The following is a 44242-nucleotide window of genomic DNA, read 5'->3' on the forward strand; positions in this document are numbered from 1 at the left end:
GTGGTGCAGGTCGGCCATCAGGAGCATGTTCTCCTCGCCGGTGATCAGACCGTCGACGGCCGAGAACTGCCCCGTCACCCCGATCGCGGCCCGGACCTTCTGCGGATCGGTGGCCAGGTCGTGTCCGCCGACGCGGAGGTCGCCGGCGCCGGGCGAGATCAGGGTGGACAGGATCTTCACGACGGTGGTCTTGCCGGCCCCGTTCGGGCCGAGCAGGGAGAAGATGGTTCCTTCGGGTACGGCCAGGTCGACGCCGTCCAGCACGACTTTGTCGCCATAGGACTTGCGCAGGGCGTTCGCGGCGATGGCGAGTGTGGGCATGGGAACTTCTCCTCGGTTTCGGGGTGATGAGGGCGCCCGCGGCCAGCAGGCAGGGATTCCTCGTCTTCATGGCAGCTCGTAGAGGTGGGTGCGCCGCAGGGGCCGGAACCCGAGCTGCCGGCGGGCGGCCAGCAGACCGGCGTCGTCGCCGATGCCGGTGGCCTCGATCTCGGTGACGGACGGATGGACCTCCCGCAGGCGCTGGATCAGGGCGGCGTTGACCCAGAGGCCGACCTGCCGCCCGCGATGCCCGGGAAGCACCGCCGGCCCGTACTGCCGGGCCCGTGACTGTCCCCCGGCGATCGCCACCGCATACGCCGCCACGTCGCCACCCGCCGCGGCCGCGGTCAGCACGGCATCACCGAGCCGGCCCGGCAGCGCATCACGGCCGTGGCCGGGCAGCGCGTCGCGACCGCGGCCCAGCATCCCGTCGCGGACATGGACCGGCAGCCCGTCGCGGACATGGACCGGCAGCCCGTCGCGGACATGGACCGGCATCCCCTCGCGGACATGGCCCGGCGAGACATCGCTGGTGCGGCCCGGCAAGGGGAGCAGGTCCTCGACGCGGAAGGCGGACGGAAGGTCGCCCGTCCACGACGTCAGGCGGTAGCCGGGGTGGTCGGCGTCGACCAGCTCGGACAGCCAGGCCTGGTGGACGTCGCAGTAGGTGAGCAGGTCGTGGCGCCGGGAGCCGGTGCGGCGGAATCCGTGCCGCCGGCAGAACCCCTCCCCCGGTGATCCCGCGTCCACGCCGGCCAGCAGGCGGCGGCCGCCCGCGTCGTCGCGGACGGCGGCCAGCAGCCGCGATCCGATGCCGCGGCGCCGCCAGCCCGGCTCGACGGACAGGCTCAGCTCGGCTGTTCCCGGCGGCGCCGGCGGGGGCAGGGACCACAGGCCGGCCCGCCCCGCCACGAAGCCGCAGGGCGCCACGGCCAGCCATCGCGCGGTGCCGGGCAGGCGTGCCGGCGCGATGTCGACCACGATTTCGTTCATGGGACCAACGATCGCGGTGTCATCGGCGTCGAACAATGCAAGAGATCGCACCGCCGGATAAGCCATCGGTTATCGTTCCGGCGGACCGAGCGAAGGCGGACCGAGCGAAGGCGGGAGGGGGCCGGCCGATGGAGATGCGCGACATCGAGATCTTCCTGGCGCTGGCCGAGGAGCTTCATTTCGGGCGTACGGCCGAACGGCTCCGGGTCTCCCAGGCCCGGGTCAGTCAGTCGATCAAGCAGCAGGAGCGCCGGATCGGCGGCGCCCTGTTCGAGCGGACCAGCCGCAGCGTGCGCCTCACCCCGCTCGGCGAGCGGCTGCGCGACCGGCTCGACGCCGGCTACCGCGAGATCCTGGCCGGGATCGAGGAGGCCACCGCCGCCGCCCGCGGGCAGTCCGGCACGCTGACGGTCGGCACCTTCGACACCCAGTCGCAGCAGATCGCGGCCGCCCTCGACCTGTTCCGGCAGCGGCATCCGCAGTGTGAGCTGCGGATGCGGGAGATCCTGCCGACCGATCCGTTCGGCGCCCTGCGCGCCGGCCGCATCGATGTCGGGCTGCTCTGGCTGCCCGTCCGCGAGCCCGATCTCACCGTGGGGCCCGAGCTGTTCACCGAGTCCCGGGTGCTGGCCGTCGCGCCCGGCCATCCGCTGGCCCGGCGGGACCAGGCCGCGCTGGAGGACCTGGGCGACTACCCGGTCGTCCAGCCGGACGGGCCCATCCCGGACTACGTGTGGGCGGCGCACACCCCGCCGGTGACGCCGTCGGGCCGGCCGATCCGCCCCGGAACGACCGTGACCACCCTGGCCGAGGCCTTCTCGGCGATCAGCACCGGCGCCGTCATCAGCCCCATCGGCTCGTTCGCGGCCGTCTCCCGGCGGCGCGACGACGTCGTCTTCCTGCCGCTCGCCGACGCGCCGCTTCTGCGGTACGCGCCCGTGTGGCGCGCCGCCGGTGAGACTCCCCTGGTCCGCGCCTTCGTGCGCGCGGCCGCGGACGCCCTTCAGACGCCGAGCAGCGAACGGTAGCGGCGGATGTCGTCCGGCGAGTGCGAGACGCAGCCGATGTAGTTGTCGGGGCGGACCAGGAACAGGGTCGGCTCGTGGACGTCGTAGATGTCCAGGACCTCGGGGTCGTCGACGCGGTGGGCGCCGTCCGGCAGGTCGCCGCTCCAGGCGAAGGCCAGCAGCGTGAACTCCGGCCCGCGCAGGAGGTCGAAGATCGGGCCGGGGGCCCGGTCGCCGGCCTGGACCCGGCCGGGGGTGGGGCGGTGGTCGCGCGACAGCGGGCTGTCCCGGTAGTTCAGGGTGAGCTGGCGCAAGGTCGGGTCGTCGCGGCGCATGGTGGCCTGGCGGTGCAGGCGCGTGGTGATGCCGAGGACCTCCGCTGCGACCGGGAGGCGCTCCGACTCGTACGACTCAAGAAGCGCAGGTGTTCCCAGCGCGAGTTTCCAGCCGAGGTTGTAGGCATCCTGGATGCCGGTGTTGAGGCCCTGGCCGCCGGCCGGTGAGTGGACGTGCGCGGCGTCGCCGGCGAGGAAGACGTTGCCGGCGCGGTATCGCGACACCATGCGCATGTTGGCCCGGTAGAGCGACCGCCAGCCGACGTACGTGAGTTTCAGCCCCACCTCTTCCACGAGCTCCTCGAGGGACTTGTCCGAGGGGGACGCGGTGAGCTGGAAATCGTCGGTGCCGGGCAGCGGGCACAGGCCCAGCCTCAGCGACTTGCCGTCCTCGCCCGGCCAGACGTGCCAGTTGCCGCGGTCCAGGCCCTCCACGCGGACGTCCGCGATGATCATCTGCTCGGTCTCGAAGGTCTCACCTTCAAAGGGCACACCCAGGGTTTTCCGTACGGTGCTACGACCGCCGTCCGCTCCGACGACATACCGGGCCGTGATCGTCTCGCCGGTGTCGAGCGTGACGTGGACCCGCTCGCCGTCCTGCGAGAGGCCGGTGACGCCGGCGCCGAGCTCGACCGGGACGCCGTCGGCCAGCAGCTCGGAGGTGCGCCACTGCGGCTGCATGAGCCCGTTCGGATAGGGCACGGCCGCGGTCGGCTCCTGCGGTTCGGCCATGCGCCGGGTCATCGTGCCGCCGCCGGGCAGGTGGACCAGCAGCTCCGGGTAGGCGCCGCCGGTGGCGAGGAAGCGGTCGACCAGGCCGAGGTCGTCGAGGATCTCCAGGGTGCGGGGCTGCAGGCCCTTGGCGCGGGAGCCGTCGAAGAGCTTGGTGTCGCGCTCGACGATACGGAACGGGACGCCGTGGCGCTGAAGGACGCGGGCGAGGGTGAGACCGGTCGGGCCGGCGCCCACGATTACAGTGAATTTAGATTCAATGAACATGGATTCACCGTAGAGCGGACTGATAACCTGCGTCAAGTGACGGGAGTTCGGCAGCAGCAGGCGGCGCAGACGGGCGCCGAGCTCAAGGCGGCCGCCATCAGGGTCTTCGAGCGCACGGGCTACCTGAACGCCAAGATCACCGACATCACCGCCGAGGCGGGGCGGGCGACCGGGTCGTTCTACAAGCACTTCGCGAGCAAGGAGCAGCTGCTGCAGGCCCTGCTGGCCGACCTGCTGGCCGAGAGCGACGTGAGCGCCATGCGTCCCGAGCACAAGAGCGACTTCGCCGACCGCGAGGCGGTCCGCTTCCACGTCGCGGAGTACTGGGAGTTCTACCGCCGGCACCGCACGGTGCTGAACGCGTTGCAGCAGGCGGCGATCGTCGACGAGGCGTTCGCCCGCATCGTCGACGAGATGATGGAGCCCGACCAGCACCACCTGGCCGAACACCTGGTGGGGCTCGACCTGCCCGGCCGGCCGCTCGTGGTGGCGTCGATGTTCGGGGTGCTGGCCCAGGGCTTCGCGGCCGCCTGGTTCGGCAAGATCCCGGACGAGGAGGCCATCGAGACGCTGACCGGCTTCATCCACCGGGGCATCGGGGCCTCGTGAGAACGCTTCTTGACATGCCGAAGGCCGGGCACTCCGTTGTGCCCGGCCTTCGAGAACGCTGCGCTCAGTTGCTGTTGCGCAGGGCCTTGCGGTAGTCGCTGTTCAGGCGGCCGATGAGGTGCAGCGGGATGCCCTTGGGGCAGACCTGGGAGCACTCGCCCATGTTGGTGCAGCCGCCGAAGCCGGCGTCGTCCTGCGCCTGCAGCATGTCGATGACGCGGGTGTCGCGCTCGGGCTGGCCCTGCGGCATGAGGCCCAGGTGGGCCACCTTGGCCGCGGTGAACAGCATCGACGAGCCGTTCGGGCAGGCCGCCACGCAGGCGCCGCAGCCGATGCAGGTGGCCGCCTCGAACGCCAGGTCGGCGTCCTTCTTAGGCACGGGGGTGGCGTGCGCGTCGGGCGCGGTGCCGGTCGGCGCGGTGATGTAGCCACCGGCCTGAATGATCTTGTCGAAGGCCGTGCGGTCGACGACCAGGTCCTTGATGACGGGGAACGCGGCGGCCCGCCACGGCTCCACGTCGATCACGTCGCCGTCGGAGAAGTGCCGCATGTGCAGCTGGCACGTCGTGGTGGCCTTCTCCGGGCCGTGCGCCACGCCGTCGATGACCATGCTGCACGCGCCGCAGATGCCCTCGCGGCAGTCGTGGTCGAAGGCGATCGGGTCGTCGCCCTCAAGGATCAGCGACTCGTTGAGGACGTCCAGCATCTCGAGGAAGCTGGCGTCGGGCGAGATGTCCTTGACGCCGTACGTGACCATCTTGCCGGCCTCATCGGCGGACGGCTGACGCCACACCCTGACCTTGATGTCCATTACTTGTAGCTCCGCGTGCTCGGGTGGACGTACTCGAATTCGAGTTGTTCCTTGTGGAGAGTCGGCTTGCCGGCGTCACCGGCCGCGTACTCCCAGGCCGCGACGTAGCTGAACTGATCGTCGTGGCGCAGCGCCTCGCCGTCGGGGGTCTGGCTCTCGGCGCGGAAGTGGCCGCCGCACGACTCGCGGCGGTGCAGCGCGTCGATGCACATCAGCTCGGCCAGCTCGAAGAAGTCGGCGACACGGCCGGCCTTCTCCAGGTTCTGGTTGAGCTGCTCGCCGGTGCCGGGCACCTTCACCCGGGTCCAGAACTCCTCGCGCAGGCTGCGGATGAGGCCGATGGCCTTGGTCAGGCCCTCCTCGGTGCGCTCCATGCCGCAGTACTCCCACATGATGTGGCCGAGCTCGCGGTGGAACGAGTCCACGGTGCGGTCACCGTCGATCGACAGGAACTTGGCGATGCGGTCCTCGACCTGCTTGCGGGCCGCTTTCACCTCTTCGTGATCCTGGGAGACCTTCTCGAAGGGGCCGGCCGCCAGGTAGTTGCCGAGGGTGGTCGGCAGCACGAAGTAGCCGTCGCCCAGGCCCTGCATCAGAGCGGACGCGCCGAGCCGGTTGGCGCCGTGGTCGGAGAAGTTGGCCTCGCCGACGACGAACAGGCCGGGGATGGTCGACTGGAGGTCGTAGTCGACCCACAGGCCGCCCATCGTGTAGTGCACGGCGGGGTAGATGCGCATCGGCGTCTCGTACGGGTCCTCGCCGGTGATCCGGGCGTACATCTCGAAGAGGTTGCCGTACTTGGCCTCGACCGCCTTGCGGCCCAGCCGCTTGATGGCGTCCGCGAAGTCCAGGTAGACACCGAGGCCGCCGGGGCCGACGCCGCGGCCCTCGTCGCAGACGTTCTTGGCGGCGCGGGATGCGATGTCACGCGGGACCAGGTTGCCGAACGACGGGTAGATCCGCTCCAGGTAGTAGTCGCGGTCCTCCTCGGCGATGTCACCGGCCGGCTTCTGGCAGTCCTCGGCCCGCTTCGGCACCCACACCCGGCCGTCGTTGCGCAGCGACTCGCTCATCAGGGTGAGCTTGCTCTGGTGCGTGCCCGACTCGGGGATGCACGTCGGGTGGATCTGCGTGTAGCAGGGGTTCGCGAACAGCGCGCCCTTGCGGTGCGCGCGCCACGACGCGGTGACGTTGCAGCCCTTGGCGTTGGTGGAGAGGAAGAAGACGTTGCCGTAGCCGCCGGAGGCGAGCACGACGGCGTCGGCCATCTCGGTGGTGATCTCGCCGGTGACCATGTCGCGGACCACGATGCCCCGTGCCTTGCCCTCGACGATGATCAGCTCGAGCATCTCGTGCCGGGCGTTCATCTCGATGTTGCCGAGGCCGATCTGCCGCTCCATCGCCTGGTAGGCGCCGAGCAGCAGCTGCTGGCCCGTTTGGCCCCGGGCGTAGAACGTCCGGGACACCTGGGTGCCGCCGAACGAGCGGTTGTCGAGCAGGCCGCCGTACTCGCGGGCGAACGGAACACCCTGGGCGACGCACTGGTCGATGATGTTCAGCGACACGCTGGCCAGGCGGTAGACGTTCGACTCGCGGGCGCGGAAGTCGCCGCCCTTGACCGTGTCGTAGAACAGCCGGTAGATCGAGTCGCCGTCGTTGCGGTAGTTCTTGGCGGCGTTGATGCCACCCTGGGCGGCGATCGAGTGGGCCCGGCGCGGGCTGTCCTGGTAGCAGTACGACTTGACGTGATATCCGGCCTCGGCCAGGGTCGCGGCGGCGGAGCCACCGGCCAGGCCGGTGCCGACCACGATCACGGTCAGCTTGCGGCGGTTGGCCGGGTTGACCAGCTTGGCCGAGAACTGGCGGCGCTCCCAGCGGGTCTCGATGGGCCCGTCCGGCGCGGCGGTGTCGGCGATCGGGTCGCCCTCGGTCCAGAAGTCACTCATGATCAATCCACCAATCCGATCGTCACCGCGAACGGCACCGAGAGGTAGCCGACGACCAGCACCAAAGACAGCGCGAGGGCGCTGAGGCGGGCGATGCGCTCGCCCCGCTGGGTCTGCTGGCCCAGGGTGCGCACGGCGCTCCAGATGCCGTGGCGCAGGTGGAAGCCGACGGCCACGATCGACACCACGTAGAAGAGGGTCACGTACCAGCGGCCCGGGGCGAAGTCCTCGGCCACGTTCCGGTACGCCTCGCCGTGCACACCGTTCGGGTTCAGCGTGAGCGTCGTGAGGTCGAGAATGTGGTAGATCACGAAGAGCAGGACGATCACGCCGCCCCAGCGCATCGTGCGGGCGGCGTAGCTGCCCTGCACCTTGGGCCGGTGCGCGTACTTCACCGGGCGGGCCTTGCGGGCACGGATCGCGAGCACGGTGGCCGCGTAGATGTGCCCGACGACCGCGAGGGTGAGCCCGCCGCGCTGGATCCACAGGTACCACTCGTCCGGCAGCAGAGGCGTGCCGATGGTCCGCAGCCAGTGCGCGTAGTGATCGAAGGTCTCCTCGCCAAAGAAGATCTTCAAGTTGCCGATCATGTGCGCGAACAGGAACAGGACCAGCAGGATGCCGGTGCCCGCCATGAGGAACTTGAGGGCGACCGACGAGCGTCGCCGCGCCTTGTCAGCCGGGGCCGGGGCCTTCGAGGCCGCCGCCTTCCGGGTCGTAGTCGTATCTACCGCCACACTCTGGAAGGTAGGAACCTCAGCGCGATTCGTCTAATGCATGATCCACGCAGTCATCATAGAGATAGGCTATGAAGGTGCAGCTCCAGCAGCTTCGCTACTTTCTCGCAGTCGAACAAACCCGGCATTTCACCCAAGCGGCGGACAATCTGGGCGTCTCCCAGCCGACTCTCAGTAAGCAAATTCACACGCTCGAACAGACCCTCGGCGCCCCGCTGTTCGAACGCATCCGGGGCGCGGTGACCCTCACGGCGGCCGGCCATACATTGCTGCCGATCGCCCAGCGCATGGTCGCCGACGCCGACGCCGCCCAGGAGGCCGTCTCCGACATCGTCGGCCTGCGCCGGGGCGAGGTCCGCCTGGGAGCCACCCCCAGCCTCTGCTCGTCCCTGGTTCCCGAGGTGCTGCGCACCTTCAGGACCGCACACCCCGAGATTCAGCTGTACGTCAACGAGGGCGGCTCCCAGGACCTCATCGAGAACCTGCACGCCCACACGCTGGACCTGGCCCTGATCGTGCAGCCCGAGGAGGGCGTGGACGAGGCCCTGACGGCCACCCCGGTGCTGCGCGAGAGCCTGGTGGTGGCCTCGGTGGCCGACGGCCCCCCGCCCACGATCCACGCCCAGATCGCCCTGTCCGAGCTGGAACACACCCCCTTGGTGATGTTCCGGGCCGGCTACGACATCAGAGGCGTCACCCTCGACGCCTGCCGCAAGGCCGGCTTCACCCCCAAGTTCGCCGTGGAGGGCGGCGAGATGGACGCCGTCCTGGCCTTCGTGGAGGCCGGCCTGGGCGTGGCCCTGGTCCCCAGCATGGTGCTGGCCAACCGCCCCCTGCTGCGGGCCACTCCCCTGGCCCCGCCCGGCATGCGCCGGACGATCGCCCTGGCCCACCGCAAGAGGTCGGTGCTCCCCCACGCGGCCGAGGCCCTGCGGACCACCCTCCTCGAACACGTCGCCACCCAGCAGCTGCCGGTAGGCGTACGGCCTCTTTAGAAGCGCGACCCTTCCCGCCACGCCTCCCACACCGCCTGATCGCCCTCCACCGGCGGCGAGGGCAGGCGGCGGTTGAGGATCAGGACCAGCTCCCGGGCCGGGGCCGTCAGGGCGACATCGGCCGGCGCCCTGGCCTCGCGCCACTCGATGCCCTCCTTCGCCCGGGTCACGTGCCAGGCCCGATCCGCGTCAGGCGCGATGAACTGCAGGGTCTCCCCGTCCCCGGCCAGGCGGTCGAACATCTCGAACGAGCCCAGCAGGTCGGCCACGCCGTCGGCGGCCAGGTCCGGGGCGAGCTCACCGTCCCCGGCGGCGTCGAAGCGGTGCACGACCAGGTCGTGGACCATGCGCCGCAGCCAGAAGCCGGCGATCAGGTGTTTCGGCTGCCACGTCCAGACCTGGGTGTGGAAGCCGCGCTCCTCGACCGTCGCGTTCAGCTCGCGCGCCCCCTCGGCCAGCCACGACGGCCAGGACACCTGGTCCTGCGGTGCGGCGATCAACTCGTACGGCTGCATCTGATCCGTTTTGATGATCAGCGAGGCGTAGCGATGACCGGTGCCGACATGGGTGACCAGATCTCGGACCGTCCACTCGGGGCAGGTCGGCACGACACGGTCGGCCGGCGACGCGCTGGCCGCCTCGGCGAAGCGGGCGGTCTCGGTCGCGAGCTCCGCGGCATAACGCGCGGGCGATAGCCACTCCATGGCCGGACCTTACCGTCACGCGGGCCTTCGAAGATTTAGCATCGTCGCTGTGTGGCACGGTGAGTTCCGGGATCCTCGGCTCGTGGCGGTGTACGACGCCGAGAACGTGTGGGGGTGGGACGACGACTTCTTCATGGCCGTGCTGGCCGAGAGGACGTCGCCCCGCGTACTGGACTTCGGTTGCGGGACGGGGCGGCTCGCCATCGCGATGGCCGCGGCCGGCCATGAGGTGACGGGGGTCGACCCGGCCCGGGCCTCGCTGGACGCGGCGCGCCGGAAGCCGGGGGCCGAGCGGGTGCGGTGGATCGAGGGGTCGGTCGAGGCGCTGCCGGAGCGGTCGTTCGACGCGGCCCTGCTCACCAGTCACGTGGCGCAGTTCTTCGTCGGTGACGAGGAGTGGTCGAGTGCCCTGCGCGCGCTGCGGCGGTCGTTACTTCCGGGCGGTCGATTGATCTTTGACAGCCGCGACCCCGTATATCGGGAGTGGGAGAGGTGGAACCCCACCGACTCGCGGCGGGTCATCGTCCTGCCGGACGGCGGCCTCGTTGTGGCATGGACGGAGGTAAATGACCGAAACGAGGGAACGATCTCCTTCACTCATCACTTCGCATTTACGGAGAGTGATGAGTTGATCAGCGAAGCCACGCTCCGCTTTCGGTCCGAAGAGGAACTTCGCGCAGATGTCGAAGCGGCCGGTTTCGACGTCGACCGCGTCTACGGAGGATGGGCCCGCGAGCCCGCCGGCCTGGGCGAAGACGGCGAATTGATCATGGTGGCGGTGGCCCGGCCGCAGGGTACGGGCTAGACGCCCGGCGCACTGTCGGGAACCTGCCAATCCGGGGCTGGGCGTTGTCAACGATGAATATGTGACTACTATTCGCTCTCGTCCGAGGAATCGGTAACAGTTGTGGACCTTGCGATGGAGAGGTGGGTGCGATGTCGGATATAGCGCGGCGTAACCAGCCGCCCATGGACGAACCGAGCTCGCACCGGTCGCCGGAGGGCGGCGGCGTCGGCCGTTTCCTGCTCGCCGCGGCGATCGTCCTCATGCTCGTCGCCGTCGCCGGCGCCACCACCTGGTGGATGTACAGCCGTGAGCCCGCCGACCCCACGAGCCGGCCCGCCCCGGCCGCGTCCGCCTCCCAGTGCCCCGACGCCGACCTGACCGTCGCCGCGGCGCCCGAGATCGCCCCGGTGGTCCAGGCCGCCGCCCGCACTTTCAACCAGGACCCGTCCGACAAGTGCGGGCCGATCGAGGTCATCGCCGAGGAGCCTGCGGCCACGGCAGCCGCCTCCGTCAAGTACGACGTGTGGATCCCCTCCAGCAGCGCCTGGGTGACACTGGCGGGCGTACGAGGCGCCGCGTACAAGATCGACGGCGAGCCGATCGCCCGCACCCCCGTGATCCTCGCCGCACCGGCCGTCCTCGCCGCTCAGCTCGCGCCGGGCGGTCAGACGTCCTGGGCCAAGCTCACCGCGGGCGCCGCCAGCGGGCAGATCCCGGCCGTCACCATGCCGGACCCGCAGAACAACACCATCGGCATGCTTTCGGTGTACGCGGTCAACAAGGCCATGGCGCGCACGACGCCGGACGCCGGCATCGCGCAACTGCGCGCGCTCACCCTGCGCAGCCGACTCACCGACGCGACATCCAACCCGGCCCAGCTCATGACCCGGCTCGCCGGTGAGTGGAACGCGAACAGCGTCACCTCCTCGGTCGGCGTCTTCGCAACCACCGAGCAGCAGCTCAAGGCGTACCAGGCGAGCAAGCACACGGTGGAGCTCAAGGGCGCCGTCCCGGTCGACGGGCTGGTCGAGGCCGACTACCCGTTCGCGATCGCGCACAACAACCGCGACGCCGACCTGACCGAGCGGTTGCGGGCGGCGATCACCAAGGCGGCCCTGACCCGTGCCGGCTTCCGCACCACCGCCAACCCGAAGGCGATGCCGCTGGCCGGCGACCCGCAGCAGTTGGCCGCCGCGGCCGCGATGTGGTCCGGATACAAGTCGCTGACCACGCAGGTGCTGCTGTTGATAGACGCCTCCGGCTCGATGAACCAGAAGATCACGGCGCCCGGCGGCCGCAGCACCACCCGGGCCGCGCTGCTGCGACAGTCCGGCGGCATCGCGGCGGAGCTGTTCGCCGAGGACACCAGCGTCGGCATGTGGTTCTTCGGCCAGCCGACGCCGTCCAGCCCGGCCCACGTCGAATCGGTCCCGTTCGGCCCGATCACCAGCGAGGTCGCGGGCAAGACGAGGCGTGAGGCGCTGGGCGCGGCGATGGCCCGGTACAGGGCGGCCGACAACTCGGGCACGCCGCTCTACCAGTCGGTCCTCGACGGCGTGGCGGAGATGCAGCCCAAGGTGCGGCAGGGCGCGGTCACGCTGGTGGTGGTGCTGACCGACGGCGTGGACGGCGAGTCGACGTTCAAGATGTCGCAGGCCCAGTTCATGCAGAAACTCACCGCCCAGCAGGACCCGAACCGCCCGGTACCGGTCCTGTCGGTCGGCTACGGCCCGGACGTCGACATGAAGGCCTTGAACGAGATGTCCGCCGCCACGGGCGGCGCGGCCTTCGCCGCCACAAACCCGGCCGACCTGTCCTCAGCCATAGCAAAGGCCTTCCTGGCGGCCCACGCACCCCGCTGACCCGTCCCCCGCGCCGCACTTCCGCCCACGCCCCCCTGCCTCGCGGCCCGGGCCCTGCATCGCGGTCGACGCGACTCGCCGGGTCATCGGGCGCTGCCGACCGGGAGTGCGGCGGCTGGGTGGCGGCGCCGGGCGAGGGCCGCGGTGGTGACGGTGACGGCGGCGGCGATCCACAACGGGAGCACGGTGCCGAGGTGGATCAGGGCCGAGCCGAGCGGGATGCCGAGGGCGACCGGGCCGAACATGACCGTGGTGGCGGTCGCGGCGACCCGGCCCAGCAGGTGGTCAGGGGTGCGGGTCTGCACCGCGGTGATGCCGGCGATCAGCGCCCAGGGCAGACCGAGCCCGATCAGAACACTCCCGGTGATCATCGCCGCCCACCACGGCAGCGAGGACGAGAGGCACCCGGCGGCGAACACAACGGACCCGAGCGCCGCGACGGCCACCGGGCTGCTGCGGGCAAGCAAACGGCCGACGATCAGGCCACCGACGATGGAACCGGCCCCCTGAGCCGTGGCAAGAAAACCGAGATGCGTCGAGGGCAGACCAAGGTCATGTACGAGGTGAGACAGCACGGCGGCATTGCAAAGCCCCGACATGCCGATGGCAACCCCCGCAACCACCACCGGCGTACGAACGTCCGCAATCCCGAAAAGCGCCCGCAGCCCCTCCCCCAGCCCACCTCGGCGCCGCTCCCCACCCTCCGCGCCGGCCTGAGCCCGCGCGACCACCACGGAAGCGCCAGCAGCCTCCGCGCCAGCCCCACTCCACGCCGCAGGCTCCGCCCGAGCCCCACCTCGGGCGGCAGACTCCGTACCAGCCCCACCTCGGGCGGCAGACTCCGCGCTGGCCCCACCCCGCACCGCAGACTCCGCGTCGGCCCCACACCTGGCGGCAGGCTCCGCAGCGGCCTCACCCATGGCGGCAGACGCTGCGCCAGCGGCATCCTGCGCGGTGGGCGCGGCCGCGGTTCCTATGCGGAGGAAGGCGTAGCAGGCGGCTGAGAGCAGGGGCATCGCGGCGCTCAAAAGGATCACCGGGGTCGCGCCGTGCCAGGCGTAGAGAGCGGCGCCGGCCAGTGGGGCGACCAGCTTCATGCCCTCCTGGGCGCTGGAGCGCCAGCCGTTGACGTCGCCCAGCAGTTCCCGTGGGAGGGCGGAGGGCAGGATCGCGGTCTCGCCGGCGTCGCTCACCACGTAGCTGACGCCGCGGAACAGCAGGACGGCGAAGATCAGCCAGACGCCGGCGGCCGAGTGGACGGCCAGCAGGGTCAGCAGGACCACGCCGAGGGCCAGGTCGGTGCCGATCAGAAGCGGACGGCGCGGAAGGCGGTCGGCCAGGCCGCCGAGCCACGGGCCGGCGAAGGTCGGCAGGTAGAGGCAGACGGCGGTCAGCGCGGCGAAGCTCACCGAGCCGGTCAGGTCGAGCACCCACAGGCCAGCCGCGATGCTCATCGCCGTGCTGCCGAAGCCGGACAGGATCGAGATCAGGATGAGCAGAACCGCGTTACGGCGCATGGAAACCCCCGAGGTTGAGCCGTCCGGACCCACATCCTCGGGACTTGAGTGTCAATGTGTCAAGCCTGTGGCTTGGCGGCCTCCAGTGCTTCACGGAGCCGGGTGATGGCCGCGCGCGTGGGCCCGGGCATCGACCCGGCCGCCCCGGAGAGGTCATCGACCGAGGCCTCAGCCAGGGAGAACAGAGCGCCGGCGGGGGCTTCGGCCGCCGTCGCCAAGGTGTCGCGAACGAGGGCGGCCCGGGTGAAGCGGCGATCCCACCGGCGATCGGCTCCGATGCGGCGGTACACCTCGACAGCGGCCGCACGCAGCGCCGCAACCCGATCGCCGAACTCCTCCGGCCCGGCCGGACGGGCCGCCGCCGCGGCCAGCCGAAGCCGCCGCTGCTCAGCGGCCTGCCGACTGCTCAGCCCCAGCGCACCAGCTATGTCCGACCAGGTGGCCCCAGCCCGCCGGGCCTGATTGATCAGCTCCAGCTCCTCAGCGTCGAGCCGCGCCCGCGCCGCTGGAATCTTGCTCAACCCCTCAAGCCCTTCCACGCCGAAATGGTACCGCATTTGTCAATGAAAGATTGACAAGCGAGGCGGAGCGGAAAGGGGTGCCGAAGGCAGGAACGTGAGTAGAGGCGGCATGGCATTGGCATGCGAGGCGGCCGGGCTTGGGAGACGAGGTGGGCAGGCGAGGCGACGTAGGCCGGGAGGCGGGCGGAGCACACGAGGCGGAGTGGGCCGGGAGGCGGAGTGGGTCAGGAGGCGGAGTGGGTCAGGAGGCGGAGTGGGCCAGGAGGCGGAGTGGGTCAGGAGGCGGAGTGGGCCAGGAGGCGGAGTGGGCCGAGGCGGAGACGCGGGGTGGGCACGGGAGGCGGAGACGCGGGGTGGGCACGGCAGGCGGGGACGCGGGGTGGGCACGGCAGGCGGGGACGCCGGGTGGGCACGGCAGGCGGGGACGCCGGGTGGGCACGGCAGGCGGGGACGCGGCAGGGGCGGTGCGGAAAGAGGGAGCGCGGGAGATGAGGGTGGGCGGTGGAGCTTGGACCGCGGGCCTGAGTCAGGCTGGGGTGGTCAGGCTGTGGCTATGGCGATGGGGTCGGATGGGGGTGCGGACGGCTGGGGTGGGCGGCGCAGCAGGAGCGTGGTCAAGGCGAGGGCGGCCAGCACGAAACCGGCCGCCACGAGGAAGGCCAGGGTGTAGCCGGCGTGCAGGGCGGCCACCTGTGTGGACCCGGCCGATGACTCGGCGCGGGCGGCGGCCACCGCGGCCAGCAACGAGAGGCCCAAGGCTCCGCCCGCCTGCTGGGCCGTGTTGCTGAAGCCGGACACCATGCCGGTCTCGGCCGGGGCCGCGCCGGCCATCGCCAGCATGACGATCGACGGGATCGTGACGCCGACGCCCAAGCCCATCACGATCAGGGGTGGGAGCATGTCGGCCACGTACGACGGCTGCTCCGGAACACGAGCGAGCAGCAGCAAGCCGGCCAGCAGCGTGGCCAGCCCAGCGATCAGAACCGGTCGTGGGCCGAAGCGGCCGGTCAGCCGCGCCGCCACGAACAGCGACACCAGGCCGATCACGATCGGGGTCGGCAGGAAGGCCAGGCCGGTGCCGAGCGCGTCGTAGCCCATCACCTGCTGCACGAACAGCGCGTTCACGAACTGGAAGCCCATGCCGGTCGCGAACACCAGCACCACCACCGCGTTCGCGCGGAGCAGCCACCCACGCCCGAGCAGGCGGAGCGGGATCAGGGGCCGGGGTGCGGCGTGTTGACGTACGAGAAAACCGAAAATGAGAATCAGGGCCGCCGCGCCACTCACGGTCGCGGGAATGAGGGCTTCGGGCGAGCCGGTACGGGTGATCGCGTAGACGCCGAGGGCCAGGCCCAGCGTGATCAGCGCGGCGCCGGGGATGTCGAGGCCCGCGCCGAGGCCCAGACCCGGCTCGCGGGGCAGCACGCCGCGGCCGAAGAACCAGACCGCGACGCCGATCGGCACGTTGATCAGGAAGATCACCGGCCAGCCGAGGGCGTCGGTCAGCACGCCGCCGACCACGAAGCCGAGGGCCGCCCCGCCGGCCTGCGTGAAGCTGTAGATGCCCAGCGCCCGCGCCTGCTCCTTGTCGGAGGGGAACAGCCGCACGATCATGCCGAGCACCACGGCCGCCGCGAACGCCCCGCCCGCACCCTGGAGGAAGCGGCCCGCGATGAGCACCTCGGCGTTGCCGGCGAGCCCGCACAGCAGGCTGGCCGCCACGAAGACCGCGAGGCCGGCCAGGAACACCCGCCAGGCGCCGAGCAGGTCACCCAGCCGGCCCGCGAGCAGCAGCAGCCCGGCGAAGGCCAGCAGGTAGGCGTTCACCACCCAGGAGACGCCGGCGGGCGAGAAGCCGAGTTCGCGCTGAATGTCCGGCAGGGCGACAGCCACGATCGTGCTGTCCAGAACGATCATCAACGACATCGCGCACAGGACCGCCAACGCGGCCGCGCGCCGGGGCACGGAAGGACTCATGGCCCGACCGTAACAGATAATCCGGATCCGGACTATCTTGTAGCGACCTACCTTCCGCGGGCCCGGCGGACCGGCTGCGGGCCGGGATCGCGCGGGGAGCCCGCCAGCAGGCCGAGCGCCTCGACAAACGCGGCCCTCGTCGAAGCCGGCAGCCCGTCGAGCGCCTCACCATGCACCCGGTCGACGATCTCCTGGCCCTCCTCGGCCACGCGGCGCCCCTTGTCGGTGACCGAGATGATGCGGGCGCGGCGGTCGGTGGCCGACGGCTTGCGCTCGGCGAGGCCGCGCTTCTCGAGGTCGTCGACCGTGCTGACCATGGTGGTCTTGTCGAGGTCGGCCAGCGCCGCCAGCTGGATCTGGGTGCGCTCCTGCTCGAGCGCGTGCACGAGCACGCACTGCATGCGCGGCGTCAGATCGATCTCGGACAAGGCGGCGGCGAGCCGGTTGGAGAGCGCGTGACCGGCGACGTTCAGCAGGCCGGTGATGTCGCGCTCGGTGCGTTCGGGGGCGGCCATCATCGCAGCATAGCCCGGATCATCCGGAACGGGATGATCCGGGGCCGGGACGGTTGGCGGGCCTGCCCCCGTGTCGGCCCGCCGGCCGTCCCGGCGGCTCCGATGTGGACAACCGTACGAGGGCGCCGCCACCGCGGACAACCGAATATGACGGGTGAAGTATCAAAGGGCTATCGCCCAAAGGATCGCGTAGCCAGTTGGGGTGTCACCAGCCTCGCCGTCAACCCGAGGAAAGCCGCGCCGACGGTCAGCAGCGGAGGCTGAATGCCATACCCGAGTCGTAACCGGTTCACGACCTGCTCGGGCCAGCCCCACTCCGCCAGCTTGTCCGGCAACTCGGGCTGAAGGACTCCGACGAGAATGAAAGCGACGGCGACCACGGCGGTCAGAAGGATGGCCGCCGATCGTCCCAGCCGGTGCCATTGTCCCGAGGAGCGCGCCGGATCAGACTCATCGTCGGGAAAAGCCGTCCGATCTCCGGCCAGGAACGCGCTGAGCAGGTTCCTCATGTTCCTGGTGTAGTCGCATTTGTCTCCCACACCCAGCAGGATGGGGAGCTGTTTGGCATAGATCGCCGCCGCCACCGTTCGGCCCCATTCATGCGCGGCGTTGTCGGCGTTCAGGTGACCCGTGCGCATGCGGTTCGGCCAGTCGAACTTGTACTCGGTCGCGACTTCCTCCAGGGCGCGGATCCGCTCTCGGCGGTCCTTCTCCAGCCAGGCGCCCAGATCCGATCCCAGATCGTCCAGGGAGTCGATATATTCCGCCAGCCCGACCACGAAACGTCCGTCCGGGTGGCGATTCCTGAGATGCCGAGCCGACAGCGAAAAGACGAGCAGAGCGACGGTGTGCATGATGACCACGCCGGCAAACGCATACACCACCCACGAGCCGAACATCACCGCGGCATGCACAGGATCGGGAAACGACATCCATCGCGTCGCGCCGTAAGTCAGGAACACCAGGACCACCGCGGACGCGAGGATGGCGGCCTCGCTACCGAGCACGGCGGCAAACGCACGCTGATAGCGCAAACCTCGGCGTCGCGCCTCCCAGGTCGAGATCACTGCGGTGATGAGTAACTGAGCGACGGCGAATATGACGAACGCCGCGATGCACGCCACCAAGCCACTCAGCAGGTTGGCGAGATATTGGACCGGCAGCCACCATCGAGACTCCGGGGAGACGTAGAACGCCGGCACCGTCAACGTGATCACTATGATCAGAAGGGCGAAGGCGTTCGCGAGCATCTTCTCGAACATGGTGAACGCCGAGCGCCGGCGGGCACGTGATCGCAGCCCTCTTATGACATCCCGATGAACCAGCCGGCGCGACCCGCTGCCCTTCCATTGCGGAATCGTCAGCAAAACCCTGAACGCGGATACGCTGTCGGCTACGAATCGCCGATAGACGTAGACCGAGTATCTGCGCCTCCAAGCGCGCGGGTCGAATCCCAGATCCGGATAAACCGGTCTGCTGACTGCGGCCTCCATGACCAACACCTCCGGCGACTGACGCTTTCCGCCGAGTGTGGGTTCGTCGCCTCAAGAGCGGTATCGGCTCGGCGACAAGCGCCGGTGGTCAGCCGCGGAGGGATTTCAGCAGGGCGATGTCGGCCGCGTGGCCCTCGTGGGCGACCGATGGGGTCTCGACGATGACCGGGACGTTCTCGGTGGCGGGGTGAGCCATCAGCTCGGCGAAGGCGGCCGTGCCGATGCGGCCGGCGCCGATCGTCTCGTGGCGGTCGCGGGTGGAACCGCACTCGTCCTTCGAGTCGTTCGCGTGGATCAGCTGGAGGCGCTCGCGGCCGACCGTGGCCACCAGCGCCTCCAGGGTCTCGGTCATGCCGCCGGGGGTGGCCAGGTCGTGGCCGGCCGCCCAGGCGTGGCAGGTGTCGAAGCAGACGCCCAGCCACTCGTGCCGGTCGACCGCGTCGAGGTAGCGGCCCAGGTCCTGCACCTTCGAGGCGAGGCTGCGGCCGCCGCCCGCGCTCGGCTCGACCAGCAGGCGCGGCAGGCCCTGCGCCGCGGCCTTGTCGAGCAGCGGCATCAGGGCCTCGCGGAGCTGGTGGAACGCCTTGTCGTCGTGGGCCTCGTCGACCGAGCTGCCGGCGTGGAAGACCACGGCGGTCGCCCCGATCGCCTGGCCACGCTCCAGGGCGTGCGCGAGCACATCCACCGAGCGCTCGACCGTCAACTCGGTCGGCGAGCCCAGGTTCACGAGCAGAGAGGCGTGGATGTACGCGGGGACGCCGCGCTCGCCACAGCCGTCGCGGAACAGGGTGTCCTGCTTCGGGTCGCCGGACGGGAGAGCCCAGCCGCGCGAGTTGGAGACGTACACCTGGAGGGTCTCGGACCCCGCGGCGTCGACATACGGGAGGGCGGCCTTGGCCAGCCCTCCCGACGTCTTGGTGTGTGAACCGATACGGCGGTTTAGAAGCACTGGATCCTTACTTCGCTGCCCGGCGCCACCTGCGTGTTGCCGCCCGGCTGCTGACTGCGGACGAAGGCGTCGGCGTTGAAGTCGATATGGACGTTGAGGCCCATGCCCTTCAGTGTCGCCTCGGCCTGCCGGCAGGGCTGGTTGGTGAGGTCGGGCACGGTCACCAGCGGCGGGCCCTTGCTCACGTCGAGGGTGACCACGTCGTCGCGGGCCACGCCGGTGCCCGGCTTGGGCGTCTGCGCGATCACCGTGTCGGCCGGCTGGTCGCTGTCCTTGTAGCGCTCCTGCGCCTGCAGGCCCAGGCCGGCCAGCTCGTTGCGGACGTCGTTGATGTTCTTGCCGACGAGGTCGGGCACCTGGATCGGCGCCTTGCCGTCGCTGGTCACCACGGTGACCGTGTCGCCGCGCTTGAGCTCGGTGCCGGTCTTGGGGTCGGACGAGATGACAGCACCCTCGGGGATGGTGTCGCTGTACTGGTGACCGCCCTTTTTGATCTTCAGGCCGAGCTGCTCGAGCTGGCCCTGGGCGGCGGTCAGCTCCAGGCCGGCCAGGTCGGGCACGCCGAAGCGCTCCTTGCCCAGCGACAGGGTCAGCGTCAGGGCGCCGCCCCGGACGATCCGCTCACCGGCGGCCGGGTCCTGGTTGACGACCGTGTCCTTCGGGACGGTCTCGTTGAACTGCCCCTCGGCGTAGAACAGCTCGAAGCCGTTCTGGTCGGCGTACAACTCGGCCTGGGCCTTCGTCATGTTGACCATGGCCGGCGCGTCGCTGTAGCGGCCCAGGAAGACCCACCACGTGCTGCCGACGACGACGAGCACCATGACGGCGATGGCCGCCGACAGGAAGATCTTGCGCCGGTCGGGACCGCTCTTCTGCGAGCGCGAGCGGGGAACGCGGCCGGCCGTGTATTCCTGGCCGCGCGGCGGCGGGCCGCCGGGGCCGCCCGGACCGCTCGGCCCGTTCTGCCCGGGCAGTCGGGCCCACGGGGGCCGGTCGGCCACGGCGGGCACCACGGTCGTGGCGTCGGCCATGGCGCCGCGCGAGGCGGGCACCTGGCGCAGCAGCGCGGTCTCGACGTTGGCCGCGCCGAGGTCGTCGCGGACCGTCTGCACCTCGGCCAGCAGCGCGCCGGCGTCGGTCGGGCGGGCGCCCGGATCGCGCCGGGTGGCCCGGGCGGTCAGGTCGTCGAGCACCGAGGGCAGGCCCTTGACCACGCTCGACGGCGCGGGCACGTCGTTGTCGACATGCTCCCAGGCGACCGCGACCGGGTCGTCGCCGTCGAACGGCACCCGCCCGGTGAGCATCTCGAAGAGCACGATGCCGGCCGAGTAGACGTCGGTGCGCGCGTCGGCGTGCCCATCGGTGACCAGCTCGGGCGCGACATAGGCGACCGTGGCCATGAGCTGGCCGGAGTCGTCGGCCGTGCTCGCCTCGACGGCACGGGCCAGGCCGAAGTCGGCCACCTTGACGACGCTGTCGACGAGGTTGCCGACACCGCCGCTCGGCGCCTCGGCGACCAGCACGTTCTCCGGCTTCACGTCGCGATGCACGAGGCCCGCCCGGTGGGCGGCGGCGATCGCGGCGAGCATCTGCTCGAGGATCGCCAGCGCCTCCACCGGGTTGAGCCGGCGCCGCTGCGTGAGCAGGTCGCGAAGGGTGCGGCCCTGCACGTACTCCATGACCAGATAGGGCAGGCCCTGGTGGCGGCCCTGGTCGTACACGGCGACGATGTTGGGGTGGGTGAGCCGGGCGATCGTCTTGGCCTCGTCGGTGAACCGGTCCACGAAGTGGACGTTGGTCGCCTGCGACGGGTGAATGATCTTCAGAGCGACGGTGCGCTCGAGTCGTTCGTCGGTGGCCGTGTAGACGGTCGCCATGCCACCACGGGCCACGCGACCGGTGATCCGGTAGCGGCCGTCAATCGTCGTGCCGATCAACGTGTCGGCGACTGTGGTGTCCATCGGCGTGAAGTGTATGTGTCTTTCGTGTGGGGGCGGTCCAGGATGTCATAGCTGAGTCCAAACGGGTACGCGCGTGGACTCCAACCGAGACATTCACCCCGACAAAAACGGATTTAGTGGTTATGACGCCGGTGGCGGCGGCCCTGCCAACTAGGGCTGGGCTCGACCGATTCGTCCGGAGTGGCGCTTGTCTCACTGGGCGAGGGCTCGGTGCTGGTCGATGCCGACGGAGTGGGCGACGGCGACAAGGTCGGAGCGGCCGGCGTGGGCACCGGTGGCTGCTCACAGTGACATTCCGTCTTCGTCGGCTTTACCGGCCTCGACGGACTTGTCGGATTTGTCACGGGAAGCGAACCGGCACCAGGAGCGAGCGTCGGGGCCGCCGCCAGGCCGCCACCGGTGCCGAGGCCTGGGCCGGGGCCGGCACCAGAACCGAGGCCGCGGCCGTCGGTGAGGCCGGATCCGTTGCCGAGGCTGGTGCCGTCAGCCCCGATGGCGGTCGGCGGCACGACCACACCCCCGGCCGCGACCGGCGCCTGCGCGACACGCGGTCCCGCCGCCTTGGGCGAAGACGCCGCGGCCGGCCCCGCCCCCGCCCGAGCCGCGGCCACAGTGTCGGCCGCCGCCGGCCGCTCGGAGATCAGCGACCCCAGCCCGTTCACGACACCCAGATAGGCCCCCGCCGCCCCGACCACCGTCAGCGTCCCGAACGCGGTCACCGCCAGCGCCCGCCGGGGCCGCCGGTGCGGCGCCGGACGCGCCTCACTTTCCAAAGACGGCGGCACCATGCCGAACGTGCTCATACCCGTGGACGTCACGTCGGGCCCGCCCGCCGGCGGCTCGGCGGGCGCCCGGCCCATGTCGTAGCGCAGCGAACGCCACGCCCCGGCCATCTCCGTACGGGTCCTGCGCAGCAGGCTCATGGGGTTGTCTCTCCGCTCTTCTGGCACGCTGTAGGAGTGAGCGATTCCGTAACCGCCGGACCGACCGAGTGGATCAACCTGCCGGACGTGTCCGCGAAGCTCGATGTGTCGATCAGCAAGGTGCACCAGATGATCCGCGACGGGCATTTGCTCGCGGTGCGCCGCGACAACGTCCGCGTGGTCCCCGCCGATCTCGTTGCCAACGCCACCGTGCTCAAGCACCTCCCCGGCGTACTGACCTTGCTGCGCGACGCCGGGTATAACGACGAAGAGGCCTTGCGGTGGCTCTACCAGCCCGACGACACCCTGGACGGCTGTGCCGCGAAGGCCTTGGGCGGCGACCGCGCCCGCGAGGTGAAGCGCCGCGCCCAGGCCGTGGGTTTCTAGGACGCAGAGGTACGCATCCGAGGGCGCACGACCGCAGAAGCACAGCCCCCGCTCCGTCGCGGGGCCGGCCTTACTGCGGCGTGCGCTGAGTCACGCCCGCCAAGCCCTGTGCCGTCCCGGCCTCGAGGCGGCTCAGCCGGCCAGAGCGCGCCGGACCGCCGCGGCCAGCTGGACGGCGCCCACCACGGCCAGCAGCAGCCAGACGCCGGTGGCCACGGTGGCCACGACCGGCAGGGCCGCCGCGCCGACCAGACCGAAGATCGCTACCAGGACGCGGGTGGGGCGTTCGGCGACCGTCACGGCGCCGATCTCGGACATCCCCGCGGCTGAGGCCCTCGCCCGGGCGTACTCGTGCAGCCAGCTCAGGGCGCCCGCCGCCACGACCAGCGCGCCGGGGGCGCCGGCCAGCCAGAAGGCGGTCAGCCAGGCCGCCTCGCCCAGGCGGTCGGCGACCGAGTCGTAGACGTAGCCGAGCTTGGTCGTACGGCCGCTGATCACGGCGACCGCGCCGTCCATGCTGTCGGCCAGGGCGGCCAGCAGCGCCAGGGCGGCCGCCAGGATCAGCACGGGACGGCCCAGCCACGCGGCGGCCGGCACCAGCAGGCACAGGACCAACCCGGCGGTGGTCACGGCCATCGGCCCGATGCGGCGGCGGGTCAGCCAGGAGCCGCAGGTGTACGCGAGGCGCACCCACCCTCGTACGAGAAAAGAGGCCCGTCGCGGATCGAAGCCGCCGTGCAAGCCGGACCAGGTGGCGGCGTAATCGTCCCAGAGCACGCTCAGACGGCCGCGACCGTAGGGGCGAGCAACTGCCAGACCTCGCGGGTCGCGGTGGAACGGTTGAGGGTGATGAAGTGGATGCCGGGCACGCCCTCGGCCAGCAGGCGGGCGCACATCTCGGCGCACACCTCGACCCCGAGGGCGCGGACGGCGGCCTCGTCGTGGGCGACCCTCTCGAAGCGGGCCAGCAGGGCCGGCGGGAACGGGGCGCCGGACAGCTGCGAGGAACGCTCGATCGTCGCCATCCGGGTCACCGGCATGACACCGGGGACGATCGGGACGGCGCAACCGGCCGCGGTCACCCGGTCACGCAGGCGCAGATAGTCGTCGGCCTCGAAGAACATTTGGGTGATCGCGAAGTCGGCGCCGGCCCGGCACTTGCGGACGAAGTGGGCGGTGTCGGTGTCGACGTCGTCCGAGCGGGGGTGCTTGTACGGGAACGCGGCCACCCCGACGTTGAAGTCGCCGGACTCCTTGACCAGCCGGACCAGGTCCTCCGCGTAGAGCACACCCTCGGGATGCCGCACCCACTCGCCCATCGGGTCGCCGGGCGGGTCGCCGCGCACGGCGAGCACGTTGCGGACACCGGCGCCGGCCAGCCGGCCGATGACGTTGCGGAGCTCGGCCACCGAATGGTTCACCGCGGTCAGATGCGCCATCGGCAGCAGCGTCGTCTCGGTGGCCACCCGCTCGGTGACGGCGACGGTCGTGTCGCGGGTGGTGCCGCCCGCCCCGTACGTGATGGAGACGAAGTCGGGCCTCAAAGGCTCGAGCTCACGGATGGCGCGCCACAACAGGCGCTCGCCCTCGGCGGTCTTGGGCGGGAAGAACTCGAACGAGAAGGTGGGCTCGGGCCCGGCGATCAGGTCACCGATCGCGGGGGTGCCGGGCAGGCGCGAGGGCAGTCCGAGAGCCACACGTCGACTCTACCGTCAGCAGCCCGCTGAGCTTGGGCTAGCGTCACGGGGTGCTTGTCACCGATGCCTCCGACCTACGTGCCCGCGTCGACAAGGCGCTGGGCGCGTTCCTTGCCGCGCAGCGCGACCGCCTGACGACGATCGACCCGGCCCTGGCCGACGTGTCGGCCGCGCTCGAGGACTTCGTGCTCGGCGGCGGCAAGAGGCTGCGCCCGGCGTTCGCCTACTGGGGTTACCGGGGCGCGGGCGGGGCCGACTCCGACCAGATCGTGGCCGCGGTCTCGGCGCTCGAGCTGGTGCAGGCCAGCGCCCTCATCCACGACGACCTGATGGACCGCTCGGACACCCGGCGCGGCGAGCCGTCGGTGCACCGCCGCTTCGAGCGCCTGCACACGTCGGCCGGCTGGCGGGGCGGCTCGGCGGCGTTCGGCGACAGCGCGGCCGTGCTCCTGGGTGACCTGGCCCTGGTCTGGTCGGACGAGATGCTGCAGAGCTCCGGGGCCGGCGTGGCCGAGATCACCCGGGCCCGCCCGATCTTCGACGAGATGCGCACTGAGGTCACGGTCGGCCAGTATTTGGACGTGCTCACCCAGGCCACGGCGGACACGTCGGTGGAGCGGGCCGGAAAGGTGGCCCGCTTCAAGTCGGCGAAATACACGGTCGAGCGCCCGCTGCTGCTCGGAGCCTCCCTGGCGGGCGCGGGCGAGGACGTGTTCGCGGCCTATACGGCGTTCGGCCTGCCGCTGGGCGAGGCGTTCCAGTTCCGCGACGACGTGCTGGGCGTCTTCGGCGACCCGGCACAGACCGGAAAGCCGGCCGGCGACGACCTGCGCGAGGGCAAGCGCACCTACCTGGTGGCCGCGGCCTTCGCGGGCCTGGGCGAGAAGGAACAGGCCGAGCTCGACGAGGGCCTGGGCAACCAGGGCCTCGACGACGCCGGCGTGCGGCGCCTGCGCGATCTGATCCGCGACTCGGGCGCCCTGGCCGCCACCGAGAAGCGCATCGACGAGCTCATGACGGCTTCGCTGGCCGCCCTCGACGCGGCCCCGCTCGACAACGAGGCCCGCCAGGTCCTGCACCGCCTGGCCGACGCCGCCACCCGCCGCACGGTCTGACCGCCCGCCTTGTCCGCGGCGGGACTCCCGGGAGGCCTGCGCCGGGCTGCGCGAAGCGCGGAGGCGCGCCGGCATCGTTCGAGCCGTGCGACGGCGAGTCTCAGCGGCCGGGAAGTCCGAAATCGGCGCTGTGACGGTGGCCGAACGGGCCGCCCGCGTCCTGGTAGCGGTCTTCGGCCGGGTGGGCGCGGCGGCCCTGCCAGTCGTGGCCGTCGCCGTCTGGCTGCTGCTGGCCGTGGCGGGCGCCGTACAGCTGGCCGCGGCGGTCCGGCGCGCTCGGGCCGGCTGAGCTTCGGAGGTCCGGCGCGCTCTGGGCGGCCGGGCTTCGGAGGGCCGGCGCGCTCTGGCCGGTGGGGCCGGAGCGGCGGAGGCGGGCCGCGGCCGATGAGAGCCACGTGCCGGGCACCGGGGTCGGCTCCGGCTGCTGGGTCCAGGGGGCCGCGCGCAGCGGCTCTTCCATGCCGAAGACGGCGTCGACGCGTTTCTGGGCGCGCCGGCCGAGTTTCTGACCCGGCTGCTCGACGAAGCGGTAGGCGAACGAGCTGAGGGCGAGGGTGCCGGCGATGAAGGCGCTTCCCACGACAATCCACCCGAACGCCGAGTCGATCACCTCGTCCGGTGTGATGTGCAGGACGACGTTCATCACCGCGATGTGGGTCAGGTAGACCGAGAAGCTGATCGCGCCGAGCCAGGTCAGCACGGCCGGCATGGGCTTGCCGCGCAGCGCGAAGGCCAGACCGAAGCTGCCCGCCACGGCGATCGAGACGAGGGTCCAGCGGACCAGCTCGGTGCGCTGGCCGGTGTGCAGCCAGTTGGTGAGCACGCAGCAGACGAAGACGGTGCTCAGGGCCGCGATGGCCGCCCGGCGGCCGGTCTGCCCGTGCTGAAGCCGGTAGATGACCGTGCCCGCGAACATCACCGACAGCATGAGCACGGCCTGCCAGGACGAGGTGGCGACGACCGTCTTGGTGGCGTGTCCGTTGACCATCGGCAGCAGGACGAGGCCGATCCCGGCCGCCCCGGCGGCCAGCACGAGGACGCGGCGGCCCTGGAAATAGGCGTACAGGCTGGCCGCGAGCACCAGGACCAGCAGCGCGGCCAGGGCCCGCCGGTGGGCGAAGGCCGCACCCAGCAGCCCGTCGGGCAGCCGGGTGCCGGCCACGATCGCGAGCACCGCGAGGCCGGCCGCCCACCAGGCGCTGAGCCGGTGCAGGCCCCAGACGAAGAGCCCGGCCACGATCAGGTAGAAGGCCATCTCGAAGGAGAGGGTCCAGAACGGTGTGATCAGGCCGCCGATGCCGACGAAGTCCTGGAGCATCGTGACCTGGCCGAGGACCGCGGTGATGGTCTCGGCGCCCATGGTCTTGTTGAGCGGCATGAAGCCGAGGGCCATGAAGAGCCCGACCGTGACGATGGCGAACAGATAGGTCGGGTAGATCCGGAACAGCCGCCCGATCCAGAACTTGCGCAGGGAGCCGTGCCGCTCCAGGGACATCGGGATGACGTAGCCGCTCACCAGGAAGAAGAGCAGAACCCCGTACTTGCCGAAGTCGAAGTAGCTGTAGATCTGGAGGTGCCGCTCACGCCCGAGCACGAAGGGGCTCAGGTGGAACAGGGCCACGGTGGCCGCGGCGAAGCCGCGAAGCGCGTCGAGCCAGGCCATGCGCTGCCCCTTGGGGGCGCTGACCGGTGCGCTGGCGGGTGCGGCGCCGACCGGCGCACTCAAGATCTCAGACATGGCTCCGCGCACGATAATGGCGGCGCGGAGATCTCCCCACCCCGGTTCAACGTCGATACGTAGCCGTCCTATAGCGCTCCGCTATTCACCCTGTTCATTTGCTGTGCGCGCCGGCGCCGCTGTTGAAAAGATCACTGCGATTCGTTACCGGCGTTTAACATGGCGGCCAGGCGAGCGGCCGGCTCACCCCCTGTGAGCTGCTCCGGAATGCGCAGAAGCTCTATCCGGTGCACGAGCCGGGGCACGGCGATCGGCACCGCGGCCAGACCCGGGTGGGCCGCCACCGCCGGCTCGGGCAGGACCGCCAGTCCGTGCCCGGCGGCGATCAGCCCGGTCAGCACGGTCACGTCGGCGCCGTCGTACCGCAGCCCCGGCCGGAGCCCGTCGACCGGCAGGCGGCCGAACGGCGCTACGTCCGGCGCGTCGATCCAATAGGCGTCGGCCAGATCGCTCAGCTCCACCGCCCGGCGGCGCGCGACCGGATGGTCGACCGGGACGGCCACCACGGCCGGACTCTCGGTGACGCCGGCCGCCCGGGCAGCGCCGGCGTCGGGCAGCCGCAGCGGGTCGCTGGGCGCGGTGAAACCGTCGGCCAGGCCCAGGTCGGCCTCGCCGGTGGCGACGCTCGCGACGACCTGGTCACGGCCGGCGATCCGGAGCCGGGCGGAGAGACGGGCCGATTCGGTACGCAGCCGGGCCAGCGCCCCGGCCAGCTCCGGGTGCCAGGCCAGGGGTGTGAGGGCGACGATCAGCCGGCCCGGTGGGGCGATCACCCTCGTCACGTCGGCGCGGGCGGCCTCCAGGCGTACGAGAAGAAGCGAAGCGTGATGTCGCAACCTCTTCCCCGCCGGGGTGAGAGTGACCGGGCGCCTGGTCAGCAATGGGGTGCGCAAGTCGGCCTCGAGGGCGGCTATCTGCTGCGAGACCGCCGACTGGGTGTAGCGGAGCCGGTCGGCGGCCGCGCTGAACGAGCCGGTGTCGGCGACGGCCAGGAACGTGCGCAGCAGGTGGGGGTCCACATCAGGGATGCTAATGCCAGCGTCAGCAGACATCGTTGGACCTGATGCTCCGGCGGGCCGAGGATGAGTGCATGATTGCGATTGCCCTGGTGGGAGACCGGTCGCCGGCCGTGCGGGCGCACTCCCGGATTCCGAGGATCATCGACGCGCTGCGGGAGCGGGAGCAGGTCGATCTCGACGTGTACTGGGTGCCCACGCCGGAGGCGGTCGATCCGGCCGTGCTCCGGGGGTACGCGGGGATCTGGCTGACGCCCGGCAGCCCGTACCGCAGCGAAGCCGGCGCCGTCACCGCGGCCCGGACCGCCCGCGAGGAGGGCATTCCGTTCCTGGGCACGTGCGGCGGATTCCAGCACGCCATGCTCGAGTTCGCGCGCGACGTCTGCGCGATGCCCGGCGCCCGGCACGCGGAGAACGGTCACGACGGGGACGAGGCCCTGATCGCCGAGCTGTCCTGCTCGCTGGCCGGGCACGAGGGCGCGGTCGACCTGACGCCGGGCTCACTGATCGAGTCGCTGCTGGGCGGCGCCCGGACGATCGAGCGCTACCACTGCTCTTACGGCATCGCGCCGGGCTACATCGAGGTGCTGCGCGAGCACGGCATGCGCTTCACCGGCGCCGACGACAACGGCGACGTCCGGGTGGCCGAGCTTCCCGGCCACCCGTTCTACCTGGCCACGCTCTTTCAGCCGGAGCTGGCGGGCGACGGCTCCGATCCCCACCCGGTGATCCGCGGATTCACGAGGGCGGCGGCTCAGGCCACGACCTGATCACGGCCGTTCTCCTTGGCCGCGTACAGGTGGGCGTCGGCCCGGGCCAGCGCCGTCCGGGCGTCGTCGCCGGGGCGCAGCGCGGTCAGGCCGATGCTGGTGGTGACCCGCAGGCCGGCCGCGATCCCGGACCAGTCGTAGGCGGCCACCGCCGCCCGCACCTGCTCGCAGATGGTCAGCGCCCGCGCGGGATCGAGCGACAGGAAGAGCACGAACTCCTCGCCGCCGTGCCGGGCCGCGTGGCCGTGCGGCTCGACGATGGCTCGCAGCATGTCGCCGACGCGGCGCAGCACGCTGTCGCCGGCCTCGTGCGAGAAGGTGTCGTTCACCCGCTTGAAGTGGTCGAGGTCGAGGATGGCCACGCTCATCGGGGACACGCCGGCGGCCAGCGCCGCGGCCAGGTGCTCGTCGGAGCGGCGCCGGTTCCACAGGCCGGTCAGCGCGTCCCGTTCGGCCAGCTCGCGGAAACGCTCCCGGTCGCGGCGGGCCTCGTCGATCGCGAAGCGGGCCTGGGTGACCGAGGCCAGGGCCTCGCTCTGCTCGGTGCGGCGCACCGTCCACGCCTGGTGGAACTCGACCATCTCGCGGTACGCGCTCTCGAAGTTGCCGAGGTCGGCGTGGCAGGTGGCCAGCAGCTGCAGGGCGATCGCGTCCATCTCGGGCACGTCGTCGCGCCGGGTCAGCTCGCGGCAGCGCTCGAGCAGGGCCAGCGCCCCCGGCACGTCGCCCTCGGCCCGCTTGATCTCGGCGAACGTGATCAGGCAGGCCGGCACGGCGTCGACGTCGGTGGACGGCGCGTGGGCCAGCGCGTCCTCGAGGATCCGGGTGGCAAGGCTGATCTGCCCGTCGGCCATCAGGACCCGGGCCACGGTGTCGGCGCAGGAGGTGTTCAGCGGGTGCCCGGAGCGGGCGCTGTGCTCCTGCATCTGCCGGGCCAGCCGCCGCGCGGTCGGCTGGTCGTTCTCCCGGAAGCAGGACCAGGCCCAGTTGTTGAGGTTGGCGGTGATCAGGTCGGGGTGGCCGAGCCGGTCGGCCAGCCGCTGGGCGACCCGGTACTCCTCGTGCGAGACCCGGCCCAGCCGCTGGTCGTTGACCTGGGCGGCCAGGATGACGGCGTGGTCGACCCGCAGGCCGAGCGGGTCGTCCTCGGTGAGCAGCCGGTCCGCCTCGTAGGCGTGCTTGACCGCCTCGGCGTTGTCGCCGAGCCGCCACAGACCACCGGCGATGACCGCGTGCGCCTTGGCCACCACGAGCCGGTCGCCGGCGGCGCTCAGCTCGGCGTGCGCGGCCTTGATGCCCTGGTTCTGCCGCCCACCGCGGTTGTCCACGTCGGCCACGACCAGCCGGGCCAGCGCCGCGTACTGCCGGTCGCCGGCCGCGAGAGCCCGCTGTTCCAGGGCCCGGGCCCGGTCGGCGAGGCCGGCGTGACTCGCGTAGACCGCACCGACCAGCGCGGTCAGCTCCTCCTCGAACCCGTTCCGGGCCGGGAGGCGTACGGCGGCTTCACGCATGCCCCACCTTCGGCGGCGCGACCGCGAGCTTGAGCTTTTCCCGGGGTCAGCGCAGGAAACCGAGGGCGTCGGCGTAATAGAGCGAGCCTTCGAGGTGGAAGGCGATCTGCCGCGGCGACCAGGCATCGCCGTCACGGCGGTCCAGGGCGGCCGGGCCGGCGGCCCGCAGGCGCAGCTCGTAGAGCTGGGCCAGCCGGCTCAGGCGGCTGCGGGCCTCGTCGAGATCCTCGGCGGTGAACGGGGCCAGGTCGGCGGCCGTGGTGATCGCCGAGGCGTGCCAGTGGTCGGGAATCGTGGGCACGCCGGCCAGGCGCGCCTCGATCTCCGCCAGGTGGTCGATCAGATGGTCGGTGATCCGCCGGACCGCCTTGTGCGGCGTGTAGACGCGGTCGTCCACCGGACGGGGGACGCCATCCCACGCGGGCCAGGTGGCGGCCCGCGCGAGACACGCTTCGATCATCGTGGTGACCACGTCCGCCGGGTGGCGGCCGTCGGTCTCAGGGGTGTCGGTCATGGCCCCATGAGACCGTGCCGATCGTTCGGCGCCGGCCGAACGGTCAGTGCGACAGGATGTCGCTCAGCACCTCGATGGCCCGGTCGACGCCGGCGTCGTCGACGTCCAGGTGGGTGATCACCCGGGCGATCTTCGGGAGCATCGGGGCGATCAGGACGTCCCGCTCGGCGGCGCGGGCGGCCAGGGTGGGCGCGTCCAGCGAGGACTTCGACAGATCGAGAAGGACCAGGTTCGTCCGTACGCGGGACGGGTCGACCACGCCGAGCGGGGCCAGCGCCTCGGCGAGGCGCTTGGCGCGGGCATGGTCGTCGGTCAGGCGCTCGATGTGGTTGTCGAGGGCGTAGCGGCCGGCCGCGGCGAGGATGCCGACCTGGCGCATGCCGCCGCCCATCCGCTTGCGGATGACCCGGGCCTGGGCGATGCGTTCGCGGCTGCCCACGATCAGCGAGCCGACCGGAGCGCCGAGGCCCTTGGAGAGGCAGACCGACAAAGTGTCAAAAAGCACGCCGTAGTCCGACAGGGCAATCCCGTCGGCCACGTGAGCGTGCCAGATCCGAGCACCGTCACAGTGCAGACCGACACCCGATTTATCCGACAAATCCCTCAGTGCGCGCAAAGTCGCCAGAGGGACGGTCGTACCCCCGCCCAGGTTGTGCGTCTGCTCGACAGCGATCGCCCGCGTCGGCACGGACGGGTAACCCACCGGACGGATCATGTCAGCGATCTGATCAACGTCGAGGTCGGCACCGACCGACGGCCACGTACGGGTCGAGATGCCACCGATGGCGGCCGCCGCTCCCACCTCGTACGTGACGACATGCGCGTCCGCACCGGCCAGCAGCTCGCCGCCCGGCGGCACGTGCAGCTGAAGCGCGATCTGGTTGGCCATCGACCCGCTCGGCGCGAACAGCGCCGCCTCATGACCGAACAGCGAGGCCACGTACGCCTCGAGGCTGTTGACCGTGGGGTCGTCGCCGAAGACGTCGTCGCCGACCTCGGCGTACGCCATGACCTCCCGCATCTCGCGAGTGGGCCGGGTGACGGTGTCGGAACGTAGATCAACCACGAAGCATCTCCGCTACGAGGAACGCGAGCTCGAGGCTCTGCTGAGTGTTGAGGCGGGGGTCGCAGGCGGTCTCGTAGCGGTCCGGCAGATCGAGGTCCTCGATGCCCTGGGCGCCGCCCAGGCACTCGGTGACGTCCTCGCCGGTCAACTCGATGTGGATGCCGCCCGGATGGGTGCTCAGGCCGCGGTGGACCTCGAAGTAGCCGAGCACCTCGTCGACGATCCGGTCGAAGTGCCGGGTCTTGTAGCCGTTCGACGACTCGTGCGTGTTGCCGTGCATCGGGTCGCACTGCCAGACGACCTTGGCACCGGCCGCGGTGACCTTCTCGACGATCGGCGGCAGCGCGTCGCGGACCTTGCCGTTGCCCATCCGGCTGATCAGCGTGAGCCGGCCCGGGATGTTCTCCGGGTTGAGCTTCTCGCACAGCTCCAGCGCGGTCTCGGGCGAGGTGCCCGGGCCGAGCTTGACGCCGATCGGGTTGGCGATCCGGCTGATGAAGTCGATGTGCGCGTGGTCGAGCTGGCGGGTCCGCTCGCCGACCCAGAGGAAATGACCGCTGAGGCCGTACGCCCGCCCGTCGCTCACCCGGGTCAGCGCGCGGTCGTACTCGAGCGCCAGCGCCTCGTGCGAGCAGTACAGGCTGACCGTGCGCAGGGCCTCGTTGTCGGTCATGCCGCAGGCCCGGATGAAGTCGAGGGCCCGGTCGATCTCACGGGCGATCGCCTCGTACCGCTCCCCCGCCGGCGACGCCCGGACGAAGTCCTTGTTCCAGTCGTGCAGGCCGTGCAGGTCGGCCAGCCCGCCGGCCAGGTAGGCCCGGAGCATGTTCATCGCGGCGGCCGAGTTGGCGTACGCCCGGATCATCCGCTGCGGGTCGGCCCGGCGCGCGGCCTCGTTCGCGTCCAGCGAGTTGATCAGGTCGCCGCGGTAGGCGGGCAGGCCGAGCGAGTCGGTGGCCGACGAGCGGGGCTTGGTGTACTGCCCGGCGACCCGCGCGACCTTGACGACCGGCATGGACGCGCCGTACGTGAGCACGACCGCCATCTGCAGCAGCGTGCGGGCGTTGGCCAGCAGGTGGCTCTCGGTGTTGTCGGCGAACGTCTCGGCGCAGTCGCCACCCTGAAGCAGGAAGGCGCGGCCCTCGCAGACCTCGGCCAGCTTGACCCGCAGCTGGTCGACCTCGTACGGGGCGACGATCGACGGGACGACGTCGAGCACCTCGCAGACGGAGGCGACCTCGGCCGGGTCGTCCCACGGCGGCACCTGCACGCGGGGCAGGCCGCGCCAGACGTCGAGGCCGAGGGCCTCGTCCTCGGCGGAGTCGGTCGAGGGGCGGGAGGTCTGCAGAGCGGGGTTGCCGACCCCCGGGTACGAAAGCTGATGCCACTCACGGCGCATGACGGAAAGCCTACGAGTGAGGGGCACCGACCTTGCGGCCGGTGCCCCTCTTCTCACCTGAGGAGATGAGCGCTTACAGGTTGTTCTTGATGGCCGAGATCAGCTCACCGTTCGTCGTGTCGCCCGAGAACTCCCAGAAGAACGCACCGGCGAGACCCTGGTTCTTCGCGTAGGTCATCTTCCCGGCGATGGTCGACGGGGTGTCGTAGCTCCACCAGTTGCTGCCGCACTTCGCGTACGAGGTTCCGGCCACCGTGCCGGTGGGCGGGCAGCTGTTCTTGAGGACCTTGTAGTCCTCGATGCCGGCCTCGTAGGTGCCCGGGGCGGCGCCGGTCGCCGTACCACCCGGTGCGGCCTGGGTGACGCCCGTCCAGCCGCGGCCGTAGAAGCCGATGCCGAGCAGGATCTTGTTGGCCGGCACGCCCTTGCTCTTCAGCTTCTGGATCGCCGCGTCCGAGTAGAAACCGGCCTGCGGGATGCCGGTGTACGAGGTGAGCGGCGAGTGCGGAGCGGTCGGGCCCTGCGCGGCGAAGGCGCCGAAGTAGTCGTAGGTCATCGGGAAGACCAGGTTCAGCTTCGCGATGCCCGACGCGTAGTCGGCCACGTCCAGCTTGCCGCCGTTCGAGCCGTCCGCCGTGATCGCCGAGGTGATCAGGAAGTTCGAGCCGAACTTGTTCCGCAGCGCGGTGATGACGTTGTTGTACGCCGCCGGTCCGCTCGCGTCGCAGCTCAGGCCGCAGGCGTTCGGGTACTCCCAGTCGATGTCGATGCCGTCGAAGACGTCGGCCCAGCGGGAGTCCTTGACCAGGTTGTAGCAGGAGTTGGCGAACGCGGTCGGGTTCGCCGCGGCCTGGGTGAAGCCACCGGACCAGGTCCAGCCGCCGAACGACCAGATGATCTTGATGTTCGGGTACTGCTTCTTGAGCTTGCGCAGCTGGTTGAACGAGCCGCGGAGCGCTCCGGCGTCCCACGTGTCGGCTACGCCGTCGACGCTGTTGGCCGCGGTGTACGCCATGTCGTAGTCGGCGTAGGAGTCACCGATCGTGCACTGGCCGCCGGTGGTGTTGCCGAACGCGTACAGGATGTGCGACAGCTTCGCCGCCGAACCCGAGGTGACGAGGTTCTTGACGAAGTACTGGCGCTGGTAGACGCCCCACTGCGCGAAGTAGCCGACGACGTTCTTGCCGCTCGTGCCCGGGGGCGTGGTGGTGGGCGGCGTCGTCGGAGGCGTCGTGGGCGGGGTGGTGGGAGGCGTGGTCGGCGGGGTGGTGGGTGGCGTGGTCGGGGGTGTGGTGCCGCCACAGACGCCGTTGTCGATCCAGACGTCCCACTGTCCGCTGTGCGTGGCGGGCGACTCGTTCTGCGTCCACCACTTGGCGGTGTAGTTGTGTCCGCTCTGCGAAGCGACGTTGTCCTTGACGTATGTGGCGGTGGAGGACCAGGCGGGGGCACAGGCCGCAGCGGCCGACGCCATGGTGGCCGGGACCGTGGCGGTCGCCGCGACCACCACGATCGCCGACACCAGGGTGGCGCGACGGAGGGATTTCTGCACTTCTGACTCCTCGTCGAACGATTAGGAAACTTTCCTGAAAGTTCAGTGAAGGAGACGGTAGTCACAGATATTCACAGTCGTCAAGACAAGGTGAAGGGATTACGCAAAGGCTTAACTTTGCGGAGCGGACCGCTACGGGGTGCACATCCACGGATACAACGCGTAGTCTTCCGTCATGACCATCTTCGACGTCGTAGCCACCGAGCCCGCGCGCCGCCGATGACCGTCCGAGTTATCGGCGTCGATGCCTACGCTCTCGGCTGGGTCGGGGTCGAGCTCCGCGACGGCGCCTTCGGGCGGGCCGTCCTGGCCTCCACCCTGTACGAGATAGTCGCCGGCAGCTCCGGCGCGTCGGTGATCGGTGTGGACATCCCGCTCGGCATGCTCCCCGACACCTGGCGCGCGGCCGACACCCTCGCCGCCGACCAGCTCGGGCCCCGCCGCGGCAGCGTCTTCCGCGTGCCGCCCCGCGCCGTCTGGCAGGAGTCCGACTTCGCCGCGGCCAACCGGCTCTGCCGGGAGCTGACCGGGGCCGGGCTCAGCCGGCAGTCCTGGGCCCTGCGGCCCAAACTGCTCGAGGCCAACGCGATCTGGGAACGCCACCCGGGCCTGCTCTTCGAGGCGCACCCCGAGGTCTCGTTCCGCACGATGGCGGGCGAGCCCCTGCAGTACGCCAAGAAGACCTGGACCGGTCAGGCCCGCCGCCGTGAGCTGCTCGCCCGCAACGGGATCGTGCTGCCCGACGGGATCGGCCCGGCCGGGCAGGCCCCGCCGGACGACATCCTGGACGCGGCCGCCGTCGCCTGGTCGGCCCACCGGATGGCGACCGGGACGGCCCTGAGCCACCCGTCGCCGCCCGAGGAGAACAACGGCTCCAAGATCGCGATCTGGTACTAACTCGACATCTCGGTGGCGATCGCGCGGGCGCGGTCGCGGGCGGCCTCGAGCGCGGTCAGGAACGCGGCGCGCACGCCGTGGACCTCGAGCTCGCGGATGGCCGAGATGGTCGTGCCGGCCGGCGAGGTGACCGCCTCGCGCAGCTTGACCGGGTGCTCGCCCGAATCGCGGAGCATGGTGGCCGAGCCGATGGCGGTCTGCACGACCAGCTCGTGCGCCACCTGGCGGGGCAGGCCGAGCAGGATGCCGGCGTCGATCATCGCCTCGACCAGCAGGTAGAAATAGGCCGGGCCGGAGCCGGACAGCGCGGTCACCGCGTCCTGCTGCGACTCGGGGACCCGCAGCGTGCGGCCGAGCGGGCGGAAGATCTCCTCGACGACGGTCAGGTGCTCGACCGTCGCGTACGGGCCCGGGGAGATCACGGTCATCGCCTGGTCGACCAGGGCCGGCGTGTTGGTCATGACCCGCACGATCGGGATGCCACCGGGCAGGCGATCGGCGAAGAAGCTCGTCGGCAGGCCCGCGCAGAGCGAGACGACCAGCGTCTCCGGCGGCACCTTGGAGCCGAAGTCGTCCAGCAGCTTGCCCGCGTCCTGCGGCTTCACCGCGACCAGCAGCACGTCGGCCTGGGTCACCGCGGTCAGGTTGAGCACCGGGCGGATGCCGTACCGGTCGGCCAGCTCCGACGCCCGCTCCGGGCGGCGGGTCGTGGCCAGCAGCTGCTGGGCCGGCCAGCCCGAGCGCAGCAGTCCGGACAGGACCAGCTCGCCGAGCTTGCCCGCGCCGATCACGGCCACCGTCTGCTTCGTCATACCCGCCCCTTGAAAGAAAGAGGGCGGCCTCGCGGCCGCCCTCTGACAAAGCCGTAGCTCAGCTGCCGAAGAAGACCTCGGCCTCTTCGTACCGCGACAGCGGAACGGTCTTCAGCTCGCCGGTGCCCTCGATCAGCGGCACGCGGATGATGTCGGTGCCCCGCAGCGCCATCATCTTACCGAAGTCGCCCTCGTGGACGGCGTCGATCGCCTGCAGGCCGAAGCGGGTCGCGAGCACCCGGTCGAACGCCGTCGGGGTGCCGCCGCGCTGGATGTGACCGAGGACGACCGTACGGGCCTCCTTGCCGGTCTTCTCCTCCAGCTGCTCGGCCAGCCACTGGCCGATGCCGCCGAGGCGGACGTGGCCGAACGAGTCGAGCTCCTTGCTCTGCAGCGACATCTGGCCGTCGAGCGGCTGCGCGCCCTCGGAGACGACCACGATCGGCGCGTACTCGACCTCGAAGCGCTTGGTCACGTACGTCGCGACCTGCTCGACGTCGAACGGGCGCTCGGGCAGCAGGATCACGTTGGCGCCACCGGCCAGGCCGGCGTGCAGGGCGATCCAGCCGGCGTGCCGGCCCATGACCTCGACGACCAGCGTGCGGTGGTGCGACTCGGCCGTGGTGTGCAGCCGGTCGATCGCCTCCATCGCGATGTTGACCGCGGTGTCGAAGCCGAAGGTGAAGTCGGTGGCGTTGAGGTCGTTGTCGATCGTCTTGGGCACGCCGACGACGTTGACGCCGAGGTCGTTGAGCTTGGTGGCGACGCCGAGGGTGTCCTCGCCGCCGATCGCCACCAGGGCGTCGACGCCCTGCTCGGCCAGGTTCGCCTTGATCTTCTCGACGCCACCCTCGATCTTGAAGGGGTTGGTGCGCGAGGAGCCCAGGATGGTGCCGCCGCGCGGCAGGATGCCGCGGACCTCGGCGATGCCGAGCGGCTTCGTCAGGCCCTCGAGCGGGCCCTTCCAGCCGTCGCGGAACCCGACGAACTCGTGACCGTAAGCGGCGACGCCCTTGCGGACCACCGCCCGGATCACCGCGTTGAGACCGGGGCAGTCGCCGCCGCCGGTGAGCACGCCGATACGCATGATTGCTCGTCCTCCCTGATTTCAGGTGCGAGTTGCACAGGCCCGTCGAGCCCCAGGGAGCGAGTGATCGGCAGCGTTGCCGGGCCCGGGGCGGGCCGCAAGCCGAACTTTAGCGGTCCGGCTCACACCGCCCCGAAGCGCCCCGCTACAGCCTGACGGTTTCGTTCTCCCCCGCGTCCGGGGTCTTTCCGGTTACGGCCGCCTTGGCGTAGCCGAGCAGAGTGACGACCTTCGAACTGTGCGCCGCGGCCCAGTACTCGGCGCTCTCCGCATGCACCTTGACCAGCGTAAGCTCCGGCGTCTCGAGTCCGTCCGGGAACCAGGCTTTGAGCGCCGGATTCCACAGCTCGCGGGCCTTGTCCGGATCGTCCGTCCGCACCGCGGAGCCCGACACGGAGATCCAATTGTTCTGCTTCTGGTCACTGAAAGCGACGTTGACCTGCGGGTGCAGGCCGATCTGCTCGACCAGGTCGGACGTCGAATAGGTGAAGAACCAGAGGTCGCCGTCGAACTCGACGTCCTGCAGGGCCATGGGCCGGCTCACGTGCTTGCCGTCGGCGGTCATCGTGGTCAGCATGCAGATGCGGGCGTCCGCGATCATCTGCTTGACCTTGTCGCGCTGCTCCTGCTCGGTGTTCGTCATGGCACGGCAGTTCCCCGCCGGGCGCGGCTCAACCACCCATGGCGCGCCAGCGGGCCAAATTGTGCTTGGCGTCGACCAGGGCGTCGTGCCGGCCCGACATCGACGGCAGGTGCGGGCGGCCCTGGTCGTCCCAGAGCTGGCGCAGGTCCTTGGTGAAGCGCGGGATGTCGCGCGGCAGGGCCGGCATCGCGCCCCAGAGCTGGGCCAGCGCGACGTGGTCGTAGGCGGCGAACCAGGCCCACAGCTCGATCTGCTCGTTGCGGCCCTCGACCGGCTCGGTCAGAAAGGCGTACAGGTCGTCGCGGATCCGCTCGCGGGAGCGCCACGCCTTGTCGGAGGGCGAGGGGAGCTTGTCGAGGACGTTGCGGCGCACCCAGGGGATGGCCTTGCTGTCGTCGAACTCCGTGCTGATCGCGTAGAACTCGCGACCGAACTCGTCGACCACGCCGATCGAGACCAGGTCGATGGTGACCCCGTCCTCGATGAACTCGCAGTCATAAAAATAGCGGTAGGGCATCGGGGGACATCCTCCCTCACGATCAACCCCCCATGGCGTCCAGGGCCGCTTTTGCACTCCGCAGGGTCTCCGGGAGACCCAGACGTACGGCACGGTCGGCCTGGACGGCCCAGCGCAGCCGCAGCAGGACCGGGAGTACGGCGTACAGCTCGTCGGCGCCGACCGGGCCGGCCGCGGCGTAGCCGTCGATCAGCTCGGCCGCCTGGCTCAGCCCTCCGGCGTACGCGACGGCGGCGGCCACGTCGTAGACGAGCGGGCCCAGGCCGCTCGCCCCGCAGTCGAGCAGCCCGGCCCGGCCGGTGCCGGGATCGACCACGAAGACGTCCGGGGCCGGGTCGCCGTGCAGCACCCCGTACGTCAGGCGGTCGGTGACCGTGACCCGGGTGGCCGCCGTGACCGCGTCGAGGACGACGCCGCGCAGCCACGGCTCGCCGGCCAGGTGCGGGGCGTCGGGGTCGAGCAGTTGCCACGGGCGCAGGCCCGGGTGGTGGAAGCCCTGAAGGGCCCGGTGGGCGGCGCCGAGCCGGTCGCCCCAGAACTGCTGGTCGATCGGGTCGGCCCCGTCGAGGCGGCGGCCGGGGATCCGGCGCAGCACGGCCAGGGCGCCGTCCGGTGTCTGCGCGGTGAGGCCACCGGACAGTGTCCGTACCGGCTCACCGGCGGCGATGTCGCGCCCGCGCAGGTGCTCGGCGGCGGCCAGGCCGGCCTCGACCGGCTGGCGGCAGCCGGTCTCGGTGAGCCGGACGACGTATCTCTGCGATCCGGCCGTCACCTCCCATCCGTGTGACATGAGCACGTCCGGGAGGGCGGTGATCTCGGCGGGGACCAGATGCCACTGGGCCCGCAGCGTCGATTCAAGAAGCTCGTCATCCGGCACGGCGGGATTATCGGTGCAGATTTGTAAAAAACAACGGACAACCAGGGTGATACCCCGGAGGCCCTCACCGTTCGCAATTGAGAGGTTTACAGATAGCGACCGGCACGACATGATCGTATGAGGCGCTCGCGGGCACACGTGCGCAGAAATGGCGCCGGTGGGTGGCTCTGTGCTAAGAGTGATCGTTCGCGCCGGGGGGCGGCGCGATTCGGCCGCTCGCAACACACGCGGTCCCACCGGGGGAGGGATGACGCCGTGGACAATCGCATGCCGGACAACGGCGACGCGCTGACCGGCGTCGACATGTTTGCCGGGCTCGAGCCGGACGTCCGTCAGCGCGTGATCGCGGCTGCTGTGCCACGGACGTACCGCAAAGGACAGATCCTCTTCGTCGAGAACGATCCCGGCGAGTCACTGATCATCCTGCGGCGCGGCGCGGTGGCGATCTTCCGCACGGCGCCGACCGGTGAACGCGCCGTCCTGACCGTGGTGCGGCCTCCGGGCGTACTCGGCGAAGTGTCCCTTTTGGATGCCTCGACCCGCAGCACCTCGGCCGAGGCGATCGAGGACTGCCAGGCGCTGACCCTGTCGCGGGCCGCCTTCATGGACCTCGTGCACTCCAACCCGCGCATCCTCGACGCGGTCATGCGGTCGGTGGGCGCGCTGATCCGCCGGCTCACCGAGCAGAACACCGACCACGTCTTCCTCGACCTGCCCGGCCGGGTCGCCAAGACCCTGGTCCGGCTGGCCGGCGAGAGCCAGGCCCCGATGATCACGATCGAGCTCAACCAGAGTCAGCTGGCCGAGATGGCCGGCGGCTCGCGCCAGAGCGTCAACCAGGCCATCGGCTCGTTCGCCAGCCGAGGCTGGCTGCGCACCGAGGGCCGAAGGATCGTGGTCACCGACCTCCCGGCATTGCGGCGTCGCGCTGGAATGACTGCGTAGGATGGCCTCGCTTCGCTCGGCGGGCACTGCGCCCCGAGAGGTCGGTGTCGAGGGCGCCGAAAAAGCCCTCGGCTGCGCCTAGCCTTTTTCGGAGCCCTCGACACCGACGGGCGCAGTGCGACTTTGGTCGCGCTTCGGAGCTTCGATCGAGGTCTTCAGCGACGCCGCGTACACGTCGACGTACTCGCGGCCGGAGAGGGTCATCAGCTCGTACATGATCTCGTCGGTGATGGCGCGCTCGACGAACCGGTCGCCCTTCGACTGTGCGTAGCGGGAGAAGTCGAGCGGCTGGCCGAATTGCATCCGTACCCGCCGGATCTTGGGAATGAGCGTGCCCGTCGGCTGGATCTCGTCGGTGTTGAGCAGCGCCACCGGCACGACCACGGCGCCGCTCTCCAGAGCCAGGCGGGCCACACCCGTCTTGCCCCGGTAGAGCCGCCCGTCGGGCGAGCGGGTGCCCTCCGGGTAGATGCCCGCGACGCCACCCTCGCGCAGCACTCTCAGCAGGGTCTCGAGGGCCGCCTGGGCGGCCTTGCCACCGGAACGGTCGACCGGGATCGTCCCCGTGCCCGCGAAGAACTGCCGCATGAGCCAGCCTTTGATCCCCTTGCCGGTGAAGTATTCGGCTTTGGCGACGAAGGTCACCCTGCGATCGACCATCAGTGGTGTGAAGATCGAGTCGGAGAACGACAGGTGGTTGCAGGCCAGGATCACCGGGCCGTTGCGGGGCAGGTGGGACAGGCCGCGCACGTCGGGGCGGAAGAGCAACTTGAGAAGCGGTCCGAGAACCACGTACTTGAGCAGCCAGTAGAACACGGCGTCCTTTCCTGGACTTCCGGGACATCGAGGCGCAGAGGAAGCGTACGAAGCGGGACGGCGCGCCACAACGCACTCCCGCAACCGGCTCATGTCGTGTCACCATTCAAGGCACGGTCGGGCGAGGGAGTGTGCAGGAGTGACAGCGGGTGGGGCTCGCCGCGGGCGGCGGGACAACGGACTCGACGCTGCCGACTACGCGGCAGCGGGCGACGTGGATCCGCGCGTCGGCGAACACCTTCTTGACGTGCTGGCGGCCGGCGGCATCGCCGCGTACCTCCAGCCGACGGCCGATCTCAATCCGATCCTGCGCGCCACCACCCTGCCCGCGCGGCCGACCGACCGGCTCTTCGTCGACCGGGCCCACCTCGACACGGCCCGCGAGCATCTGCACAAGGTGACCGGCGGCGCGCTGCCGACCCCGCCCGAGGACCCGACGGCCGAGCCCGACATCGCTGAGCCTGATATTGAGGCAGAGTGGGCCAAGATCGTGGCCGGCTTCCACACGACCGTCGACCCGACCGCGGCCCCCTGGCCTGAGGCCGAGGGCATCGACGCGCCGCCCAAGGAGCCGCCGCGCCTGGGCGGGCTCCAGTCAGCGGCCGACTTCTCCGGCGTCTCGCTCAACCGGCGGCGCACCGACAAGCCCGACCCGTCGGTGCTCGACGGCCTCGACGACCTGCCCGACAACCCGGACGGCGACGACGAGGACGAGCGGTACACGCCGCCCCCTCCCCCGCCGCTGCCGAAGATCTCGAAGTACGCGGTGTTCGGCGTCCTCGGCGTCGTGGTCGGCTTCGTGCTGTTCCTGTTCCCGCGCCTGCTGCCGATCGACCGCGACTATGTGACGGTGCTGGGCTTCGCCGCGATCGTCTCGGGCGCGGTCATGCTGGTCTGGCGGTTGCGGTCGGGTGACGACGAGGACGACGACTACGACGACGGCGCTGTTGTATAGACCACCGTCCCTGTAGCTCTCCGGTGGCCGTCCGGTAACCTTCGGTGATGCGCCAGAGCTCGCTGGTCGTCGTCGCCAACCGTCTTCCGCTCGATGACAGCGCGGCCCCGGACGGGGCCTGCGAGTGGCGCCGAAGTCCCGGCGGCCTGGCCGGAGCGTTGCACGCGATCCTCCAGCAGACCCCGGCGACCTGGGTGGGCTGGGACGGCACGGTCGGCGAGGCCCGCACTCTGCCCGATGTGGGCACGCTGCGGCTGCGCCCGGTGGCCCTCGACGAGGACGAGACGCGCGGCTACTACGAGGGCTTCGCCAACTCGACACTGTGGCCGCTCTACCACGACGCGGTCGAGCCGCCGGTCTTCGACCGCGGCTGGTGGGAGACATATAGGGCGGTCAACCGCCGGTTCGCCGAGGCGGCGGCCGAGGTGGCCGAGCCGGGCGCCACGGTCTGGGTGCAGGACTACCACCTTCAGCTGGTGCCGCAGCTGCTCCGGAAGCTGCGGCCCGACCTGCTGATCGGCTTCTTCCTGCACGTGCCGTTCCCGCCGCCCGAGCTGTTCATGCAACTCCCCCGCCGGGTCGAGCTGCTGCGCGGCATGCTCGGGGCCGACCTGGTCGGCTTCCAGCGCCCGCAGGCGGCCCACAACGTGGCCCAGCTGGCGTCGAAACTGCTGGGTGCGGAGGGCGCGGACGACGCGATCGCCCTGGAAGACCGGGTGGTACGCACGGGAGCGTTCCCAGTCTCGATCGATGTGGCGGAGATGCGGTCGCTGTCCGCCCGCCCGTACGTCATCAATCAGGCCAAGAAGTTGCGGCACGATCTCGGGTCGCCGAAAAAGGTCCTGCTCAGCGTCGACCGCCTCGACTACACGAAAGGCATCGAACATCGTCTGACGGCCTATTCGGAGTTGCTGCGCGACGGCCGGGTGAAGGTCCGCGACACGGTGATGGTGCAGGTGGCGGTGCCGAGCCGGGAGCGGGTGGAGACCTATCGCGGGTTACGGGACCGCATCGAACGCGAGGTGGGCCGGATCAACGGCGAGTACGGCCGGGTCGGCGAGCCGGCCATTCACTATCTGAACCAGCCGTTCGACCGGGCCGACCTGGCCGCGCTCTACCAGACGGCCGACGTCATGGTGGTGACACCGCTGCGCGACGGCATGAACCTGGTCGCCAAGGAGTTCGTGGCGGCCCGGCGCGACGACAGCGGCGCCCTGGTGCTGAGCGAGTTCGCCGGCGCGGCAGCCGAGCTCGAAGACGCCTTCCAGGTCAATCCGCACGACGTGGACGGCCTGAAGGAGACGCTGCTGCACGCGATGAGCGCGGCACCGGCCGACCTGGCCCGCCGGATGGCCGCGATGCGCCACTACCTGACCGTCCACGACATCCACGCGTGGGCGCAGGACTACCTGACGACGCTCTCCTTCTCGAGCCAGTCGAGAACGGCCTCGATCGGCTCCGGGTCGAGCATCAGATCGTGGCCCAGTCCCGGGAAGAGCAACGGCGCCGCCCCGTAGAGCCCCGCCACCCGGTCGAGCGCCTTCATCCCCACGACCCGATCATCCGGGCTCCCGGCCACGAGCACGGGCCCGCGCCCCACCACCCGCGGAACGGTCTTGTCCTTCACCAGAGGACAGATCAAAGCCCCGGCTCTCGCCGGATAACGGCCCATGGCGTACGCGACCACGCGCGCCCCTTCACCGTGCCCCACCAACACCACACGGGTGGGAAGCGAAGCCGCCACCTGAAGGACATCATGCACATGCTCCCGCAGCCCACCCCCGGGCCGCGGCACCAGAACATGCGCCGCATACCCCCGCTCCGCCGCCCGAGTCAGCCAGTGCTCAGCCATCGCCGCCGCCCCGGCCTTCAGCCGGCGCCCGTCCCCCACACCGCCCTCGGCCCCCGCACCACCCTCGGCCCAGGCACCACCCTCGGCCCAGGCACCGCCCTCGGCCCCCGCACC

The 44242-nt window shown here is 70.7% G+C and carries 43 protein-coding genes; 12 read left to right on the forward strand and 31 right to left on the reverse strand.

All coding sequences use genetic code 11. The features are described from left to right. Both CRP55_RS11875 and CRP55_RS11880 read right to left on the reverse strand, forming a co-directional pair. A partial coding sequence (locus CRP55_RS11875) for an ATP-binding cassette domain-containing protein (protein WP_143234566.1) occupies positions 1-321 on the reverse strand: 321 nt, incomplete at its 3' end. 66 nt (positions 322-387) lie between these two features. After that, a complete protein-coding gene (locus CRP55_RS11880) occupies positions 388-1314 on the reverse strand; it encodes a GNAT family N-acetyltransferase (RefSeq protein WP_179855133.1) in 927 nt (308 codons plus the stop codon). 128 nt (positions 1315-1442) lie between these two features. Here CRP55_RS11880 and CRP55_RS11885 point away from each other — a divergent pair, with 128 nt between their 5' ends. Beyond that, positions 1443-2342, forward strand: coding sequence for a LysR family transcriptional regulator (locus CRP55_RS11885; protein WP_097319925.1), 900 nt, complete (start codon positions 1443-1445; stop codon positions 2340-2342). Here CRP55_RS11885 and CRP55_RS11890 read toward each other — a convergent pair. Continuing rightward, a complete protein-coding gene (locus tag CRP55_RS11890) occupies positions 2318-3655 on the reverse strand; it encodes an FAD-dependent monooxygenase (protein WP_097319926.1) in 1338 nt (445 codons plus the stop codon). The genes CRP55_RS11885 and CRP55_RS11890 overlap by 25 nt on opposite strands. A gap of 36 nt (positions 3656-3691) precedes the next feature. Between CRP55_RS11890 and CRP55_RS11895 the strand changes: the two genes are divergently transcribed. Then, positions 3692-4264, forward strand: coding sequence for a TetR/AcrR family transcriptional regulator (locus CRP55_RS11895; protein WP_097319927.1), 573 nt, complete (start codon positions 3692-3694; stop codon positions 4262-4264). A 64-nt stretch (positions 4265-4328) separates the two neighbouring features. On the opposite strand, the gene CRP55_RS11900 is transcribed toward CRP55_RS11895, so the two are convergent. The 3 genes from CRP55_RS11900 to CRP55_RS11910 are packed head-to-tail and all read right to left on the reverse strand — an operon-like array spanning position 4329 to position 7758. Continuing rightward, a complete protein-coding gene (locus tag CRP55_RS11900) occupies positions 4329-5075 on the reverse strand; it encodes a succinate dehydrogenase/fumarate reductase iron-sulfur subunit (RefSeq protein ID WP_097319928.1) in 747 nt (248 codons plus the stop codon). Continuing rightward, positions 5075-7021: a fumarate reductase/succinate dehydrogenase flavoprotein subunit gene (locus CRP55_RS11905; protein ID WP_097319929.1), complete on the reverse strand. Its 1947-nt coding sequence runs from the start codon at positions 7019-7021 to the stop codon at positions 5075-5077. Before CRP55_RS11905 ends, CRP55_RS11900 begins: the two co-directional genes overlap by 1 nt. 2 nt (positions 7022-7023) lie before the next feature. Continuing rightward, a complete protein-coding gene (locus CRP55_RS11910) occupies positions 7024-7758 on the reverse strand; it encodes a succinate dehydrogenase cytochrome b subunit (RefSeq protein ID WP_097319930.1) in 735 nt (244 codons plus the stop codon). Between the two features lie 71 nt (positions 7759-7829). On the opposite strand from CRP55_RS11910, the gene CRP55_RS11915 reads away from it, so the two are divergent. Next, positions 7830-8753, forward strand: coding sequence for a LysR family transcriptional regulator (locus tag CRP55_RS11915; RefSeq protein ID WP_097319931.1), 924 nt, complete (start codon positions 7830-7832; stop codon positions 8751-8753). Here the strand turns inward: CRP55_RS11915 and CRP55_RS11920 are convergent. Then, positions 8750-9457, reverse strand: coding sequence for a maleylpyruvate isomerase family mycothiol-dependent enzyme (locus CRP55_RS11920; protein WP_097319932.1), 708 nt, complete (start codon positions 9455-9457; stop codon positions 8750-8752). The genes CRP55_RS11915 and CRP55_RS11920 overlap by 4 nt on opposite strands. An 82-nt stretch (positions 9458-9539) precedes the next feature. Between CRP55_RS11920 and CRP55_RS11925 the strand changes: the two genes are divergently transcribed. Next, a complete protein-coding gene (locus CRP55_RS11925; protein ID WP_245922941.1) occupies positions 9540-10262 on the forward strand; it encodes a class I SAM-dependent methyltransferase in 723 nt (240 codons plus the stop codon). Positions 10263-10426: 164 nt separating this feature from the next. Then, positions 10427-12106 carry a substrate-binding domain-containing protein gene (locus tag CRP55_RS11930; RefSeq protein WP_245922942.1) on the forward strand — a complete coding sequence of 560 codons (1680 nt, stop codon included), beginning with the start codon at positions 10427-10429 and terminating at the stop codon, positions 12104-12106. An 83-nt stretch (positions 12107-12189) separates the two neighbouring features. Here the strand turns inward: CRP55_RS11930 and CRP55_RS11935 are convergent, their stop codons facing one another. From CRP55_RS11935 to CRP55_RS52060, 8 genes are all read right to left on the reverse strand, one after another. Next, the gene (locus tag CRP55_RS11935) at positions 12190-13623 is read right to left on the reverse strand and encodes an MFS transporter (protein WP_097319935.1); all 1434 of its coding nucleotides are present in this window, start codon (positions 13621-13623) and stop codon (positions 12190-12192) included. A gap of 59 nt (positions 13624-13682) precedes the next feature. Next, entirely contained in the window at positions 13683-14162 is a 480-nt protein-coding gene (locus CRP55_RS11940; RefSeq protein WP_245922943.1) for a hypothetical protein, read from the reverse strand. Positions 14163-14684: 522 nt separating this feature from the next. Then, complete coding sequence (locus CRP55_RS11945) at positions 14685-16121, reverse strand: MFS transporter (protein ID WP_245922944.1); 1437 nt, start codon at positions 16119-16121, stop codon at positions 14685-14687. A 47-nt stretch (positions 16122-16168) separates the two neighbouring features. Next, the gene (locus CRP55_RS11950; protein ID WP_218854373.1) at positions 16169-16636 is read right to left on the reverse strand and encodes a MarR family winged helix-turn-helix transcriptional regulator; all 468 of its coding nucleotides are present in this window, start codon (positions 16634-16636) and stop codon (positions 16169-16171) included. A 170-nt stretch (positions 16637-16806) separates the two neighbouring features. After that, the gene (locus tag CRP55_RS11955) at positions 16807-18129 is read right to left on the reverse strand and encodes a hypothetical protein (RefSeq protein WP_143234568.1); all 1323 of its coding nucleotides are present in this window, start codon (positions 18127-18129) and stop codon (positions 16807-16809) included. An 88-nt stretch (positions 18130-18217) separates the two neighbouring features. Then, complete coding sequence (locus CRP55_RS11960; protein WP_179855135.1) at positions 18218-19078, reverse strand: deoxyribonuclease IV; 861 nt, start codon at positions 19076-19078, stop codon at positions 18218-18220. After that, complete coding sequence (locus CRP55_RS11965; RefSeq protein ID WP_097319939.1) at positions 19069-21039, reverse strand: Stk1 family PASTA domain-containing Ser/Thr kinase; 1971 nt, start codon at positions 21037-21039, stop codon at positions 19069-19071. Before CRP55_RS11965 ends, CRP55_RS11960 begins: the two co-directional genes overlap by 10 nt. 113 nt (positions 21040-21152) lie before the next feature. After that, positions 21153-21962, reverse strand: a complete 810-nt coding sequence (locus CRP55_RS52060) for a hypothetical protein (protein ID WP_143234570.1) — start codon at positions 21960-21962, stop codon at positions 21153-21155. 36 nt (positions 21963-21998) lie between these two features. On the opposite strand from CRP55_RS52060, the gene CRP55_RS11975 reads away from it, so the two are divergent. Continuing rightward, complete coding sequence (locus CRP55_RS11975; RefSeq protein WP_097319941.1) at positions 21999-22349, forward strand: Rv2175c family DNA-binding protein; 351 nt, start codon at positions 21999-22001, stop codon at positions 22347-22349. A gap of 132 nt (positions 22350-22481) precedes the next feature. On the opposite strand, the gene CRP55_RS11980 is transcribed toward CRP55_RS11975, so the two are convergent. Together CRP55_RS11980 and metF are read right to left on the reverse strand one after the other, a co-directional pair. Next, on the reverse strand, positions 22482-23126 hold the full coding sequence (locus CRP55_RS11980) for a CDP-alcohol phosphatidyltransferase family protein (protein ID WP_097319942.1): 645 nt from the start codon (positions 23124-23126) through the stop codon (positions 22482-22484). A gap of 2 nt (positions 23127-23128) precedes the next feature. Further along, positions 23129-24046, reverse strand: coding sequence for a methylenetetrahydrofolate reductase [NAD(P)H] (metF, locus tag CRP55_RS11985; protein ID WP_097319943.1), 918 nt, complete (start codon positions 24044-24046; stop codon positions 23129-23131). A 50-nt stretch (positions 24047-24096) separates the two neighbouring features. Between metF and CRP55_RS11990 the strand changes: the two genes are divergently transcribed. Next, a complete protein-coding gene (locus CRP55_RS11990; RefSeq protein WP_097319944.1) occupies positions 24097-25161 on the forward strand; it encodes a polyprenyl synthetase family protein in 1065 nt (354 codons plus the stop codon). A 100-nt stretch (positions 25162-25261) separates the two neighbouring features. On the opposite strand, the gene CRP55_RS11995 is transcribed toward CRP55_RS11990, so the two are convergent. Together CRP55_RS11995 and CRP55_RS12000 are read right to left on the reverse strand one after the other, a co-directional pair. Further along, positions 25262-26899: an acyltransferase family protein gene (locus tag CRP55_RS11995; protein ID WP_097319945.1), complete on the reverse strand. Its 1638-nt coding sequence runs from the start codon at positions 26897-26899 to the stop codon at positions 25262-25264. 131 nt (positions 26900-27030) lie between these two features. Then, positions 27031-27918, reverse strand: a complete 888-nt coding sequence (locus CRP55_RS12000; protein WP_097319946.1) for a LysR family transcriptional regulator — start codon at positions 27916-27918, stop codon at positions 27031-27033. A 71-nt stretch (positions 27919-27989) separates the two neighbouring features. Between CRP55_RS12000 and CRP55_RS12005 the strand changes: the two genes are divergently transcribed. Next, entirely contained in the window at positions 27990-28685 is a 696-nt protein-coding gene (locus tag CRP55_RS12005) for a CTP synthase C-terminal region-related (seleno)protein (RefSeq protein ID WP_097320323.1), read from the forward strand. Here CRP55_RS12005 and CRP55_RS12010 read toward each other — a convergent pair. The 5 genes from CRP55_RS12010 to CRP55_RS12030 form a co-directional block, all read right to left on the reverse strand. After that, positions 28670-30196, reverse strand: coding sequence for a GGDEF domain-containing protein (locus tag CRP55_RS12010; RefSeq protein ID WP_101536182.1), 1527 nt, complete (start codon positions 30194-30196; stop codon positions 28670-28672). The genes CRP55_RS12005 and CRP55_RS12010 overlap by 16 nt on opposite strands. Positions 30197-30242: 46 nt before the next feature. Continuing rightward, positions 30243-30710, reverse strand: a complete 468-nt coding sequence (locus CRP55_RS12015) for a hypothetical protein (protein WP_097319948.1) — start codon at positions 30708-30710, stop codon at positions 30243-30245. A 43-nt stretch (positions 30711-30753) separates the two neighbouring features. Next, positions 30754-31776, reverse strand: coding sequence for a threonine aldolase family protein (locus tag CRP55_RS12020; protein WP_097319949.1), 1023 nt, complete (start codon positions 31774-31776; stop codon positions 30754-30756). Continuing rightward, positions 31769-33175 (reverse strand): class II 3-deoxy-7-phosphoheptulonate synthase, encoded by a 1407-nt coding sequence (locus CRP55_RS12025; RefSeq protein ID WP_097319950.1) that lies wholly within the window; start codon positions 33173-33175, stop codon positions 31769-31771. The genes CRP55_RS12020 and CRP55_RS12025 overlap by 8 nt, the downstream gene beginning before the upstream one ends. A 73-nt stretch (positions 33176-33248) precedes the next feature. Continuing rightward, positions 33249-34727, reverse strand: coding sequence for a glycosyl hydrolase family 18 protein (locus CRP55_RS12030; protein ID WP_097319951.1), 1479 nt, complete (start codon positions 34725-34727; stop codon positions 33249-33251). 219 nt (positions 34728-34946) lie between these two features. Between CRP55_RS12030 and CRP55_RS12035 the strand changes: the two genes are divergently transcribed. Then, on the forward strand, positions 34947-35624 hold the full coding sequence (locus tag CRP55_RS12035) for a DUF429 domain-containing protein (protein ID WP_097319952.1): 678 nt from the start codon (positions 34947-34949) through the stop codon (positions 35622-35624). On the opposite strand, the gene proC is transcribed toward CRP55_RS12035, so the two are convergent. The 5 genes from proC to CRP55_RS12060 all read right to left on the reverse strand — a co-directional run bounded on the left by proC (position 35621) and on the right by CRP55_RS12060 (position 39560). Beyond that, the gene (proC, locus tag CRP55_RS12040) at positions 35621-36436 is read right to left on the reverse strand and encodes a pyrroline-5-carboxylate reductase (protein WP_097319953.1); all 816 of its coding nucleotides are present in this window, start codon (positions 36434-36436) and stop codon (positions 35621-35623) included. The two genes, CRP55_RS12035 and proC, sit on opposite strands and share 4 nt — an antisense overlap. Before the next feature lie 58 nt (positions 36437-36494). Beyond that, entirely contained in the window at positions 36495-37523 is a 1029-nt protein-coding gene (locus CRP55_RS12045; RefSeq protein WP_097319954.1) for a 6-phosphofructokinase, read from the reverse strand. Between the two features lie 145 nt (positions 37524-37668). Continuing rightward, a complete protein-coding gene (locus CRP55_RS12050) occupies positions 37669-38166 on the reverse strand; it encodes a pyridoxamine 5'-phosphate oxidase family protein (protein ID WP_097319955.1) in 498 nt (165 codons plus the stop codon). Between the two features lie 28 nt (positions 38167-38194). After that, complete coding sequence (locus CRP55_RS12055; RefSeq protein ID WP_097319956.1) at positions 38195-38683, reverse strand: polyadenylate-specific 3'-exoribonuclease AS; 489 nt, start codon at positions 38681-38683, stop codon at positions 38195-38197. A gap of 22 nt (positions 38684-38705) precedes the next feature. Continuing rightward, positions 38706-39560: a phosphotransferase enzyme family protein gene (locus CRP55_RS12060; protein ID WP_097319957.1), complete on the reverse strand. Its 855-nt coding sequence runs from the start codon at positions 39558-39560 to the stop codon at positions 38706-38708. Between the two features lie 267 nt (positions 39561-39827). Between CRP55_RS12060 and CRP55_RS12065 the strand changes: the two genes are divergently transcribed. Next, positions 39828-40505: a Crp/Fnr family transcriptional regulator gene (locus tag CRP55_RS12065; protein ID WP_438865789.1), complete on the forward strand. Its 678-nt coding sequence runs from the start codon at positions 39828-39830 to the stop codon at positions 40503-40505. Positions 40506-40583: 78 nt separating this feature from the next. Here the strand turns inward: CRP55_RS12065 and CRP55_RS12070 are convergent, their stop codons facing one another. After that, positions 40584-41321, reverse strand: coding sequence for a lysophospholipid acyltransferase family protein (locus CRP55_RS12070; protein ID WP_097319959.1), 738 nt, complete (start codon positions 41319-41321; stop codon positions 40584-40586). Between the two features lie 139 nt (positions 41322-41460). On the opposite strand from CRP55_RS12070, the gene CRP55_RS12075 reads away from it, so the two are divergent. After that, positions 41461-42276 (forward strand): hypothetical protein, encoded by an 816-nt coding sequence (locus CRP55_RS12075; protein WP_097319960.1) that lies wholly within the window; start codon positions 41461-41463, stop codon positions 42274-42276. Positions 42277-42323: 47 nt separating this feature from the next. Beyond that, positions 42324-43793 (forward strand): alpha,alpha-trehalose-phosphate synthase (UDP-forming), encoded by a 1470-nt coding sequence (locus tag CRP55_RS12080; RefSeq protein ID WP_097319961.1) that lies wholly within the window; start codon positions 42324-42326, stop codon positions 43791-43793. Here CRP55_RS12080 and CRP55_RS52915 read toward each other — a convergent pair. Then, the coding region (locus CRP55_RS52915; RefSeq protein ID WP_369076903.1) for an alpha/beta hydrolase at positions 43682-44242 on the reverse strand (561 nt) is incomplete at its 5' end. The genes CRP55_RS12080 and CRP55_RS52915 overlap by 112 nt on opposite strands.

It is taken from the genome of Paractinoplanes atraurantiacus (assembly GCF_900215205.1).
Taxonomy (GTDB): domain Bacteria; phylum Actinomycetota; class Actinomycetes; order Mycobacteriales; family Micromonosporaceae; genus Actinoplanes; species Actinoplanes atraurantiacus.

Bases quoted from the DNA above. Each gene is read 5' to 3' on its own strand.
- CRP55_RS12010 (WP_101536182.1), bottom strand. From the start codon at position 30,196: ATGCGTGAAGCCGCCGTACGCCTCCCGGCCCGGAACGGGTTCGAGGAG.
- CRP55_RS11930 (WP_245922942.1), top strand. From the start codon at position 10,427: ATGGACGAACCGAGCTCGCACCGGTCGCCGGAGGGCGGCGGCGTCGGC.
- CRP55_RS11900 (WP_097319928.1), bottom strand. From the start codon at position 5,075: ATGGACATCAAGGTCAGGGTGTGGCGTCAGCCGTCCGCCGATGAGGCC.
- CRP55_RS11890 (WP_097319926.1), bottom strand. From the start codon at position 3,655: ATGTTCATTGAATCTAAATTCACTGTAATCGTGGGCGCCGGCCCGACC.
- CRP55_RS11905 (WP_097319929.1), bottom strand. From the start codon at position 7,021: ATGAGTGACTTCTGGACCGAGGGCGACCCGATCGCCGACACCGCCGCG.
- CRP55_RS11950 (WP_218854373.1), bottom strand. From the start codon at position 16,636: ATGGCCGCCCCCGAACGCACCGAGCGCGACATCACCGGCCTGCTGAAC.
- CRP55_RS11885 (WP_097319925.1), top strand. From the start codon at position 1,443: ATGGAGATGCGCGACATCGAGATCTTCCTGGCGCTGGCCGAGGAGCTT.
- CRP55_RS12025 (WP_097319950.1), bottom strand. From the start codon at position 33,175: ATGCGCCGTGAGTGGCATCAGCTTTCGTACCCGGGGGTCGGCAACCCC.
- CRP55_RS12065 (WP_438865789.1), top strand. From the start codon at position 39,828: ATGCCGGACAACGGCGACGCGCTGACCGGCGTCGACATGTTTGCCGGG.
- CRP55_RS52060 (WP_143234570.1), bottom strand. From the start codon at position 21,962: ATGAGCCTGCTGCGCAGGACCCGTACGGAGATGGCCGGGGCGTGGCGT.
- CRP55_RS11955 (WP_143234568.1), bottom strand. From the start codon at position 18,129: ATGGAGGCCGCAGTCAGCAGACCGGTTTATCCGGATCTGGGATTCGAC.
- proC (WP_097319953.1), bottom strand. From the start codon at position 36,436: ATGACGAAGCAGACGGTGGCCGTGATCGGCGCGGGCAAGCTCGGCGAG.
- CRP55_RS11920 (WP_097319932.1), bottom strand. From the start codon at position 9,457: ATGGAGTGGCTATCGCCCGCGCGTTATGCCGCGGAGCTCGCGACCGAG.
- CRP55_RS12015 (WP_097319948.1), bottom strand. From the start codon at position 30,710: ATGACCGACACCCCTGAGACCGACGGCCGCCACCCGGCGGACGTGGTC.
- CRP55_RS12055 (WP_097319956.1), bottom strand. From the start codon at position 38,683: ATGCCCTACCGCTATTTTTATGACTGCGAGTTCATCGAGGACGGGGTC.
- CRP55_RS12045 (WP_097319954.1), bottom strand. From the start codon at position 37,523: ATGCGTATCGGCGTGCTCACCGGCGGCGGCGACTGCCCCGGTCTCAAC.
- CRP55_RS12035 (WP_097319952.1), top strand. From the start codon at position 34,947: ATGACCGTCCGAGTTATCGGCGTCGATGCCTACGCTCTCGGCTGGGTC.
- CRP55_RS11995 (WP_097319945.1), bottom strand. From the start codon at position 26,899: ATGTCTGAGATCTTGAGTGCGCCGGTCGGCGCCGCACCCGCCAGCGCA.
- CRP55_RS11945 (WP_245922944.1), bottom strand. From the start codon at position 16,121: ATGAGTCCTTCCGTGCCCCGGCGCGCGGCCGCGTTGGCGGTCCTGTGC.
- CRP55_RS11935 (WP_097319935.1), bottom strand. From the start codon at position 13,623: ATGCGCCGTAACGCGGTTCTGCTCATCCTGATCTCGATCCTGTCCGGC.
- CRP55_RS12005 (WP_097320323.1), top strand. From the start codon at position 27,990: ATGATTGCGATTGCCCTGGTGGGAGACCGGTCGCCGGCCGTGCGGGCG.
- CRP55_RS12050 (WP_097319955.1), bottom strand. From the start codon at position 38,166: ATGACGAACACCGAGCAGGAGCAGCGCGACAAGGTCAAGCAGATGATC.
- CRP55_RS12080 (WP_097319961.1), top strand. From the start codon at position 42,324: ATGCGCCAGAGCTCGCTGGTCGTCGTCGCCAACCGTCTTCCGCTCGAT.
- CRP55_RS11915 (WP_097319931.1), top strand. From the start codon at position 7,830: ATGAAGGTGCAGCTCCAGCAGCTTCGCTACTTTCTCGCAGTCGAACAA.
- CRP55_RS11965 (WP_097319939.1), bottom strand. From the start codon at position 21,039: ATGGACACCACAGTCGCCGACACGTTGATCGGCACGACGATTGACGGC.
- CRP55_RS11880 (WP_179855133.1), bottom strand. From the start codon at position 1,314: ATGAACGAAATCGTGGTCGACATCGCGCCGGCACGCCTGCCCGGCACC.